The sequence below is a fragment of the Massilia soli genome (genome assembly GCF_016809835.1).
Classification (GTDB): Bacteria; Pseudomonadota; Gammaproteobacteria; order Burkholderiales; family Burkholderiaceae_D; genus Telluria_A; species Telluria_A soli.
Window position 1 is genome coordinate 455805 of record NZ_JAFBIL020000002.1, and the last position, 56611, is coordinate 512415.

The window sequence follows — 56611 nt, forward strand, 5'->3', positions numbered from 1 at the left end:
AGGCCAGCGTGTTGAACAGGAAGTGCGGTTCGACCTGGGCCTGCATCATCTGCATGCGCGCTTCCGACAGCTGGCGCTGCATCGATTCGCGCTCGGCGGCCGCGTTGGCGTTCTGGGTTTCCGCTTCGGCGCGCTTTTTGCCGCCCATCAGCGCCTTGGTCGCGAACAGCGCCAGCAGCAGCAAGGAGACGAAGCTCTTGAACCAGGTCGAGGCCTGGTTGTGATAGCGCTCCACTTTCTGCTCGGCCATGTCGTCGACCGCTTCCTCGATCGCGTTCGACAACTCTTCGCCGATCTGCGGCGGCAGTTCGATGTGCACCGAGCCGTCGTCCGGGTTGGCGTTGGCGGCCGCTGGCGGCACCGGCAATTCGCCCGGCGCCGGCGGCACCGGCAGTTCGCCCGGTTCCGGCGGCTGCGGCGGTTCCGGCGGCGCCGGCACCTTGCCCTTGCGCGGATTGAAACGGATGCCGGTATCGTCGATGACGATGTGCGGCTCGTCGGCGTTGCGCTTGCCCGGCTTGCTGTCGCTGCGCACCACCGCTGGGCCGCCGCTGCCGGAGAACAGTTCTTCCTGCACGATCGAGGCGGCGATCAGCGACAGCGCGGCGAACAGGAAAAACTTCCACCACGACAGCTGGGTGACCCAGGTTGCTGTCGCGTCAAAGCCTTTGTGCAACCACGCGAGGCTGCTGGCGAATGATTGCTGGAGAGGAGGGCGGGCTGGCATGTGATTCGTTTTCCGTGGGCGTTATGCTTTTTTGTCACGCAGTGTAAGCCCGCGCAGCTGGAAAAGCCATTTTGCCCTGTTAAATTCTGTTGGGATGGTGCAACTGTAAGCTGCGCACCGCTGCTGGGCCATCCCTTTGCGACAGTCTGCATAATCGGGCTACTGGAATGCGCGTGAAACTTGTTGCTCAGCAAGGAAGCAGACGATTAGTGCAAATATGAAACCTGCTGGCGTACTATAACCAATCGCCCGGGCCGCTTCGGCCTGTTGTTCTTTCTGATGGAAGGAAACGCCATGTCTGCTGAAACCACCACATTCCGCCTTGTTACGCGCAGCGACTTCGACGGCCTGGTTTGCGCCGTCCTGCTCAAGCACCTTGGCATGATCGACGAGATCCTGTTTGTCCACCCGAAGGACATGCAGGACGGCAAGATCAGCGTCAGCGATCGCGACATCACCACCAACCTGCCGTTCGTGCCGGGCGTCCATCTGGCGTTCGACCACCACCTGTCGGAAACCCTGCGCAACAAGGGCGAGCGCGCCAATCACGTCATCGATCCGCGGGCGCCATCGGCCGCCCGCGTGGTGTACGACTATTATGGCGGCGCCAGCGAATTCCCGCTGGCCTGGGGCGCCATGATGGCCGCCGTCGACAAGGGCGATTCCGCCAATTTCTCGCGCGAAGAAGTGCTCGATCCGCAAGGGTGGGACCTGCTGAACTTCCTGATGGATGCGCGCACCGGGCTGGGCCGCTTCCGCGATTTCCGCATCTCCAATTACAGCCTGATGATGGCGCTGATCGATGCGTGCAAGGACCATACCATCGACGAGATCATGGCCATGCCCGACGTGCAGGAACGCACCACCTTGTATTTCGAACACAGCCAGAAATGCAAGGACCAGATCCGCACATGCGCGAAGGTCGACAAGAACCTGGTCGTGCTCGACCTGCGCGGCGAAGAAGTGATCTTCGCCGGCAACCGATTCATTATCTACGCGCTGTATCCGGAGACGAATATCTCCATCCATGTGCTGTGGGGACTGAAAAACCAGAACACCGTGTTCGCGACCGGTAAATCGATTCTCAACCGCAGCTCGCGCACCAATATCGGCGCCTTGATGCTCGAATACGGCGGCGGCGGGCATGAGAACGCCGGCACCTGCCAGGTCGCCAACGACATGGCCGACGATGTGCTTGGCGCGCTCAGCTACCGCATCACCAGCGAAGGCTGAGGCTCAGGCCGGCGTGGCGGCCAGCATGGCCCGCAATGCCGATTCGGACACCGGCTCGGAAAACAGGCGGCCCTGCATTTCGTCGCAGTCGTTCAGGCGCAGGAACTCCATCTGGGTGCGCGTCTCGACGCCTTTGGCGATCACGCGCACGCCCAGGTCATGGCCGATGTCGATCAGCGCCTTGACCACCGCACCGCTGCGCGCCTCGTCGGTGATCCGGTTGATCGCCGCGCGCGCCACCTTGACGTGGGTGAGCGGCAGCCTCTGCATGTAGTTCAGGTCGCACATCCCCTCGCCGAACGCGTCGAGCGAGCGGCGCACGCCCAGGTCGCGCAATTGGGTCATGATGTCGAACCCCAGCTGGTGATTGCTGTTGAGCCCGTCTTCACGCAGCTCGATTTCCAGCATGCCCGGCGCCAGCCCGTGGCGCTCGAGCGCCGCGGCGATATGCGCCACATAGCCCGGGTCGCTGAATTCGCGCGACGAGGAATTGACGGCGATCGGCAACAGCGCCACGCCTGCGCGCGCGCGCCGGACGAGGAAAGCGCAGGCCTGCTCCAGCACCTCGCGGCCGATCTCGACGATCATGCCGTTGTCCTCGGCATCGGACAGGAATGCCGCGGGCAGCAGCACGCCGTGCTCGGGGTGGCGCCAGCGCACCAGCGCCTCGAGCGCGTTAATGCAGCCGGTGTGCAGGTCGACGCGCGGCTGGAACAGCAGGAACAGCTGATGATCGGCGAGCGCCTGGCGCATCGTGTCTTCGCGCTTTTGCTTCGCTTCCGTGGTCGAGGTCATGTCGGCCGAGAAGAAGCAGGCCCGGTGCTCGCGCGCCGCCTTGGCGTGGTACATGGCGACATCGGCCGCCCGCACCAGGCTGACCGCGTCGGCGCCGTCGTGCGGATACACGCTGACGCCGATCGCCGCGCCGGTGGCAATCACGGTGGTGTCGAACACCACGGGGCGCGACAGCGCCGCGCGCAGGCGCTCGACCATGCGCACCGTATAGCGCAGGGACGGCTGGTTGACCAGCACCAGCACGAACTCATCGCCCGACAGGCGCGCCACCGTGTCGCTCTCGCGCACCGAGGCCTGCAGGCGCCTGGCGACGACCTTCAGCACCTCGTCGCCGGCTTCATGGCCATAGCCGTCGTTGATCTGCTTGAAGCCGTTGAGGTCGATCAGCGCGGTGGCCACCAGCGTCTTGTTGCGCTGGGCCATGTGGATGGCATGGTCGAGCCGGTCCCACAGCAAGGTGCGGTTGGCCAGGCCGGTCAGCGGGTCGTGGTTGACTTCGTGCTCGAGCAGCGCGGTACGCTGGCGGAGCGCGGTGACATCGTTGATCACGCCGATATAGTGGGTGACCTTGCCGGTGCCATCGGCCACCGGGGTGACGGTCAGGTCATTCCAGAACAGCTCGCCGTTGCGGCGCAGGTTGCGAAACACCACATTGACTTGCTGGCGCGCGCGGATCGCCTTGCGCAGGCGGTCGCGTTGTTCTTCGTCGAGGCCAGGCGCGGCCATGAAGCGTGAATCGCGGCCGATGACCTCGCTCGCCGAGTAGCCGGAAATGCGCTCGAACGCCGGGTTGACGTATTCGATCGGGTTATCGTCCCTGGCGCAGCGGGTGATCACCAGGCCGTTGCTGGTGGCATGCAGCGCGCGTTCGCGCACCCGCAGCACTTCTTCCTGGGCGCGCCGGTCGGTCAGGTCGAGCCCCATGCCGCACAGGTAATAGCGGCCGCGGCATTCGATGCGCGCGCCGCACAGCAGGTAAGGCGTGGCGTTGCCGTACTTGTCGAGGTAGTTGGCCTCGACGAAGGCCTGGGCGTCGTGCTGGAACACTTCCCTGACCTTGGCGTCGATGATGCGCTTATCGGTGATATCGTACATGTCGAGCGCATGCGCGGCCTTGAGCTCCTCGGGCGTCATCGCGGTGACGCGTTCCAGGGTTTTGTTCCACAGCGCGAAGGTGCCATCTTCGCGGATGACGTAGAAGGTACCGGGAAGCACGTCGATGACGCTGCTGAGCGGCATGCGGCCCACTAGCGACAGTTCCTGGCCGCTGGGCGCGGCCACCAGGAAGCCGACCGCGCCGCTGAGATCGCCATTGCCTGTGTATTGGGGGAGCAGGGTCAGTTCGACGCCGCGGTGCGCGCCGTCGGGCAGCGCAATGGTCAGTTCCAGCACGTCGCAGTGCTTGCCGGCGCCTGTCCAGCGATCGGGGTGCATGTCGCCGGCTGCCACGCCGAGCAGCTCGTGCAACGCGCGTCCAAGCACCGCGGATGCGGGGATGCCAAACAGCTTTTCACAGCGCTCGTTCCAACTGACAACCTTGCCTTCCGCATCGGTGAGCAATGCGGCAATGTCCGTATCTTCGCTGACGAGCATGTGGTCCCCTTGACCCAAGGTTTGACACATTGATTGACACTTGGTTCGCGGGCTCGGCCGCAATGAAAAAAGCCCGCGGCGGGCGCGGGCTTCTCAACAGGGCGGGGCGGCTCAGGCGAGCGCGGATTCCTGCTTCTCTGGCAGCGCGAGCTGGTTGTCGACGCTGAACTGGTAATCCTTGAACACGTGTTCCGCCGACAAGACCTGGTAAGTGCCGTCGGCCAGCTTGTGGGTGGTGTCCTTCAGGCGATAGGTGTAATGCCCGCAGGTCCAGCAATTGAAGTTGCGCATGTGCGTGCACAGGCAGGTCTTGTCCATCACCACCACCTGCTTGGCGTCCGGATTCGCCATCACTTCGCGGTTGTACGAATTAATGTACGAACAATTGCCGGTCGCGTCCAGCAGGTAGCCATACGATTCGCAGCCTGGCCGGATGCCCGAGCCGATCGCCGGGGTGTTCTTCAGCATCCGCATCGGATAGCCGGTCGGCGATACGCCGTTGACGATGATGTCTTCTTCCGAGGCCTTGTAGTATTCCTGCTTGACGCTGTCGGGCAGGCCGCACTCGTGGGTGACGGTGAAGCGGGTTGCCACCTGGACCCCGCCGGCGCCTTTTTCAAGGAAGCTGACCGCGTCGCTGCCGGTGAAGATGCCGCCGGCGGCGATCAGCGGAATGTCGAGGTTTTCCGCGCGCATGAAGGCGTGGATTTCGTCCATGATCGTGTGCAGGTCGTACTCGGCCCAGTCGAGCCCGAAGCCGAGGTGGCCGCCCGCCAGCGGGCCTTCGACGATGATGTAGTCGGGCAAGCGGTCGAGCTTGGACACCTTGCGCAGGAACAGCTGCAGCGCGCGTACCGACGAGACGATGATGCCAAGGTAGGCGTCGCGGAAGCGCGGGTGGTCGGCGATCAGCGCGAACGAGCCCAGGTGCAGGCCGGCCGACATCGTGATGCCGTCGATGCCGGCATCCAGCGCCGCCGACAGCCGGGTGCGCAGGGTTTCCTTCGGCGAATTCATGGTCAGCTTTTCCATGCAGTTCACGAAGATCAGGCCCTCGCCTTTTTTCGCCGCCATGGTCGAGCCGACGTGAAGGCGGGTGGCCTCGGCCAGGCGTTCGAGGTCGAACTGGACAACCGCCTTGTCCATGTTGTTGATGTTGAACTTGTAGGTCTTGGTCTTGTCTTTGACAAAGGTGGTATCGAACTTGCGGTCCGACACATCCTGCACCATCGCGTCGGAAATATGGCCGATGCCGCCGAGGCGCGCCGCTTCCAGTGCCAGTTCGGAAGTCGAAATATCGACGCCCATTCCGCCAATCATGATGGGAACATATTCCTTGTTGCCCAGACGCAGGCGGAAATCATCAACACGTTTCATTGCTATCCTTAGACTACCGAGTTTCCAGGGTGCGGCACGCTGCCGTTGGCGCGTTGCGCACCCGCCATTCTACTCCGATGGGCAAAAATGCCCAAAAGCGCGGCTGTTGAGCTGTGTGCAGGGCAATACTTAATCGCGAAAATTGTTAAATTCCAGCGGCATGTCCGGCACATCCTTGCGCAGCATCTGCATCGCCGCCTGCAGGTCGTCACGCTTGGCGCCGGTGACGCGCACCGATTCGCCCTGGATGCTGGCCTGCACCTTCATCTTGCTATCCTTGATGACCTTGACGATCTTCTTGGCGTCGTCGGTTTCGATGCCGTTCTTGACCTTGATGACCTGCTTGACCTTGTCGCCGCCGATCTTTTCGATCTTGCCTTCGTCGAGGAAGCGCACGTCGACCTTGCGCTTGGACATTTTGTTGATCAAGACATCGCGCACTTGCGACAGCTGGAAGTCGGAATCGGCGTAGGCGGTCAGTTCCGCCTCTTTCTGCTCGACCTTGGCCGAACTGCCTTTGAAGTCGAAGCGGGTGGTGATTTCCTTGTTCGATTGCTCGACCGCGTTTTTCACTTCAATCATGTCTGCTTCTGAGACGACGTCAAACGATGGCATGGTAGTGTTCCTCTGTTGTTTTACTTGCTAATTGTAGAATGCCGATATTTTAACGGACAACCGGCCCCCATCGTCGCTCCCGATGCCGGAAAATTGGGCCGGTACCCTATAATCGAGCAAAAAACCCGGTACAACATGCATCCACACCTCGCCATCGAACACGATTTCCCGCTCAAGTCGCTCAATACCTTCGGCCTGGCCGCCACCGCGCGGCGCTACCTGCGCGTGAGCGGCGCGGCCGAGCTGGCCGCCGTGATGGCCGATGCGCAGCTGGCGTCAATGCCGCGCCTGCTGCTCGGCGGCGGCAGCAACCTGCTGCTCACGCGCGACTTCGACGGCCTGGTGCTGCACATGAGCGGCGCCGGCAAGGACATCGTCGGCGAGACCGCGAGCCACGTGCTGGTGCGCGGCGCGGCCGGCGAAAACTGGCACGGCTTCGTCCAGTACACGCTGGAGCAGGGCCTGGGCGGGCTGGAAAACATGTCGCTCATCCCGGGCACCGTGGGCGCCGCGCCGATCCAGAACATCGGCGCGTACGGGGCCGAGATCAAGGACGTGTTCCATTCGCTGACCGTGTTCGACATGGCCAGCGGCATGGTGCGCACGATGGATGCCGCGGCCTGCCGCTTCGGCTACCGCGACAGCGTGTTCAAGCATGCGGACGGACAGGGCCTGGCGATCATCGACGTGACGTTCGCGTTGCCGCGCGCCTGGCAGCCCAACCTGCGCTACGCCGAACTGGCGCAGGCGCTGCTGGAGGCCGGCGTTGAACGGCCGACGCCGCAGCAGGTCAGCGACACCGTGGTGGCGATCCGCCGCCGCAAGCTGCCCGATCCGGCGGTCATCGGCAACGCCGGCAGCTTCTTCAAGAACCCGGTCGTCACGCGCGAACAGTGCGCGCAGCTGCTGGCGCAGTTCCCCGCGCTGGTACACCACGCGCAGCCGGACGGCAGCGAAAAGCTGGCGGCCGGCTGGCTGATCGACCAGTGCGGATGGAAGGGCAGGAACCTGGGCGCGGCCGGCGTGTATCCGAAACAGGCGCTGGTGCTGGTGAATAACGGCGGCGCCAGCGGCGCCGAGGTGCTGGCGCTGGCGCGCGCCATCCAGGCCGACGTCCACGCGCGCTACGGGGTCATGCTCGACCCGGAACCGGTGTTCGTCTAAGCCTGGCGTTTAGCCGGGCGCCACGCAAACCCTGTTGCGCCCCTCCGACTTGGCCGCGTACAGCGCCTTGTCGGCCCGTTCCATCAGTTCGCGCACCGAGCTTTCCGGGCCCGGCACCACCGTCGCCACGCCGATCGACATCGTCACCACGTCGCCGAAGCCTGACCCGGTGTTGTCGATCGCCAGCGCTTCCAGATGGGCGCGGCAAGCTTCCGCCACCTGCACCGCGCCGGCCGCATCGGTATCGGGCAGCACGATGGCAAACTCTTCGCCGCCATAGCGCACCGCCAGGTCGGCCGGGCGCTTCAGGTGTTCGGTCAGGATCGCCGCGGTCTTTTTCAGGCACATGTCGCCGGCCTGGTGGCCGAACGAGTCGTTATGGTGCTTGAAGCAGTCGATGTCGCACATCAGCAGCGACAGCGGCTTGCGTTCGCGCTGCGCGCGCTGCCACTCGACCGGCAGCACTTCATCGAAGCGGCGGCGGTTGGCGATACCGGTCAGGCCATCCAGCGCCGCCAGCTTCTGCAGCTCGATATTCGCATCGGCCAGCCGCTGCTGGCTCTCGCGCAGGAAGCGGAACGCCTCGTCGCGCTGCAGCCGGCTGATGTGGCCCGAGGAATGGTAGCGCACGCGCGCCAGCAGCTCGATCTGGTCGGGCACCTTGACGACGTAATCATTGGCGCCGACGGCGAAGCTGTGCGCCTTGAGTTTGGCGTCGTCCTTGGCCGAGAGCACGATCACCGGGACCGACGCCAGCGACGCCTGGGCGCGGTATGCCTGGATCAGCGCGAAGCCGTCGATGTCGGGCATGACCAGGTCTTGCAGGATCACGGTCGGTTTCATGTTCACCGCCGTTTCGACCGCTGCGGCGGCACTGCTCACGTAATGGAATTCGATATCGGGGTGCCCGTCGAGCATGCGGCGTATCGCTTCGACGATGATCAGTTGGTCGTCGACCAGCAGTACGCGGACCTTGAAATGCGTGACGGGCGATGCGCTGTTGGTGCTGCCGTGGCTGAGTTTTGACATTGTTCTCTTGATCTCGCGGCCCTGACTTCAGGCCCCTATTTATAGTTTGACGCCAATTTTACTGCGTAAGGCGCGCGCGATGCCATCGGGCGGCAGAATATTCTGGGACGCGCCCAGGTCGGCCGCGGCGCGCGGCATGCCGTAGACGGCGCTGGACGCCTCGTCCTGGCTGATGGTGTTCTTGCCCGCTTCGCGCATTGCCAGCAGGCCGGCGGCGCCGTCGCGGCCCATGCCGGTCAGCAGGACACCGGTGGCCGGGCCGGCCCAGTGCTGGGCCACGCAGTGAAAGAACACATCGACCGACGGGCGGTAGGCATACTCGCGCGGATGGGCGTCGTAGTACAGACGTCCGCCTGCGCCGAGCAGCAGGTGATCGTTGGTCATCGCCACCTGCACTGCGCCTGGGGCCAGCATGTCGCCGTCGGCGATCACCTGGACCGGCATGGCCAGCTGGTCGCCCAGCCAGCGCGCCAGCTGCGGCGTGAAGTGGGCGTCGATGTGCTGCACCACGACGATGGCGGTGCCTGCCGGCGGGAGCCATCCGCTCAGGACCGCGGCCACCGCCACCGGCCCGCCGGTCGATGCGCCGATTGCCAGCAGGTGGCTGACCGGGTTGGCGCCGCCGCTGCCCGCCGCCTGGCGCGAAGGGTGCTCGGTCCCGCTCACCCGCAGCAGCTTGCCGATGGTCTTGATCTTGGCCAGCAGGGCGGCGTCGCCGCCGCGCAGGGCCGGCGTCGCCGTCACGTCGAGCGCCCCGGCGCCCATCGCGCGAAACACCTGGTTGACGCTATCCTGCGGCTGCCCGGTGACGATCAGGATCGCGCACGGCGACTGCGCCATGATCTGGCGGGTCGCCTCGACGCCGTCGAGCTCGGGCATGTTCAGGTCCATCAGGATCAGGTCGGGCTTGTGGTCGGCCGCCATGCGCACCGCTTCCAGGCCGGTCCGGGCGATCCACAGCACCTGGTGCTCGCTGGTGCTGGCGACCGCGCGGCGCAGCGCTTCCGCGGCCATCGCGACGTCGTTGGCGATCCCGATCTTCATAGGCCCGGGTCTCCGATCAGGTCGAACACCGCATCGAGCAGCGTCTCGTCATGGAAGCTGCCCTTGGTGAGGTAGTAGTCGGCGCCCGCGGCCATGCCGCGCGCCCGGTCTTCCGGCCGGTCCTTGTAGGAGACGATCATCACCGGCAGCTTGTGCAGGTCAAGGTCCTTGCGGATCAGCGCGACCAGTTCGATGCCGTCCAGGCGCGGCATGTCGACGTCGGTGATGACCAGGTCGTAGTCGCCGCTGCGCACCGCGTTCCAGCCATCCATCCCGTCGATGGCCACGTCGACCTGGTAGCCGCGCCCGAGCAGCAGCTTGCGCTCCATTTCGCGCACCGTCAGCGAATCGTCCACCACCAGCACGCGCCGGCTGCGGCGCCGCTCGGCGCCGCCGGCGCCCGACAGCTTGTGCAGCCCGCCTTCATGCAGCAGCTTGTCGATCGACAGCAGCAGGTCGGCGACGTCGAGGATCAGCACCGGCGCGCCGTCGTCGAGAAGGGCGGCCGCGCTGATGTCGCGCATCTTGCCGAAGATCGGATCGAGCGCCTGCACCGCCAGGCTATGTTCGCCGCGGATCGCATCGACCACCAGCGCATAGCGCCGCTGGCCGCTGCCGATCACCAGCACCGACAGCTCGTCGCCGGACGGCTCGAATTGTCCCAGTGCCAGCACCTGCGCGGCCGGCACCAGCCCGAGGTGCTCGCCGCCGCTGTCGACGAACTGCTTGTTTTCCAGCGTGCTGATGGCCGACTGCGCAATCTTCAGCACCCGCTCGACCTTGACGATCGGGATCGCGTAGGCCTCGCCCTGGATGTCGAACACCAGCGCGCGCACGATCGACTGGGTCAGCGGTAGCGTGATCGAGGTGCGGAAGCCGAGTCCCGGCTGCGACTCGATGCGCACGCTGCCGTTCTGTTCGCGGATCACCTGCTGCACCACGTCGAGGCCGACGCCGCGCCCGGAGATCTCGCTGGTGGTTTCCTTCAGGCTGAACGCGGGCAGGAACAGGAATTCGAGCAGCTCGGCCGGCGACATCGCCGCTGCCATCGCGTCACTCGACATGCCGCGCGCGACCACGTTGGCGCGGATCCGTTCGAGGTCGACGCCGCGGCCATCGTCGCTGATTTCGATGTTCAGCATGCCGGCGCGGTGGCGCGCCTCGAGCCGGATGCTGCCCGCTGCAGGCTTGCCGGCGCCCACCCGCTGGTCCGGCATCTCCATGCCGTGGTCGACCGCGTTGCGCAACAGGTGGTTGAGCGGGCTTTCGATTTTGGCCAGGATGTCGCGGTCGACCAGCGTGTCTTCGCCGTCGATCACCAGCTGCGCTTCCTTGCCGAGGCTGCGCGCCAGGTCGCGCACCATGCGCGGGAAGGCATGGACGCCGTCGCCGAACGGCCGCATGCGCAGGGCCAGCACCTCGTCGACCAGCGCAGCCGACACGCCCAGCACGCGGCGCTCGTAGTTTTCGATGTCGGCCATGTGGCCGATGGCGAACTGCTTGAGCGGCGCGGCCTTGTGGATCAGCTGCGCCGAGCGCTCGACCAGCGCCGCGTCGCCGCTGCGCATGATCGCGTCGTGCAGCTGCTCGATCGCCTGCAGCACCGACGACTGGTTGCGCTTGTGCCGCTGCACCGACTCGATCAGCGGCCGCATCTGGTGCGCATTGATGCGCGACTCGCCGGCCAGGGCCAGCAGCTTGTCGTAGCTCTGGCTGGCGCGCGGCTGCGGCTGGGTCAGCGGCGCACTGTCCGCCGGCGGTGGCGGCGCCGGCGATGCGGCCGGCGCCGCCACCGCCGGCGCAGCCGGCTGAACGTGGGCGATGCCGGCAATCGCGGCGATCGTGGACGAGATGACGGCGGTGTTCTGCGCGATCCACGCCTGCGCGCTGTCTTCGGTCAGCGCCGCTAACTGGACAATGAGGTCGACGCCGGACAGCAGCACGTCGATCCGCGCCGGGGTCATCTCGAGCAGGCCGTTCTGCGCCGCGACGAACGCGTCTTCCATCACATGGGCCACCTGCACCGCGACGTCGAGGTTGACGATGGCGGCGGCGCCCTTGATCGAATGGGCGGCCCGCATCAGTTCATCGACCGCGCCGGCCGCGGCGCCGCCGCGCTCCATCGACAGCAGGCCGTCGGTCAGCGTGCGCGCCTGTCCCTCCGCCTCCATGCGGAACAGGTCGAGCATGGAAAACTGGCTCAGGTCGCCGTACGAATCGACGCTCATCGCAATAGCCTTGTCATCTGGTGTCCGATCAGGGACGCGTCGAGCACCCCGATATGCATGTCGTCACGGCTGGTCACGCCCAGCAGGAAGCGCTCGAAGCCGCGGTTGATGGTGGCGGCCGGCGCGGTGAGCCCTGTCGAAGCGTAGCGCACGATGCCGAACAGGTCGGCGACGGGCAGGGCGAAGCTCTGGCCGTCCCACTCGACCACCAGCAGGCGCGCGAACGTGTGGCGTCCCTCGCGCGCAGGCGCGTCGCGTTCGTCGAGGCCGAGCATGGCGGCCAGCGAAATGGCCGGCATCAGCTTGCCGCCGACGTTGACGATGCCCGCCAGCCCGCTGGCGCCGCGGTGCGGCAGGCGGTGCGCCGCAGCTTGCGGAGCGACCTGCGCCACCATCGCCGTGGGCAGCGCCAGCCATTCGCGGCCGATGCGAAACGCCAGCGCCGATGTGTCGCTGGTATCGGCTTGCGCCAGCGGCTGGCGCAGCACCGCCGCCCACTCGGCTCGGTAGGCGTCGCCGGCAGGGCGCTGCAGGTTGCGCAGCGCGGCGTTCGCGTAGACGTCGCAATTGCGGCAATGGACCAGCGGCGCCAGCTTGTCGCAGCTTTTGTCGCCGGCCACGCCGATCACGTTCCAGCAGCCCATGTCGTTCATGGCCTTCCTTTCCGGACGCCGTCATTGGCGCGCTGGTAGACCCGCGCGGCGCGCTGGCGCAAGGCGTCCGCTTGCGCTGTGTCGCCGCGTTCGCCGGCCAGCAGCGCCAGGTGGCACAAGGCTTCGTAGTGGTCGGGCTTGAGGTAGACGCAGCGGCGCCAGTAACCTTCGGCGGCCGCCAGGTCGCGGCCGCACTCGCTGGTCAGGCCCAGGATGAAGTAGGCGTCGGCCGAATCGGGCGCGTTCTCGAGCACGCGCTGGCACGCGCCGGCGGCGCCGGCGTGGTCGCCCTGGTCGGCCTGGCGGCGCGCCTGCGCGAGCATCGCGCCGATGTCGGGAGCCGCCCGCACCGCCGCCGGCACCCGCGCCAGCCGGGGTTTGGCCGGTGCCGGTGCCGGCGCAGGCGCCGCCACTGGACGCGGCCGTGTACGGCGCTCGATCGGCGCCGCGGCGGCGGGCTGCGGCGCTTCCGGCGCGGTCTTTTGCAGCGCGAAAGCGTTGGCCGCGCGCACCGAGGCGAACCCGTTGCGGCAATAGGTTGGCACCTCGGCGTAGCCGGCGAACAGCACGCCGTCGTCGTCCAGCAGCGCGTGCAGGCGGGCGATCGCGGTGGCGGCGGTCGGTTCGTCGAAGTAGATCAGCAGGTTGCGGCAGAAGACCACGTCGAAGCGGCCGCCGGCGGCAAGGTCGGTGACCAGTAGGTTGCCCTGGCTGAAGCGCACCTGGGCGCGCATCGCGTCGCTGATCTGGAATTCCTTGCCGACCTCGGTGAAGTGGCGTTCGCGGAACGCCAGGTCGCCGCCGCGGAACGCGTTGCGCGTGTAGAGGCCGCGGCGCGCGCGTTCCAGCGCCACTTCCGACAGGTCGAACGCCTCGATGCGGAACGATCCCGGCGCGACGCCGGCGTCGCTCAGCGCCATCGCCATCGAATACGGCTCTTCGCCGCCGGCGCATGGCACCGACAGGATGCGCACCGCGCGCCCCGGCGCATTCGACAGGCGGCGCTGTACCGCCGCCACCGCGGCGGCGAATGCGTCGGCGTCGCGGAACATCCACGACTCCGGCACCACCAGCAGCTCGACCAGCGCGCGCATTTCATCGAGCGTGATGTTCGCTTCGTAGTCGGCCGCTTCGGATTGTCCGCATTTGGCCATGCGCCGCGCCACGGCGCGGTCGATCTCGGCCGCGGTCAGGTCGAGCCCCGTTTGCGTGCGTACCTGGTCGCGCAGGCTCATGCTGCCGCCTGCGCCGGGAACAGCATCGCGCGCACCTCGGCTGTCAGCAAGCCTTCCGGCTCGACCAGTTGCAGCATGCCGGCCTCGCCGCCGGCGACGCGTCCGAGGAACGGCGCCGCGGCCACGCCGCTGTCGGCCAGCGATGCCGGGTCGATGGACTCGATGCCGGCCACGTGTTCGGCCAGCAGCCCGAGCGCGCGGATGGCGCCGTTGGCCGGGTAATCGATCAGGATGATGCGGGTGTCGAACCACAGCTGCCGGGCCGGCGCGCCGGCCAGTTGCGACAGGTCGATCACCGGCACCGGGGCGCCATGAAAGTCGAGCAGGCCGGCCACGAAGGCGGGCGCCAGCGGCAGCTGCTTCAGGCCCGCCGCCGGCAGCACCCGCGCGATCGCGCCGAGCCGCAGCCCGTAGCGGTCGGCGCCGATGTGGAAGACCAGGACCTTCATCGCTGCTTAGTTGCTGACGGCGAAGGTGGACACCGACGACTGCAGGTCGCTGGCGGCATACTGAAGCTGGTGCACCGCTTCGCTGGTGGCCTTCAAGGACTCGACGGTCTGCTGGGTCGCGTCGTTCAGCTGCATCATGGTTTCGCTGATCTGGCTGGCGCCGACCGCCTGCGACTGCATCCCCTGCAGCACCACGTCGAACTGCGGCGCCAGTTTCTGCACCTGGTCCATCACCGACGACAGCTGTTCTGCCACCTGGCTGACTTCGCCGACGCTGCGGCGGATCTCTTCCGAGAATTTATCCATGCCCATGACGCTGGCCGACACCGCCGACTGCATCTCCTTGAGCATCTGCTCGATGTCCCAGGTCGATACCGAGGTCTGGTCGGCGAGGCGGCGGATCTCGGTGGCGACGACCGAGAAGCCGCGGCCGGCTTCGCCCGCCTTCTCGGCTTCGATGGCGGCGTTCAGCGACAGGATGTTGGTCTGGTCGGCCACCTTGGTAATCGTGGTCAGCACGCTGTTGATGTTGCTGGCCTTTTCGGATAGCGCGGCCAGCTTGGCGTTGATCGAGTCGGTCGCCGCGACCATGTTCTGCATCGTCAGGTCCATCCGGCGCAGGTTGTTCTGGGCGTCGGCGGTGGCGTTGGTGGTGTAGTCGGCGACGCTGGTCGCTTCCTCCATCGTCCGCAGCAGCTGCGAGGTGTTGGCAGACATCTCCTTGGTGGTCGACAAAATCTCGACGCTGGTCTGGGCCTGTTCGACGCCGGTCGCTTCCTGCTGCTTGGCCGATGCGGCGATCTCGGTGGCCGACGTGGTGACCTGGATGCCGGCCTTCTGGACATTGTTGATCAGCTGGCGCAGGTTCTCGACCATGGTCTTGAGGCCATCGCCCATGCGGCCGATGGCGTCGTCGCCGCTGACGGTGACGCTGCCGGTCAGGTCGCCGCCGGCAGCCTTCGACACCACATCGAGCAGGGCGTCGACCTTGGCGCGCAGCTCGTTGGCTGCGGCCAGTTCCTTGGCCTGGCTGTCTTCGATGGCTTGCGCCATCCGGTTGAATTCTTCGGTGACGTTACCCATTTCATCGCGCCCCATGACCGGCGCGCGCGCGCCCTTGTCGCCGCCGGCGATGCGGCCGACCACCTGGGTCAGGTTGTTGAGCGGCGCCAGGATGGCCTGGCCGAGCATGACAGCGATGACCGAGGCAAGCAGCACCGCGATGGCGCCGCCGCCGACCAGGATCAGCGACATCGTTTTCTGCAGTTCGGCAACTTCGGCCGAGCGCTGCGCCAGCAGGCGGTTTTCTTCCGCCGTGATGTCGGCCAGCGTCTTGCGCAGTTCAACCACCGTGGTGAAGCCGGTATCGAGTTCCGGCGAGCGCGCCGCCTGTGCGGTGGCGTCCGCCGCGTTGCCGAGGGCTCGGCGCTTTTCGATCAGCGGGTTGATCACGTTGGCGAACCATACATCGATCGCGGCGCTGATCTTGCGCACGCGTTCCTGCTGCAGCGGATTGTCGGCTGTCAGGCTGATGACATGGGCGACGTTCTTGCGCAGCAGGGCTTCTTCATCGACGTCCGGGGTCAGGAAGCGCGGCTGGCCGGTCAGCAGGTAGCCGCGCACCTGGTTTTGAATGTCCAGGATGTTGGCGCCGATCTGGTCGACCTCGAGCTGCACTTCCAGCGTATGACGGTCGAGCTTGGTCGCAGAGGAAACTTTCTGGAAACTATTGTAGGCGAGTACCAGCAGTATCAAGAGGATAGTGACGATGGCGCCAAATCCCGCGTAGAGTTTTTGCTTGATGCTTAGGTCCTGCAACATAGATTCTCCCGATACCAAGATTTGTGCCCCGAGCGTAACATTTCGGCAGGCCAAACGGGGTGTTTTCATGGGAGAAAACACCTTCGTGTGGCCGAAATTCCCGGAAAAGTAGTCTGAACGACAAGGGCCGCATGACGCGGCCCCTGTTTTTGTCGAACAGCGCGCTTACTGGCCGCGCTTCTCGCGTGCTTTCGCGGCAATGCGCATGCGCAGCGCGTTGAGCTTGATGAAGCCGCCGGCGTCGGCCTGGTTGTAGGCGCCGCCGTCTTCGTCGAAGGTCGCGATGTTCATGTCGAACAGCGAGTCGGTCTTCGAGTCGCGCGACACCACGATGACATTGCCCTTGTACAGCTTGATGCGCACCCAGCCGTTGACGGTGGCCTGGGTGTGGTCGATCAGGGTCTGGATCGCGACGCGCTCCGGCGCCCACCAGTAGCCGTTGTAGATCATCGATGCATAGCGCGGCATCAGGTCGTCCTTCAGGTGCGCCACTTCGCGGTCCAGCGTGATCGATTCGATCGCGCGGTGCGCGCGCAGCATGATGGTGCCGCCCGGGGTTTCGTAGCAGCCGCGCGACTTCATGCCGACGTAGCGGTTCTCGACCAGGTCAAGGCGGCCGATGCCGTGCTTGCCGCCGAGGCGATTGAGTTCGGCCAGCACGGTCGCCGGCGACATGCGCACGCCGTTCAGGGCGACGATGTCGCCTTTCTCGTATTCGATGTCGAGGTATTCCGGGGTGTCCGGCGCCGCCTCGGGGCTGACCGTCCAGCGCCACATCGATTCTTCGGCTTCCGCGCTCGGGTTCTCGAGGTGGCGGCCTTCGAACGAGATGTGCAGCAGGTTGGCGTCCATCGAGTAGGGCGCGCCGCCGTTCTTGTGCTTCATGTCGACCGCGATGCCGGCGTCTTCCGCGTACTTCAGCAGCTTCTCGCGCGACAGCAGGTCCCACTCGCGCCATGGCGCGATGATCTTGACATCGGGTTTCAGCGCATACGCACCGAGCTCGAAGCGGACCTGGTCGTTGCCCTTGCCGGTGGCGCCGTGCGAGATCGCGTCGGCGCCGGTTTCGCGGGCGATCTCGATCAGGCGCTTGGCGATCAGCGGGCGCGCGATCGAGGTGCCGAGCAGGTATTCGCCTTCGTACACGGTATTGGCGCGGAACATCGGGAATACGAAGTCGCGCACGAATTCTTCGCGCACGTCGTCGATGTAGATGTTTTCAGGCTTGATGCCGAACTTGATCGCTTTGGCGCGCGCGGGCTCGAGTTCTTCGCCCTGGCCGAGGTCGGCCGTGAAGGTGACGATTTCGCAGCCGTAGTTATCCTGCAGCCATTTCAGGATGACGGAGGTATCGAGGCCGCCGGAGTAGGCGAGAACTACTTTTTTGATGTCGCTCATGAGAGTTCCAATGTAAGACGTGGGGAGGGTTAATGGTCAGCTGGCCCCGGGAACGCCGCCCCTGCAAGCAGGGGCGAAGGCCAACGATAAAACAGGGTGGTTGGTTATTTGGTGTCGATCCGTCCGAGCAGCAGGTATTCGATCAGCGCCTTCTGCACGTGCAGGCGGTTCTCGGCTTCGTCCCAGACCACCGACTGCGGGCCGTCGATGACGTCGGCCGAGACTTCTTCGCCGCGGTGGGCCGGCAGGCAGTGCATGAACAGCGCGTCCTTGCTTGCCCGCGCCATCTTGGCCGAGTCGACGATGAAGCCGTCGAAGGCGGCCAGCCGTTCGGCGTTTTCCTTCTCGTAGCCCATGCTGGTCCAGACGTCGGTGTTGACCAGGTGCGCGCCTTCGCAGGCTTCCGATGGGTCGGCGAAGAAGGTGTAGCGCTCGGTCGAGACCATCGCCGGATCGATGTCGTAGCCCTTCGGGGTCGACACGTTCAGGTGGAAGCCGAACACTTCGGCCGCCTGCAGCCACGAGTACAGCATGTTGTTGGCGTCGCCGATCCAGGCCACCGTCTTGCCGCTGATCGAGCCGCGGTGCTCGACGAAGGTGAAGATGTCGGCCAGCACCTGGCACGGGTGGTGTTCGTTGGTCAGGCCGTTGATGACCGGTACCCGCGAGTTGGCGGCGAAGCGCTCGATGATCTCCTGGCCGAAGGTACGCACCATGATGATGTCGCACATGCGGCTCATGACCTGGCCCGCGTCTTCGACCGGCTCGCCGCGTCCGAGCTGGCTGTCGCGCGTGTTCAGGTAGATCGCGGCGCCGCCCAGCTGGTGCATGCCGGCCTCGAACGACAGGCGGGTGCGGGTCGAGCTCTTTTCAAACACCATCACCAGGGTGCGGTCGACCAGCGGGTGATAGATCTCGTAGTTCTTGAACTTCTGCTTGATGACGCTGGCGCGCGCGATGACGTATTCGAACTCGTCGCGCGTGAAGTCGGAAAACTGCAGGAAGTGCTTGATCGGATTGGTAGGCATGATGACAACTTGGAGACGTGTATCCATACAATTATAAGGGTTTTAACAGGGCGCCGCAGGAGACGCCCCGCCTGGCCCTAGTACAGCGTCTGCGCCGATTCGTGCAGCAGCTGTTTGTACAGCTGGTGGCGGAACGAGGCGATCTTGCCGGCGGCGACCGCGTCGAGCACCGCGCATTGCGGCTCGATCAGGTGGCGGCAGTTGTAGAACTTGCAGCCGCCCAGGTAGGGCTTGAACTCCACGAAAGCGCGCTCGATCATCCCCTCGGTCAGGTGGTACAGGCCGAACTCCTGGAAGCCGGGCGAATCGATGATCTGGGACTCGCCCGGCATCTTGTACAGGCGCGTGAAGGTGGTGGTGTGCTTGCCGGTGTCGAGGGCGGCCGAGATTTCGCGCACCGCGATGTCGGCGTCCGGCACCAGCAGGTTGATCAGGGAAGACTTGCCCATGCCCGACTGGCCGATGAAGATCGACGACTGGCCTTCGAGCAGCGGCTGCAGGGTGGCGACCGCGTGTTCGGGTTGGGCGCGCGCCGACACTTCGTGCACCGGATAGCCGAGCGACGAATACATCAGCAGGCGCTCGCGCGCCTTCGGCAGCAGGGCGGCGACGTCGGTCTTGTTGAGGATCAGGTGGGCCTCGATGCCGGCCGCTTCGGCCGCCACCAGCGAGCGCGAGATCAGGTCGTCGGCGAAGCCGGGTTCGGTGGCGACGACGATGAACAGGCGCGTCAGGTTCGACGCCAGCAGCTTGGACTTGTACTGGTCCGAGCGGTAGAGCAGGGTCTTGCGCTCGGTGATCGCCTCGATGACGGCCTGGTTGTCGGAGGTCTTGGCGAGCTTGACGATGTCGCCCACCGCCACGTTGGTTTTTTTGCCGCGCGTGACGCACTGGAGCATCTCGCCTTCGGCGTCGGCCAGGTAGTGGCGCCCGTGGGCGGCGATGATGGTGCCGAGCAGGCCGCTCATGCGCCGGCCCGCTGCGCGTACAGCGCGTCGGCCTTGGCGGCGCAGATGAAATCGTTGTTGGTCAGTTTGCCGCCGGCCGAGTGGGTGCTGTAGCTGACGGTGCAGCTGTTGTAGGTCACGGCCAGCTCGGGATGGTGGTCTTGCTGGTGCGTCATCCAGGCCAGCGCGTTGACGAAGGCGATGGTCTCATGATAGTCGCGCAGGGCGAAGCGGCGTTCGAGCAGCTCGCCATTGACGGTCCAGCCATCGAGTTCGGCCAGCAGGCTGGCGATGTCCTGCGCACTGAGCGCGGCAGGGGAGAAGCTGCAGTGCATGTCGCGCAGGCTCATTGCGCCCCCGCCAGGTTCAGTTGGCGAATCCGCACCGATGCCGGCGGGTGCGAATCGTAGAACGCCGAGTGCAGCGGATCGGGCGTCAGCGTGGAGGCGTTGTCTTCATACATCTTCACCAGCGCCGACACCAGGTCGTTCGAATCGGTGTGCTTGGCGGCGAAGGCGTCGGCCTCGAATTCGTGCTTGCGCGAGCTGATGGAGGTGAGCGGCGACAGCGCGAAGGTAAACACCGGCAGCGCCAGCATGAACAGGATCAGCGCGACGGCGTCATTGCCGGCGCCAAGCAGCGGCTCCACGCCGAGGCCCGTGTAGAACCACGGCTGCTCCTTCAGGAAGCCGAGCAGCGCGAGGAAGCCGAGCGACACGGCGAACATCACGGCGATGCGCTTGACGATGTGCTTGAGCTTGAAGTGGCCCAGTTCATGGGCCAGCACCGCTTCGATTTCCTGCGGCGCCAGGCGCGAGAGCAGGGTGTCGAAGAACACGATGCGCTTGTTGGAACCGAAGCCCGAGAAGTAGGCGTTGCCATGGGCGCTGCGCTTGGAGCCGTCCATCACGAACAGGCCCTTGGAGGCGAAGCCCACGCGCTGCATCAGGCCTTCGATACGCGCCTTCAGGCTGTCGTCGGCCAGCGGGGTGAACTTGTTGAACATCGGCGCGATCACGGTCGGGTACAGCACCATCATCAGCAGCTGGAAGCCGCTCCACACCATCCACGCGTAGAACCACCACAGCGGGCCGGTCTTGTCCATCAGGGTCAGCACGATCCACAGCAGCGGCAGGCCGAGCGCGGCGCCCAGCAGCACGCCCTTGAGCATGTCGGCGAACCACAGCTTGAGGGTCATCTTGTTAAAGCCGAAGCGCTGTTCGAGCACGAACTGGCGGTACAGGTCGAACGGCAGGTCGAGCATGCCGGAGACGAGCGCGAAGGCGGCGACCAGGCCAAGCTGGAACGCCATCCCGGGGCCGGTGGCGTCGAGCACCGCCAGCGACAGCGCCTGCAGGCCGCCCAGCAGGGTGAAGCCGATCAGCACGACAGCGCCGAAGAAGGTGGCGACCATGCCGAACTTGGTTTTGGCGACGGTGTAGTCGGCGGCCTTCTGGTGCGCTTCGAGCGGGATCCGGGCGGCGAATTCCGCCGGCACCCGGGCGCGGTTGGCGAGCACGTGGCGCACCTGGCGTCCCGCCAGCCAGAACCGCAGCGACAGGGAGAGAACAAAGAAACTGACGAACAAAATCGAAAACACGAGTGAATACATTCTGTGCCTGTGAGAAAATGCAGGATTGTTTAGGCCGAAGAGAGAATTATGTCACATGCCACCGATTTAGCAGCACCGGCCGCGCCGCAGCGCCCGAATGAGTTCAACCTGGTCTGGGTTGACATGGAGATGACGGGGCTGGACCCGGATTCCGACCGCATCATCGAAGTGGCCGTGGTGGTCACCGATATGCACCTTAATGTGCTGGCCGAAGGCCCGGTGTTCGCCATTCACCAGTCGGACGAGACGCTCGACAAGATGGATGCCTGGAACAAGGGCACCCACGGCCGTTCGGGCCTGATCGAGCGCGTCAAGGCCTCGACCGTGACCGAGGCCGATGCCGAAGCGGCGTTGATTACCTTCCTGAAGAACTTCGTGCCGGCCAACAAGTCGCCGATGTGCGGCAATACCATTTGCCAGGACCGCCGCTTCATGGCGCGCGGCATGCCGAAGCTGGAAGGGTTCTTCCACTATCGCAACCTGGATGTGTCGACCCTGAAGGAACTGTGCCGGCGCTGGAAACCGGAGATTGTTGGCGGGTTCAAGAAGCACCAGAAGCACACCGCGCTGGCCGATATCCTGGAATCGGTGGAAGAGCTGAAGTACTACCGCGAGCATTTCATCAAGTTGTAAGTCAAAACGGCGGATGCGCTGCGCCTATCCGCCCTACCTGTCACGATGCGTAGGGCGGGTAAGCGCAGCGCACCCGCCATGTGACCCTAGGACTCCACCGCCGGCAGACACGGCGCGCGCGGGTCGAGCGCCGCGGCGCGCGCCTTGCGGCTGGCCTGGCGCGATGCGGAATTGGTCTTGAATACCACGCAGGCGTCGTTCTGCCCGATCCGCGTTACCGTCGTCAGCGCGCCGCGCTGGTAGCGGTCCTGCGCCACGCTGTCGATCGTGTCCACCCGCACCACCAATCCCACCGGCACCAGCTTGCCGTTGCGCCTGACCAGGTGCCATTCGGCCTGGCGGCCGACCATCGAATAGCCATTGCTGACCACGTCCCAGAAATTGAGCGGCATCTTGCCTGCCGCGGGCGCGACCACGTCGATCGAGGTGCGGCCGTCCTCGTCATGCACCAGCAACTTGTAGCCGGCGACCCCGGCGCACTGGCGCGTGGCCGCGCCGGTGCCGCGGTCGAATGCAAGGATCTTGCAAGCCTTGCCGTGCAGGTCGGTGGTAACGGTGGCGGCCTGGGCCGAAATGGCGCTGGCGGCGGCAAACAGGGCAACGAAGGCGAGTGAGCGGATCATGGCAGTTCCTGGCTGGTGGAAGGGGATGCCAGTTCATTTTCATACGGCAAGACTGAGGCGCATTGGGCCAGCGCAATAGCGCATCAGATGAGTCCGTCTTCAGGCCTTCCCATCCGGCTGTAAATCCGGCACTATTTCAAGTATTGCAATACGATGCTGCGGCGGCGACCATGCTCCAATTCGTACGCGCGACCGGGGAGCGCCTCAGGGAAACCGGTTCGGTCCTGTGGCGCTGCTTCTATAGCGTGACCCTGACCATCTTGTGCTCGGCCGGCCTGGCGTTCATCCCGCAAGGCATCGAGTCGCTGCGGCTGGCCAGCCAGCCCGGCTGGAACTTCCCGGTGTTTGTCGTCTCCGTGGCGAGCTGGTCGCTGGCGGCCTGGTACAGCGCGCGCCTGACGCTGGGCCGCATCTTCGCCGGCAACGCCATCGTCGACAGCTCCGGCTCGGCGTATGTGGCGTGGCTGCGCGCCTGGCTGCCGCGCCTGCTCGGCGTGCTTCCCCCGACCTTGCTGACCGTGCGCTACCAGCTGCTCGGCGAGCCGGTGCTGGCGCTGGCCTTTGCCGGCGTGGCGCTGGTGGTCGGCGCGTTCGTGCTGGCGCCGCACCGCTGGTTCGGGTCGCCGCTGAGCCGGATGCCCGGCAGCGAGGCGTCGCTGCGCTTCATCGAACTGCAACGGCGCACGGTGGTCACGGTGGTGGCGGTGATCCTGCTGTCGTTCGCGCTGCTGCTGGCGATCTGGTGGAAGCCGGTCGAGGTAACCAGCGTGCTGACGGCGCCGGCGCTGCTGTGCTTTGCGTTCGCCAGCTGGATCCTGTTCGGCGACCTGGTGCTGACGTATTACTTCCGCCATTTCCGGCTGCCGTCGATGGCCGCGCTGCCGCTGCTGCTGTTCGTCGTGTTCAGCTCATGGAACGACAACCACGAGGTCGCGCAGCTGGACGGCGCGCCGGGGCCATCGGTCCGCCCGGCGGGGCCGGCGCGCTTCCATGCATGGCTGGCCGAGCGCCAGGCAAGCGGCGCGCTCATGCCGGGCCAGCCGTTTCCGGTATTCGTGGTGGCGGCCGAGGGCGGCGGCTTGCGCGGCGCCTACTGGACGGCGATGGTGCTGGCCAAATTGCAGGACGACAGCCAGCGGCGTTTCGCCGACAACCTGTTTGCGCTCAGCGGCGTGTCGGGAGGCAGCCTTGGCGGCGCGGTGTTCGCCGCGCTGGTGGCCGACCAGCACAGCGGGGCGCTGGCGCGCGCGCGCTGCGCGGGCCATCCGGACGTCGCCTTCCAGGCCTGCGCGACGGCGGTGCTGCGGCGCGATTTCCTGTCGCCCATCGTCGGCTACCTGCTGTACCCGGACATGGTCCAGCGTTTCCTGCCGCTGCCGATTGCCGCCGCGGACCGGGCGCGGGCGATGGAGCTGGCGTGGCAAAGCAGCTGGAGCGACGCGGTCGGCAGCGCGCGCCTGGCCGAACGCTTCGACCGCCTGTGGGAAGGGCCGGCCGGGATGCGGGTGCCGTCGCTACTGCTGAACGCGACGGTGGTGCAGGGCGGCAACCGCCTCATCGCCAGCAACATCGCCATCGACGGCAGCTTCCCGGATGCCTACGACGCGGCCCACGAACTGCTCGACCTGCGGCGCATGAGCCTGGCAACCGCCGTGCACAACAGCGCGCGCTTCAGCTACCTCAGCCCGGCCGGGACGGTATTCGCCTGCCGCCGCCAAGGGGTGCTGGTGCCATGCGCGGACGGCGCCGAGCGCGCGCCGTGGGGCCGGGTGATCGATGGCGGCTACTTTGAAAACTCGGGCGTCGAAACGCTGCGCGACCTGCTGTTCGCGATGCGCCCGGTGCTGCGCGAATGGCGCAGGCAAGGCTACGACATCGAGCCGGTGGTGCTGGTGATCAGTAATTCGCCGGGGGCGATCGCGCCGTCAGGCAAGCTCGACCCGAACGCGGCGCAGCTGGAACTGACGTTCCTGTCGGAGCTGCTGGCCCCGCCGCTGGGCTTGTTCAATACGCGCTCGGCGCGCGCCACCTTTGCCGTCACCGCCGAGCGGCGCGACATGAGCGCGCTGCTGCCGCCCGATGCCGAGCGCTTTTTGTGGTTCGGCATCACGACCAGCAATGACACCCCGCTGGCCTGGGCGCTGGCCGACCGCACCTTCAACGGCATCGACGAGCTGATGAAAACACCACAAAGTGCTCGCTTGCCGTTCCACAAAGTGTTAAAACGTATTCCTACGGCACAATATTACGTGCGCACGGGTCCGGCGCAGCGCTAACTCTGTAGAATGCTTTCTTTCCGCTATCGAAGTTTATCGACAATTCACCGTGCAAATAACCACTGACCGCGCAGCAGAAGAAGCAACCCTGTCCATTGCACGCACCATCGCAACGGATCACCTCCACAGACGCGCGGACCTGTGTGGCATCTTCATGGACGCCTTGACCTCCGTCCCCCCGACCATCTTCCACCACGATAATCCCGCGCAAGGCGTGTTCACCCGCAAGTCCGGGCACATCACGATCGACTGGAAGCGCGTCTTCGAGCGCGCCAGCATGGTGTCGCTGAACCTGGTCTCGGACGATTCGCTGGCGCTGGCCGACACCGCCCTGACGCTGTGCGCGCGCCACCAGGGCGGAACCAAGCTCACGGTGGGCGCCGATGAGGCGGCGGTGTTGTGCGCGATCTGGAGCTATCGCAACGTCGATGGCCGGATCGATGTCGAATCGGCGCATCAGGTCGCCACGCAGAACTTCGCGCTGCGCGGCATGGGTTTGCTGGAAGAGCAGCGCTTTGAGACCATCCTGTTTGCGCTTGGCCACATGCGCATCCTCGGCTTTACCGATGCGATGATCACGATGCCCGACCGGGTCGAGCTATCGTATTCATAAGCTGCAATGTTGTCTGCCGCACGGTGAAGCGGACCGGTCCGACGTAAGGTGGAGGCTGACCACGACAGGAGGCAATCATGAAAAATCACGACCAGGACAAGACCGAACAACTGCAACGCGAAAAGCAGCAGGTACAGCAGGAAGCCAACGAAAACCGCCAGGCGGCCGAGACTGAAGAAGTTGCTGGCCGCCACAAGAATGACGGCCAAAAAGATCACAAAGGCGCCGACAAGGGCCCGCGCGGTCAATAATTCCGTGTAATGCAATTCGGGGTCCATCCCCGGGGTTGATCCCCGGGCATGGACCCCGAACTGTTTGTTAAATGGCGCTGCTTATTCGGCGGCGCCGGCGTCGGCACCGCAGCATTTCTTGTACTTCTTGCCGCTGCCGCAAGGGCAATCGTCGTTGCGGCCAACCTTCGGTTCGTCGCGCTTGACCGTCTGGACCGCCGCCTTGCGCAGCGGTACCCAGAACTTGTGGATCGCAGGCAGGTTCGCTTCGATCTGCTGCGCCAGCTTGTGGGCCTTGGCAGGATCGTCCACTTCCTTCAGCTCGGCTTCTTCGATTTCATCGGCGCCCAGCAGGTAGATCGGGCGCATCAATGGCGCCAGGTCCGATTCCCAGATCGGCTGCCATGAGCCGGGACGCAGTTCCATGCCTTCCCAGAAGCCCCAGCACCACGCTTCGGCGTCGAGGATGGCGTCGCCGTTATGCTCGTGCTCGCAGAACAGCGGCTCGAATTCCTTTGGCGCCACTTCGAACGTGACCAGCACTTCGTTCATGAAGCGCATGATCAGGTTGACGATCTTTTCTTCTTCCTTGGCGTTCTTCCATTTCGGCGCGGCGCTGGCGTCCTCGCCCCAGACCTTGACCAGCCATTCGGCCGGCATGATGGTCTCCGGGCCGATCGCGATCGCGGTCAGGTAGCCGTGCAGGGTGTCCATCGTCATGGCGTCGTCGGAGCTGCGGTCGGACAGGAGGAACTTGTCAAGTTCGTCGAATTCTTTTTCGGTAAGGGGCTGGTCGAGTTGCATGGTGTGCTTCATGGTGAGGTTGAAGGCGCTAGTTTAACCGCTTGGGGCGCGCCAGCGTGCGAAACTTGTACGCCGCCGCGCCGGCCACCTTACAATTGCGGCATGACGAACCCGCCTCCACTCCATCCGTTCGCCGGCCTCGGCCCCGACCGTGTCCTCGATGCACTCGACAGCGTGGGCCTGCGCGGCGATGGCCGCCTGATCGCGCTCAACAGCTATGAGAACCGGGTGTACCAGGTCGGCATGGAGGAAGGGCCGCCGGTGGTGGTCAAGTTCTACCGTCCGCAGCGCTGGAGCGAGGCCGCCATCCTGGAGGAGCATGCCTTCGTCGACGAGCTGGCCGAGCGCGAGATTCCGGCGGTGCCGGCGATGGTCATCAACGGCCGCAGCCTGCACGAGTTCGAGGGTTTCCGCCTGGCCGTGTTCGAGCGCAGGGGCGGGCGCGCGCCCGAACTGGACGATCCGGCCACGCTGGAGTGGATCGGCCGCTTCATCGGCCGCATTCACGCCGTCGGCGGCCTCACCCCGTTCAAGGAGCGCCCGGCGCTCACCGTCGAAACCTTCGGTACCGAGCCGCGCAGCTTCCTGCTGGACAATGGCTGGATCCCGCCCGAGCTGCTGGCCGCCTACAGCAGCGTGGTCGACCAGGCCCTGGCCGGCGTCGCCCACTGCTACGAACGGGCCGGCCAGGTGCCGGTGCTGCGCCTGCACGGCGACTGCCACGCCGGCAACGTGCTGTGGACCGAGGCCGGCCCGCACTTCGTCGATTTCGACGACAGCCGCACCGGGCCGGCGGTGCAGGACCTGTGGATGCTGCTGTCGGGCGAGCGCGCCGAGATGGTGCGCCAGCTGAGCGATGTGCTGGCCGGGTACGAAGACTTCTGCGACTTCGATCCGCGCCAGTTGTACCTGGTCGAGGCGCTGCGCACGCTGCGCCTGCTGCACTACTCGGCCTGGATCGCGCGGCGCTGGGACGACCCCGCGTTCCCCGCCGCTTTCCCGTGGTTTAACACCCAGCGCTATTGGCAGGACCGCATCCTCGAATTGCGCGAGCAGGTCGCGCTGATGGACGAGCCGCCGCTGTGGCCGGTGTAATTTCGCCAACAAACCTGCCGTAAAGCGCCAAACTGCGGCGCTTTTCCCCGCTTTCTCGGTCCTCGGCCGCAGCCGGTCCTGACCGATAATCGATCGCAAGGCCAGCACTTCGCGTGGCCGCACCGAGCGAGAAGACCATGGATACCGCAGCAGCCCTGATTGATGACGCCAACCTGACGATGACCGCGCCGCTGCCTGATGGCGAGCCGCAGGAACAGTCGCCGACCCGCGCCCAATCCGAAATGCGCGCCATCCATGAGGCGATCGCCCGCGTCGAAGCCGAAGCGAAAGCGTCGTGCGCCGCCGAGAGCCGGGCCCACGCCGAATCGCGCGCGCGCCTGCTGGCAGAAGAGCGCGCCGCGATGGACGCCGCCGCCGCCGCCGCCGCGCTGCAAAATGCGCAGGCATCCGAACAGGCGATCGAAGCCCACCGCGACCGCCTCGAAACGCTGCGCGCCGCCGCCCAGGCCAGCACCGAGCGCCTCGAAGCCGTGCGCCAGGAGACTGCCGAACTGCGCGCGCGGGTCGAAGCCGATACCCAGATCAAGCTGGCCGCCGAAGCGCGCGCCAAGGCCGAGGACGAGGCGCGCCGCCGCGCCGCCGAGCAGGTCGAGACCGAATCGAAGCTGGCCAAACAGGCTGCCAAGGCCGCCGACCAGCTGATGGTCGAAACCGAACAGGCACGCCTGCAGGCGGTCGAGCGCGTCGCCGCGGTGCACGCGGCGCGCGAAGAGGTGGCCCATATCGCCAGCGCCGACGCGCGCCTGGCGACCCTGGCGCGCGAGCGCGAGCGCCACGCCAAGGGCGCGCGCCAGACCGCCGAGATGCTGGCCGACGCCGAAGCCGAGGCGCTGGAGCTGACCGTGCAGCGCGAGAAGGCCGACCAGGTGGCGCTGGCGTCGGCGTTCGCACGCGCGGTGGCCGAAGCACGCGCGCTGGAAGAAGCGCGCGCGCTGGCTCACCTGGAACAGGAACGCGAAGCGATCGCACTGGCGCAGGCCGAGTCCGAGCGGGTGGCGGCCGAATCGATCCACCTGCGCCTGCAGACTGAAAAGGAACTGCGCGACGCCGCCGTGCACCGCGAGCGCGTCGAGCAGATGGCGGCAGCGGGCGCGCAGGCGCGGCGCGAAGCCGAAGTGCGCATCCTGGCAGCGACCGAGCAGCGCATCGCCGTCGACCGCCAGTTGCGCGAAGTTGCCATTGCGCGTACCCGCGCCGAAGAAGAGGCGGCCGAGAAGGTCAGCGCGCGCGTCGAGGCGGAAGCCGAAGCGCTCGAAAACTGCAAGCTGCGCGGCGCGGCCGAAGAACGCGCGGCCGCGGCGGCGCTGCAGGAAGTCGAAGAGCATCAGCGTGCCCGCGCCCTGGCCGAAGAACGGGCCTCGCTGGCGCAGGCAGCCAGCGATGCGGCGGCGGCCGAAAACGCCGCCGAACAAGCGGCCGTCGCATCGATCGCCGAACAGGTGGAGCTGCAGCGCCAGGCCGCGGCCGCGGCAACCCGCAACGCCGAACAGGCGGCGATGCTGGCCGAGGCCGAGCGCGCACGCGCCATCGCCGAGGAGGCGGCGCTGGCGCGCCTGCAGGAGAAGCTGGACGCCGAACAGGAAGCGGCCAGCGCGGCGCAGGCGCGCGCCGACGCCGAGCTGGCGCTGGCCGCCCAGCTGCGCGAGCAGGCCGATGCCGAGCGCCGCGCCGAGCAGGCCAAGCTGGCCGAACTCGAGACCACCCGCGCGCTGGTGGTGCAAATTGATACCGAAGCGGCGCACAATGCCGCCGCGGCAGCGGCCGTTGCCGCCCAGCTGGAGGCCGCCGCCGAACTGGCACGCGTGCAGGCGGAGCGTGCGCACGCCGAACAGGCCAGGCTGGCGCTGACCCAGGACCTGCTGGCGGCCGAACGCGCCGCCGCGCTGGCGGAACGCGAATCGGCATCGCTGCTGGAGCAGCAGGTGGTGGCCGAGCGCCACAGGGCCGCCGCCGAGCAGCGTGCCAGCCAGGCCCTGGCCGCGCGGCTCGAATCGGACCAGGCAGCATGCCGCGCCGCCAATGCGCGCGCCGACGCCGAGCAGGAAAAAGCGGACATCGCGCGCCAGCTCGAAGTGGTCGCGGAAGTGGCCGCGCAGGCGGCGATCGACAAGCGCAACGCCCAGCGCCAGTTGCTGGAAAGCGCCCAGGCCCACGCCGACATGCAGCGCAAGGCGGCCATCGCCACCCGCGCCATGGCGGACGCCAAGCTGCAGCTGGCGGCGCTGGAGGCGCGCAGGCTCGAGACCGACACCCTGGCGCTGACCGCGACCCAGGACGCGATCGCCGTGGAGCGTGCCGAAGTCGTCGCCGGCGCTGCCCAGCGTACCGCGTCGGCGAGCATGACGCGCGAAGTGATCGGCCGTCTGACGCATCCTGCGACGCTGTGATGCCGGCGGCGATTTTCGGTTTGCCGCCGGGTTCGGGTTATGATTGACCCTGTTACCCATTTCATGCGCGATTGATGCTCAGGACACTTCCTATCCTGCTCCTGCTGTGGCTGGCTGCACTGCCTGCACGGGGCGCCAGCGACATCAGCTTTCTGGTCGACACCGGCACTGAAATGCCGATGGCGCGATTCGATGGCTGGCAGCTCAATGGCGGCATCCATTTCGATATCGGCCAGGCGCTTGCCAGGTCGATGGGGCGCCAGGCGGCGTTCCTGACACTGCCGCGCCAGCGCATGCTCAAGGCGCTCGACACCGGCAACGCCGACCTGATCTGCGGCTACATCCCGCAATGGCTGGACGGCCGCTTCAACTGGAGCCAGCCATTTTTGCCGACCGTCGAAGTGCTGCTGACCAGCGTGGCCTCCGAACGGCCGCGCAAGCTGTCGGACGTGTCGGGCCAGGTGATCGGCACGGTGCTGGGATATAAGCATCCGGAACTGGAGCGCGCATTGGGCGCCGGCTTCGTGCGCGACGACGGGCCGACCACCGAGGCAAGCCTGCGCAAGCTGTCGGTTGGCAGGATGCGCCATGCGGTCACCAGCGAATACATTTATCACTACCGCCTGAAACAGCGCGACCCGCCGATGGCAGTGCATCCGCCGCTGCGAATCAAAAGCTATATGACACAGTGCGCCGTGTCGCCCAACGGAAAAGTGACGGTGGCCGAGGTCGATGCGGCGATCGGGCAACTGCTGCGTACCGGCGCCATCGAGTCGATTATTGCGAAATACCGCTAGGGCTGCCCCAGTTCGGGCACTGCTGCAATCCGCCTGCCGCCTACTGGGTCACTTGCACCCTGCGGACAAAATACTCGGTCTCGCCGAAGCATGACGACGGCACCCCGCGGTGCTGCGAATAACTGAGCAGTACCCGCTTGCCGGTCGCCGCCGACAGCTCCTGCGCCAGCTTCGCATCGCGCACCGAAAACGCAAACCGTTCAGGAATCGCGCCCGGCATGCTCGACAGCAGAATCTCGCCCTCCCAGGTCTTGCACAGCCATCCCTTGCGCGAGAATTTTTGCAGGTAGCCGGCGCGTTCTCCTTCCGAGTACGACCAGCTGAGGGTAATCCAGGTGTATAGCGCAAAGCCGGCGACGGCTGCGGCAAGCAGGCCCAGCAGGATAAGGCTCGTTCTCAGGCGTTTTTGTGTGGGCATGGTGTCGTGTTGTTGTTATTGGAGGGCAATGACGCTGTGCATTGTGCCACGCCTGGCGCCGGCCGGACAGCTCAGGGTGCCGGCTGGACCAGGTGGCGCCGCCGGTAGCGCAGCGATGACCAGATCGACACGGCAATGAAGGCCACGCCGGACAGGCCGGTCAGCCATTCGGGGATATGGTACTCGACGCTGGCAAACATGATCAGCGCCAGGATGCCGATGGCGTAGTGGGCGCCGTGCTCGAGGTAGACGAATTGCTGCAAGGTGCCCTTGTCGACCAGGTAGACCGTCATCGAGCGCACGAACATCGCGCCGATGGCCAGCCCGAGCATGATGATGACGATGTCGTTGGTAATGGCGAACGCGCCGATGACGCCGTCAAAGCTGAACGAGGCGTCGAGCACCTCCAGGTACAGGAAGCCGCCGATGCTGCCGCGCGAGATGATGTTGCCGAGCGCGGGGTCGTCCGCCGGTTGTTCCAGCAAGCTGCTGATCCATTTAACGGCAACATAAATGACGACGCCGAACACGCCCGACGCCAGCACGCTGAGCTTGTCGTGCTCCGGTACCAGCGCCATCGCGCCGAAAGCGGCAAGCAGGGCGAGCAGGACGGCCAGCCCTTCGGTCCCGTGTTTGCCCACCTTCTCTTCGATCCGCCCCAGCCAGTGGAGTTCCTTGTCGTCGTCGAACAGGAAATTGAGGAAAACCAGCAGCAGGAAGGCGCCGCCGAAAGAGGCGACCTGGGCGTGGTGCTCGGTCAGGTGGCGCGCGTACGCGTCCGGGGTCTTGATGGCCATGCGCCAGACATCGCCAAGGCCGAGCCCGGTTGCGACGGAGACTATCAGCAAGGGAAACACCAGGCGCATGCCGAACACCGCGACCAGGATGCCGACCGTCAGGAACAGCTTGCGCCAGAACGCGTTCCAGTGGCGCAGGACCGACGCGTTGACGACCGCGTTGTCGAACGACAGCGATACTTCCAGCACGCCCAGCACGGCGGCGATCCAGAGGGCGCCCAGCATGCCCGGCAAGCCGGCGCGCGCATACCCCCACCAGCCCGCCACGACCATCAGCACCACGGTGACAGCGATCGAGAAGCGGAAGTGCTTCATTGTTTTTCCTTGGCCGGAGGGGCATGCAAAAAATACCACACCTGCACATATTACTGCTGGCGCAGGTCGATGGGGGTAGGGAAGATGGCCGCAATGCGACTTGTTCTGCGATAATTCTGATTAGCATTTTTTTACGGAAGAAGCATGGAATTCATTTATTTAATTACCCCGATCCTGACCTGGCTGGCGGTCGGTCCCATCAAATTCCTGATTAATAGCGCGCGCCATCGGCGCTGGGCATTTGATTTGGTGGGGAATGGCGGTTTCCCGAGTAATCACAGCGCGGTGGTGACCAGCATGGCGACCCTGATCGCTTTGCGCGAGGGCATGGCGCACCCGGCCTTCGGCGTAGCGGTGACCCTGGCGTTCGTCGTCATGATCGACGCTAACAGCTTGCGCCAGCATGTGGGCCGCCAGGCCTCGGCGATCAACCTGCTGCGCGCTGGCGCTGACGCAAAAATCCTGCGCGAACGGATGGGCCATACGCTGGTCGAAATTGCAGGCGGAATTGCCACCGGCATGGCGATCGCTTTCGCGATCCATTCCCAGTTTTCGCCGCTGTAAATACCCTGCAGGGCACTTATTTCCGCATTTCAAGTGCCCCAAATTGCATTTCAGGCGTCCAAAACGGCACTTCATGCATCGAAAACTGCAGTATGAAAGATCGTCAATTGACGGCGTAGAGGCCGTCTAGGATACTTCGGCGTTAGCAGTTTTCATTCCAGTTTCGCATTATCAGTCATCATAATTCCCCGGAGATATCACAATGCTGCGCAAAACCATTCTTGTCCTTGCCGTCGCAACGACGCTCGTCGCCTGTAGCAAGGAAGCCAAGGAACCTGCCAAGGGCGCTACCGGCACCGCCCAGGCGGCTGGGAAGGACGGCAAGCCAGCGGTCAAGCTGCTGATTTCTCCGGAAGACCTGCTGATGGTCCAGAGTAACTCGGTCAACTCGGGCCCGATCATCACCGGCTCGATCCAGCCGGAACGCAAGGCCGACCTGCGCGCTGAAGTCTCGGCGGTGGTGCTGCAAGTGCTCAAGGAAAACGGCGACGTCGTCAAGCGCGGCGACGTGCTGGTCAAGCTCGATGAAACGTCGATCCGCGACAGCCTGAACTCGGCCGAAGCGGCGGCGCGCGCGTCCAAGCAGGCGCTCGACCAGGCCGAGCGCCAGGTCGAGCGCATGAAGACGCTGCGCACCTCGGGCATGACGTCGGCCCAGGCCATGGATGATTCTGAAGTGCGCCGCAACAACGCCCTGAGCGACCTGGCCGCGGCCCGCACCCGCGCCGTCCAGGCCCGCCAGCAGCTGCAGCGCACGCTGGTGCGCGCGCCGTTCGACGGCGTGGTCAGCGAGCGCAAGGTATCGGCCGGCGACACCGCCTCGATCGGCAAGGAACTGCTGAAGGTCATCGACCCGACCAGCATGCGCTTCGAGGGCCGCGTCTCGGCCGACCGCATCGCCGTGGTCAAGCCGGGCCAGGCGGTCAATTTCCGCATCAATGGCTACGCGGGCCAGGAATTCCGCGGCGTCGTCAAGCGTGTCGATCCGGCCGCCAACGAAGTCACCCGCCAGGTGGAAGTGCTGGTCGGCTTCGCGCCGGGCGCAGCCCAGCCGCGCGTGTCTGGCCTGTACGGCGAAGGCCGCATCGAAGCCGAAGCGGCTACCGCGCTGATGCTGCCGGAAGGCGCGCTGGTCAAGGCTGGCGATGCGGCATTCACATGGCGCCTGAAGGAGCGTTCGAGCCTGCAGAAGGTCCCGGTCAAGCTGGGTCCGCGCGACGCCCGCAGCGGCCAGTACGAAGTGCGCAGCGGCCTGGCCGCCGGCGACCTCGTCATGCGCAACGTGAGCTCGTCGTTCAGCGACGGCCAGAAGGTCGAGATGGCTTCGCCCGCCAAGGTCGCCAGCGCCAACGCAGGCCAGAACGCCGCACAAGGAAAATAAGCCATGTTCTTATCCGATTTCAGCATCAAGCGGCCAATCGCAACGATCGTCCTGATCGTTGCGATGATGTGCCTGGGCCTGCTGGCCCTGAACAAGCTGCGCGTGAACCAGAACCCGGACGTCGACATCCCGGCGCTGATGATCAATATCCCGTACCCGGGCGCATCGCCCGAGACGGTCGAGCGCGAGGTCGTCAACCGGATTGAGAAATCGCTGCAAAGCATTCCCGGCGTCAAGGAAGTCAACGTCGATGCGCGCGAAGGCAGCGCCCAGTTCTGGCTCGAGTTCGGTTTCGACAAGAACCTGATCGAAGCGTCCGATGAAGTGCGCAACGCGATTGCGGCGGTGCGCTACAAGCTGCCGGTGGAGATGCGCGAGCCGATCCTGCAACGCTTCGACCCGGCCAGCCAGCCGATCCTCAACATGTCGCTGTCGTCGAGCACCCAAAGCCACGCGGAAATTTCACGCCTGGCCGAGGACTTGCTGGCCGACCGTTTCCGCGGCATCGACGGGGTCGCGGCGGTCAACGTCAACGGCGCCCTGCGGCGCGAGCTGTCGGTGCTGCTGCGCTCTGAAAAGCTGCGCGAATATAACGTCTCCGTGTCCGAAGTCGTGGCCGCCCTGCGCAGCCAGAACACCAACGCCCCGGTCGGCAAGATCCGCGGCGACATGGATGAAAAGAGCATCCGCCTGATCGGCCGCATCGAGTCGCCGGAAGCGTTCCAGCAGATCGTGGTCAAGCGCCGCGGCGACGAGCTGGTGCGCCTTTCGCAGGTGGCTGAAATCGAGGACGGCTTCGCTGAAATCAACAGCGTGAGTATCCGCAGCGGCAAGCCGAATGTCGGCATCTCGGTGATCCGTTCGCGCGAGGCCAGTACCGTCAGCGTGGCCAACAAGGCCAAGGAACTGGTCAAGGAAATCGAGAAAGACCTGCCGGAAGGCACCAGGCTGGAAATCACCCGCGACGGCGGCGACGAAGCCCAGCGCAGCCTGAACAACGTGATCGAATCGCTGGTGTTCGGCGCCGTGCTGACCATCTTCGTGGTGTACGCCTTCCTCAATTCATGGCGCTCGACCCTGATTACCGCGCTGTCGCTGCCGACCTCGGTGCTGGCCTCGTTCATCGCGGTCTGGCTGTCGGGCTTCACCTTGAACTTCATGACCCTGCTCGGCCTGTCGCTGGCGATCGGCGTGCTGATCGACGATGCCATCGTGGTGCGGGAAAACATCGTGCGCCACATGCAGATGGGCTCGGACCGCCGCAAGGCCGCGATGGAAGGCACGGCCGAGATCGGCCTGGCCGTGGCCGCGACGACCTTCTCGATCATTGCCGTGTTCATTCCGGTGGCGTTCATGCCGGGCATCTCCGGCGAATGGTTCCGTCCGTTCGCACTGACCGTGACCTGCTCGGTGCTGGTCAGCCTGGTCATTTCGTTCACGCTTGACCCGATGCTGTCGGCCTACTGGGGCGACCCGGCCGACCACCACACGGCGCCGAAGAAAGGCCTGTCGAAAGTCCTGCAGCGCTTCAACGACTGGTTCGACCACCAGGCCGACCGCTACGGCAACGTCATCGGCTGGGCACTGCATCACCGCGTCTGGATGACCCTGATTGCCGTGACAACCTTCATCGGTGCGATCGCACTGCACGTGATGTTCGGCGGTTCGAGCTTCCTGCCGGCAGCCGATAGCGGCAACCTGCGGATCGAAATCCGGGTGCCGGCATCGTCTTCGGTCGGTTACTCCCAGGCCAAGGTCGAGAAAGCGGCAGAACTGGCGCGCTCGATTCCTGAAACCAAGGACACCAACAGCTTCATCAATCTTGGCGGCGGCCAGATCTATGTCGACATCGGCAAGCGCAACACCCGCGAGCGCAGCGCCAAGGAGATCGCAGTCGAGCTGCGCGCCAAGGTGGCCCAGCTGGTCGGCGCCGAATACACGGTCATCGATGACCTGCAAGGCGGCGGCAAGCCGATCCGGATGGAGTTCACCGGCCCGGATTCGCGCAAGCTGCTGGAAATCACTGGCGCCTACATGGACAAGCTGCGCCAGGTGCCTGGCGTGGTCGACGTCGGCCTGTCGGAGCAGGATCCGAAGAACGAGCTGCAGATCGAACTGAACCGCGGCCTGGCGAATTCGATGGGCATCTCCGTCAACGATGCCGCCCAGTCGCTGCGCGTGGCATTCGCCGGCGTGGAAGTGGGCGACTGGGTCGATCCGACCGGCGAAACCCGCGACGTGGCGGTGCGCCTGCACCCGGCCGACCGCGTATCGGCCGAGAACATCGAGCGCCTGCCGATCGCCGTGACCGGCACCAACCAGATGGTTCCGCTCGACCAGATCGCCACGATCACGATGGGCAAGGGTCCGTCGACGATCTCGCACAAGGACGGCAAGCGCGTGATGGCGGTGTCGGCCAACGTCCAGGGCCGTTCGCCTGGCGAAGCGACCCAGGACGCGGTCAAGCTGGCCGACGCCATGGACTACCCGCCAGGCTACGGCCGCAAGCTGGGTGGGGCCGGTGAAGACCAGAAGGACTTGTTCACCAACATGACGGTGGCCTTGTTGTCCGGTATCGGCCTGATGTACCTGATCCTGGTGATGCAGTTCGGCTCGTTCACCGCGCCGGTCGCCGTGATGCTGTCGCTGCCGCTGTCGCTGATCGGCGTGGTGCTGGCGCTGATGTTGACCGGTAATACCCTCAACCTGATGAGCTTTATCGGCATCATCATGCTGATGGGACTGGTGGCGAAGAACGCGATCCTGCTGCTGGACGCGGCCCGCAAGCGCGAGGCGGAAGGTTACGGCCGCGAAGATGCGCTGATGTACGCCGGCCGCATGCGCCTGCGTCCGATCCTGATGACGACGTTCGCGCTGATCGCCGGCATGTTCCCGGTCGCGCTGGGCCTGGGCGAAGGCGGCGAATTCTATCGTCCGCTGGCGATCGCGATCATCGGCGGCACGATCACCTCGACCATCCTGACCCTGCTGGTGGTGCCGACGTTCTACGACAGTATCGAGATCAAGCGCGACAACATGGCCGCCAAGTTCCATGCCCGTGCCGAGCGTTACCATGCGCTGCCGGCGTTCCTGATGACGTTCCTGGAAGTGATCTTCTTCCTGACCTTCATCCGCCTGGTCTACCGTCTGGTGATGAAGGCGTTTAACAAGGTGACGGGCCGCAACCCGATCGTTGTGCCCGAGCTGGCACGGTAAGCGATCCGTTGTATCGACGTAAGGAGAGGGCCGCGCAAGCGGCCCTTTTTTTCGGCCAGGTCGCCGCCAGCGGCATAACCGGCTTTACACGCTTGGGGCCCGCCAGGCCTTAGCCCGGCGGGCAAACCGTGCTTACTTGGTGTCAGGCGGGGGAGTCGTGGTTGTGGTGGTGGTGGCGGCGCCCGTGTCGGTAGTGCCGGTCGTGCCCGACGTGCCCGAGGTTCCCGAGGTGCCGTCGGCCGGTGGCGTGGTGGTCGTGGTGGTCGTCGTGGTGGTGTCGCCGGTAGTGCCGGTGGTGCCAGTACCGGTGGTGCCGGTATCGCCCATGGTGCCGGTGTCGCCGGCGGTGCCGCTGGTACCCGACGTGGTGCTTGGCGTCGTCGTGATCGTGGTGTCGGTGGTGCCGGTTGCAGCTTCGTCACGCTTGCAGGCGCTGAGCGACGCCGTTACCACCACCGCCGCCAGCAGGATTTTTGTTACGTTCGAAAGTGATTTCATTGTTTGCTCCTCGTTCACGTCAATTGAATATCGCCTGCGTTTCGCGCCTTGCCGAAACGTAGGAAATGCCATTCAGTCCCTCAGTTGAGCCTGATAACGACCCGCGAAAGGGACCATCAGGGAACCGACGCAGCGAGACACGTGGCCCCGTTCAGTGCACGAATTCGACTGTAAAAATTAGACTTGGAAGGTTCTCGCCAGTTCGTCGATTTGTTCAAAACCGCCGCAATTGGCCGTGTGAGCGTCGTCGGTTTGATATGGCGCAAACCCGCAACGTTGGAGTCGCGTGGGTACAGGAAATGTCGCTGGCCTGGCATGTCGCGCGGCAAGGCGTAAGCGACGGCTACCGGCAATGCCGGGGCAGCGGGCCGCATCGGGCACGTGGCTAGGCTTTTGGCGCGGTCGGCATGTCTTTTTGCACCGTGATCGGCGTGCCGCTATCGAGCAGCGGCGCGACGAAGTTGGCGCTCTGCAGTACCAGCTTGCCGCGCTTGCCGACGGTGCGGTCGAATGCATACGCGGTGGCCGAACAGTTGGGCACGTCGCCGGCCCGGTCGATATCGAGAATGCGCGCTTCGTCGAGGCGCTCGAACAGGTAGCGGAAGCAATTGACCGTGACCTGGTGGCCGACGATCAGGACCCGTTCCTTGCAGTATTCGCGGGTGATGGTGTCGAGTACGCTGCGCAGGCGCAGGATGACGTCGCACCAGCTTTCGCCGCCAGGCGGACGGAAGTAGAACTTGCCCACATGCTGGCGCTGCTCGTACAGCACGGGATAGTTGTGCGCGATGCCGTGGGTGGTCAGGCGGTCGAGGATGCCAAACTCCTTTTCACGCAGGCGCTCGTCGACCTGGACAGCCATCAGGCTGTCGCGGCCGATGGCCCGGATGATGATGCGGGCGGTCTCGACGGCGCGCACATACGGCGAATGCAGCACCACATTCGGCCGCTGGCCGCCGGGCAGCGAAGCGAACCAGCCGCCCAGGGCCTGCGACTGGCGGATGCCGAGATCCGACAGCGGCACATCGACGTCGCGCCCGGCAATGTCGATCAGGTGCCCGGCCGCCGCCTCGGCGGCGTCGCGCGCGACATTTCCGGCGCTCTGGCCATGCCTGACCAGCCAGATATCCTGTGGCCATTTCTGCTCCATTGCCGCCGCCTCGCCAAGGTTGACATGGCCTCGATCATAGACGGAGCCGGCGGGCCGTCAGCGCACGATAGGCCGCGAAACGATGCCGGTCAGGCGGGCTGCTCGTCGCTGTCGAGATTGACGTCGGCATCGCTATTGAACACCGCGCTGTCGGTTTGCCCCAGCACGCGGCTGGTGATGGTGCCCGCGGTAATCGAGCCGCTGACATTGAGCGCGGTGCGGCCCATGTCGATCAATGGTTCGATCGAAATGAGCAGGCCGGCCAGCGCGACCGGCAGGTCGAGCGAGGACAGCACGATCAGGGCGGCGAAGGTGGCGCCGCCGCCGACCCCGGCCACGCCGACCGAGCCGACCGCGATGATCGCCAGCAGCGGCACGATGAACGACACGGTCCAGGGGTCGATGCCGACGGTGGGTGCGATCATCACGGCCAGCATGGCCGGATAGATGCCGGCGCAGCCGTTCTGGCCGATGGTCGAGCCGAACGAGGCGGCGAAGTTGGCGATTCCTTCCGGGGTGCCCAGGCGCGTGGTCTGCGTCTGCACGCTCATCGGGATCGCGCCGGCGCTGGTGCGCGAGCTGAACGCGAACGCCAGCACCGGGAAAATTTTCTTTACGAAGCGCAGCGGGTTCAGGCCAACGGCCGAGATCAGCAGCAGGTGGACGCAGAACATCAGCAGCAGGGCGCTGTAGGATGCCGCCACGAAGCTGATCAGCTTGGCGATGTCGTCCGGCTTCGAGCCGCCCACCACCATCGCCATCAGGGCGAACACGCCGAACGGCGTCAGGCGCAGCACCAGGGTCACCATGCGCATCACGATGGCGTGCGCGACCTTGATGAAGTTACTGAAGGAATCGAAGATGTCCGGCATCTTGCTGGCGATGCCGGTGGCCGAGATGCCGATGAAGATCGAGAAAATGACCACCGCAATGGTCGACGTCTTGCGCGCGCCCGTCATGTCGAGGAAGGGGTTGGCGGGGATGAAGGACAGGATCATGCTTGGCAGCGAGACGCCCTGGGCGGTCGCCAGGTTGCCTTGCATATACTCGCCGCGCGCCACTTCGGCGGCGCTGGCGGTGAGTCCGACGGCGCTCAGGCCGAACAGCTTGGCCATGGCGATGCCGATGCAGGCGGCGACCAGGGTGGTGGCGATCAGGATGCCGATGGTCAGGGCGCTGATCTTGCCGAGCGACGAGGCGTCCCTGAGCTTGAGGATGGCCGAGATGATCGACACCATAATCAGCGGCATGATGATCATCTTCAGCAGGCTGACATAGCCGGTGCCGAGGATGTCGAGGTAGGCATTGGTGTCGGCGATCAGCGGGGCGCCGGCGCCGTAGACCAGCTGGAACGCGGCGCCCAGCAGCACGCCCAGTCCCATGCCAGTGAACACCCGGGTGGTGAACGAGGCATGCGCCGCCTGCATGCGGTACAGCAGGAAGCAGATGGCAAGCGCGACGGTGAGATTGAGGATTAGCAGGAGGCTCATGTGTTCCTTTGGTAAGGCAGGCACGAGACGGGGCGGCCTGCTGCTTTGTCAGGCATTTTAAAGCGAATTGGGCAATGTTGCTTTTCAGCCCGTTGCCGGCTGGCGCAGGCGTGTGGCGGCGATCCGCGTTCACGGGCGCCGGGCGATTGCCCGGCTGCCGGCGTGAACGGGTGGGTCAGGACGGCGGAAGCGAATTACTTGTAGAACGCTTCGACCTTGCCCTTCAGCTTGATCAGCATCGACTTGCCCTTGCGGTCCAGGGTCTTGCCGGCGGCAACCTTGATCCAGCCTTCGCTGATGCAATATTCCTCGACATCGGTGCGTTCCTTGTCGTTGATCTTGATGCCGATATCGTGCTGGAACACGTCGCGGTTATGGAACGGGCTGCTCGGGTCGATCGACAGGCGGTCCGGGAGAGGGGGGAGTGTGGTGGTATCGTTCATGGGCGACAATTATCCACTACAAATGCGATCAGGACAACGGTGGCACCGTTGTGGCCGGATCTATTGTTGTTGTTCATTAGGAACCTTCGCGCTGCTATCGTCGGCGAGCTGGTAGACCTCGCCGATCACGCCGGTGTCTTGCCGGCGCGCGCGCAGGTCGCGGTATACCGCGGCCCGGGTGAGGGTCATGACGACGACCGGCGCGGTCAGCAGCAGGAAGACCCCGATGATGATTTCGTGGATCACCAGGCGCGACTGGACCACGGTGAAATACACCATCGACGCCAGCAGCAGGCAGCCGGCGCCGAGCGTCACGATGATGGCCGGGCCATGCACGCGCTGGTAGAACGTCGGCAGCCGCAGCAGGCCGAGCGCGCCGGTCAGCACGATGCTCGCGCCGAGCACCAGCAGCAATGCGACCGGGATCGCCGCCCAGCCGGGCAGATGTTCGATGCCATTCATTCGATGATCTCCCCGCGCATCAGGAACTTGGCCAGCGCGATGGTCGACACGAAGCCGAGCAAGGCCACCAGGATCGCGACTTCAAAATACACCTGGGTGCCGAAGCGCAGCCCCAGCACCACCGCCAGCAGCATGCCGCATATCCACAGGGTGTCGAGCGCGAGCACCCGGTCGTGGGCGGTGGGCCCGATCAGCAGCCGGACTGCGCAAAACGCCATCGCCACCAGCATGCACACCAGCGCATAGGCGATCGCCGTTTCAAGAAGGGTTTGCATGCGTGTTCTCCGTTTCAAAAATCGCGATCAGCGGCTGCTCGTAGCGCTGCTGGATGGTGTCGACCCACCATTGGGCATCGTGCAGGTCGAACACGTGCAGCGCCAGTTCATGCTGTTCGGGCAGCAGTTCCACCCAGACCGTGCCTGGCGTCATGTTGATCAGGCAGGACAGCATCGCCAGCCCGTAGGGGTCGCGCAGCGTCAGCGGCACGCGGATGAACTCCGAGCGGATCTCCGGATAGGACGAGAACAGGATGATGCGGCACACGTTATAGCTGGAGCGCACGATCTCCCATGACGCCATGGCGACCAGGCGCGCGAAGACCAGTGGCGCGCGCAGGCGCGGATAGCCGAACGGCTGCAGCCGGCGCGCCAGCAGCGGCACCGCGATCCCGAGCAGGGCCCCGAACAGCAGGTTGGCCGGGTCGAGCGCCTGGTTGAGCATCAGCCACAGCGCGCACAGCGCCAGCGATACGAAGGGGAAGGGAAGCCAGCGGCTCATGGCAGCTCCTTCGCGGCGCCTGGCAGCGCCGGCGTGGCAAGCACGCGCTCGAGATACAGGGCGGGGCGATGGAGGTCCGCGCCGGCGCGCGCGAGATAGGCGAACACCGGCTCCGCCTTGACGGTGAGCAACACCGACACCAGCAGGAGCGCCGCGACCGGCATGACCTCGGCCGTGTGCAGGCGCGGCGGCTCGGCCAGTTCGGATGCCCAGAAGGTGCGCACGCCGAAACGCATCAGCGAAATGATCGCGGCCAGTCCCGACGTGAACACCAGCGCCATCAGCGTCCAGCCGGCGGCGCCGATCGCCGCTGCCCCCGCGCCCGGATTGAGCAGGGCGTGGAACAGGCCGAACTTGCCGACGAAACCGGACAGCGGCGGCAGCCCGGCGATCATCAAGGCGCAGGCGGCAAAGGCCAGCGACAGGAAGGCGGTCGCCGCCGGCACGCCTTTGCCCTTGGGCTCGGCGGGGCTGTCTTCGACCGCATACGCTTCCATCGTCAGCGCCAGCAAGGCCGCGCCGGGCGCCGCGCGCATGCGCTCGATCAGTTCGAGCAGCAGCACAAACGCGGCAATGGCGATGGTCGAGGCGACGAAGTAATACAGCCCGGCGGTGACGACCTGCGGCTGGCCGTAACCGATCACCGCCAGCAAGGTGCCCGACGACACCGTCGCCGCGTAGCCGGCCATGCGCCCGGCGGTGTCGGTGGCCAGCATGCCGGCCGCGCCGAAGACGATGGTGGCCATGCCGCCCCACATCAGCGCGTCGTAGCCGAACTGGGCCATGGCGCCGGCGCCTTCCGGGAATACCAGCAGCCAGATGCGCAGGATCACGTAAGCGCCGACCTTGGTCATCAACACCAGCATCACGGCCACCGGCGGCGACGCCACCGAGTACGTGGTCGGCAGCCAGAAGCCGAGGGGCCACATCGCGCACTTGACCAGGAACGCCAGCGCCATTACCGCCACGCCAGCCCTGAACAGGCCGATGTAGGGCGCGCTCAAGGCGCTGGCCTGCCTTGCCAGGTCGGACATGTTGAGTGTGCCGGTGGTGGCATAGATCAGCGCGATGCCGATCAGGAACAGCAGCGCGGCGGCCAGGTTGACGGCGATGTACTGCATGCTGGCACGCAGCCGCGCGGCGTTGTAGCCATGCAGGACCAGGCCGTAGGACGCCGCCAGCATCAGCTCGAAGAACACGAATAAATTAAAGATATCGTGCGTCAGGAAGGCGCCGTTAATCCCCATCAGCATGAACTGGAACAGCGAATGAAAATGCACGCCGATCCGGCTCCAGCGCGGCTGCGCATAATACAGCGCCGCCAGGCCCATCAGCGCGGTCAGCACCAGCATCAGCGCCGACAGCCGGTCGGCCACCAGCGTGATGCCGAACGGCGCGGCCCAGTTGGCGGCGAAGTAGACGCCGATGGCGCCGGGCCAGCCATCGTCGGCAAGCAGCACCAGCGCGATGGCGTTGGCCAGCAGGCCGAGCGCGCTCGCATAGCTGAGTGCGAACTTGATGCGGTGGCGGCCTTCAGGCAGCGTTGCCATCAGTGCGCCGGCGACCAGTGGCAGCAGGACGGGAAGGACGATCAGGTGGTCGGTCCAGGCAAGGCTCATGCGTCGGGCTCCTCTCCGTCGACGTGGTCGGTGCCGGTCAGTCCGCGCGCGCCGATCATCACCACCAGGTACAGCGCAGTGGTGGCAAAGCCGATCACGATGGCGGTCAGCACCAGCGCTTGCGGCACCGGATCGGCCAGCGCTGCCGGGTCAGGGACGATGCCGGCCGGCGTCAGTGGCGGCCGGTCGATCGCCAGCCGCCCCATCACGAAAATGAACAAATTGACCGCGTACGACATCAGCATCAGGCCGATCAGCACCTGGAAGCTGCGCGGGCGCAGGATCAGCCAGATGCCCGAACCGAACACGATGCCGATGGCCAGCGAGATGACGATTTCCATTATCCAATCTCCTTGGCGGGCGGGATGGCGGCGCGCGCGCTGCCGGCCACGGCGACGCGGCGGCTACGCAGCGACTGGTGGGCGAGGGCGACCAGGATCAGCATGGTGGTGCCGACCACGACGAAGAACACGCCCAGGTCGAACACGAACGCCGACGGAGCGTGCAGTTCGCCCAGGACCGGCAGCGACAGGTGCGCCGTGTGGCTGGTCAGGAACGGGTAGCCGAACAGCCAGGCGCCGACGCCGGTGGCGCAGGCGGCGAGCAGGCCCCAGCCGATCCAGCGGTGCGGGCGCAGGCGCAGGTGCGATTCGACCCAGTCGGTTCCTGCGATCATGTACTGGACGATCAGCGTGGTGGCAAAAATCAGTCCGGCAACGAAGCCGCCGCCGGGCAGGTTGTGGCCGCGCATGAAGAAGTACACGGCGATCACGCCCATCACCGGCAGCAGGAAGCGCAGGTACACCGATTGCACCATCAGGTAGCCGTCGCGCGCCTGGCGCCCCGGCAGCTGGCCCGCGGCCGGATCGACGTCGTCGACCTGCTGCATGGGAATCGGGATGCTTTCGGGCGCCGGACGGAAGCGCCGCAGTAGCGCGTAGACGGTCAGCGCGACCGCCGACAGCACGGTGATTTCGCCCAGCGTGTCAAAGCCGCGGAAGTCCACCAGCAGCACGTTGACGACGTTGGCGCCGCCGCCTTCCGGCAGCGCGCGCAGCACGAAGAAGTCGCGGATGCTGGGCACTTGCGGCTGGGTCAGCACCGCGTAGCTCGCCGCCGCAAGCCCCAGCCCGCCTGCCGCCGCGACCAGTCCGTCGCGCGAACGGCGCAGCCAGGTTGCGCCCGGGATAGTGCCGGCCAGGTGCGCCGGGCGCCGGCGCGGCGGCAGCCAGCGCAGGCCCAGCAGGATCAGCACCGTGGTGACGGTCTCGACCATCAGCTGGGTCAGCGCCAGGTCGGGCGCCGACAGCCACAGGAAGGTCACGCTGGTGACCAGACCGGTTCCGCCGACCAGCGCCAGCGCGGCCAGCCGGTGGTATTTGGCCTTCCACGCCGCGGCCACCGCGCAGCCGGCGCCGATTACCCAGAGCAGCGCGAGCAGCGGATCGGCGTTCGCCAGCGACGGTGCCGGGAAGGTTTGCCACGGCGGCGCGAGCAGCAGCGGAACGGCCACCATCGCCGCCATCAGCACCAGCAGCTGAGGCTGCAGGCGCTTGGTGCCGGCCAGGCGCACCAGCCAGGCCGCGCCCAGCGACCCGCCGAGCAAGGCGCTTTCGTAGAGCTGCGCGCCTTTCAGGCGATGCAGCAGCGGAACCCGGTCGCGTTCAGCCAGGTTGAAGCGCTTGCGCAGCCACAGGTAGCCCAAGGCGCCGCCCACCAGCGCCGCGGCGCTCATCATCAGCGGCAGGTTGACGCCGTGCCAGATCGCGAGATCGTAGGCCGGTACGGTCGGGCCGAGTACCGACTGCGCGGCCACTGCCAGCACATCGCCCACCACGCGCTCGGGGAACATGCCCACCAGGATGCAGAGCAGCACCAGGCACTCGATCGGAAAGCGCATCCAGCGTGGCGGCTCATGCGGTTGCGACGGCAAATCGCGCGCAGGCGGCCCGAAAAACACGCTGATGAAGCGCAGCGAGTACACCACGCTGAACAGGCCCATCATGAACGCCGCCACCGACATCCACCAGTTCTCGGTGCCGCCGACGTGCATCGTTTCAGCGAAAAACATTTCCTTCGACAGGAAGCCGTTCATCAACGGCACCCCGGCCATGGCGGCGCTGGCAACGATGGCCAGCGCGGCGGTATGGGGCATCGCCTTGCGCAGGCCACTCAGCTGGCGCATGTCGCGGGTGCCGGCCTCGTGATCGACGATGCCCACCGCCATGAACAGCGACGCCTTGAACAGCGCATGGTTCATGGTGTGGAAAATGGCGGCCACCACCGACAGCGAGGTGCCAATGCTGAGCAGCACCATGATCAGGCCGAGGTGGCTGATGGTCGAGTAGGCCAGCAGGCCCTTCATGTCGCTCTGGAAGATCGCGTAGAAAGAGCCGAGCAGCAAGGTGCACACCCCGGCGGCGCCCAGCAGCCAGGTCCATTCCTCGGTCCCCGCCAATACCGGCCACAGCCGGATCATCAGGAACACGCCGGCCTTGACCATGGTGGCCGAGTGCAGGTAGGCGGACACTGGCGTGGGCGCGGCCATCGCATGGGGCAGCCAGAAGTGGAACGGAAACTGGGCGCTTTTCGTCATCGCCCCCAGCGCAACCAGTACCAGCACCGTCAGGTACCAGTCGTGGGCGCGGATCGCCTCGCCCGAGGCCAGCACCGTCTCGAGTTCATAACTGCCTGCGATATGCCCCAGCATGAGCACGCCTGCCAGCAGGCACAGGCCGCCCACCGTGGTGACGGTGAACGCCATGCGGGCGCCGCGCCGCGCATCGTTGCGTTCCTGCCAGTAGCCGATCAGCAGGAACGAGGTAACGCTGGTCAGTTCCCAGAACACCACCAGCTGGATCAGGTTGCCCGACAGGACCACGCCGAGCATCGAGCCCATGAACGCCATCATGTAGGCATAGAAGCGCGGCACCGGATCGCGCCGCGACATGTAGTAGCGCGCGTACAGCAACACCAGGCCGCCAATGCCCAGGACCATCATCGTGAATACCCACGCAAGGCCATCCATGCGCAGCACGATATCGACGCCGAACTGCGGCAGCCAGGAGAACCTGGCTTGCGGCACATTGCCGGCGGCGATGCCGGTGAACTGGAAAACGCCAATCAGCAGCGCCACCAGGGTGGCGCCGCCGGCAATGATGGCGGGGCGGTCGCGCGAATCGCCCGGCATGCAGGCCGCGGCCAGCGCGGCGGCGAACGGTAGCAGGAGCAGCAACAAGAGCATCGTGGTCAGCCCCTGTCCTGCTGGCGCGCGCGCGCTGGAGCAACTGCGCGCGTCATACGCTGTCTTCCGTTACCCGCACCAGCAACGTATCGCAGGGCAGGCGGCGCAGCAGCTCGTCGCTGATGCTTCCCATGAACACGCGCGACAGCGCCGAGCGTGGATGGACGCCGAGCACCACCAGCTGGGTGCCGGCGGCCTGGACGTGGCTGGCGATCGCGTCGGCCACGGTGCCGTGACCGATCACGACGTCGATGCGCGCGCGGGCAGTTGCCGACAAGCCGCAGTTGTCGAGGAAACGTGCGCTCCGCTCCAGCGCCGCCGGCAGCGCGCCCGGATGCGCTTCAGTAAAGCCGGGGCCGCTGTCTTCCAGCACGTGCATCAGCGTAAAGCGGTTGAGGGGAAACAGGCCGACGGCCGTGGCCAGGGCATGGCCTGCGGCGTCGCCGAAATCGTTCGCCACGACGATGCGCGCATACCTGCCGCGGGTGCGCTGGCGCACCACCAGCAGCGGCTGCGCCAGGTCTTGCGCCAGGCGCGATGCGGTGGAGCCGAGGAGCAGGTGCTGAAAGGTTTCCTCGCGCGACGCGCCGACGATGACCACGGCATCCGTCATCGCGGCGGCGGCGCCCAGGATGCCCTCGCTGACGTCGCCACGCACCACCTGCAGCGTGGCGTCGATGCCGGTGCCGGCGAACTCTTCGGCAATGTCGGCGCGCGCGGCAAGCTCGAACGCATGCACGGTGTTGCGCCCGTCAAGCCAGGACGACACTTCCTCGGGCGAACCGGGACCGTCGCGCACCATCAGTACTTTCAGGCTGGCCTGCCATTCGGCGGCAAGCTGTTTGGCGCGGTCGAGCGGACGGTCGCAGCGCTGGCACAGGTCAGATGCCAGCAGCAAGCGTTGTGGGGTGAGGCTGTCGGTCTGGGTGTTCACGCGATTCTCCATGTCCGGCAAGCGCGGCGTTGCGCACCTGCCGGACTTAATCATATTGCAACGGTTCGTTTCGAGCCGCACCCCACGAGGCGCGGCGGGGTCTGCTGCTGGTTACGGGATGATCAAAACCGGGACCGGCGAGGCGGCGACGACTTCCTGCGTGCAGCTCGGGCTGAGCAGCGATTCGATCAGGCCGAGCTTGCCGCGCGTGGCCATCACGATCAGGTCGCAACCGCGGCGGCGCGCGACATTGACGATCTCGGCACTGGGCGAGGCGGACAGCGCCACCATGTCTTCGCAGGCGACCCCTGCCGCCTGGACGGCGCGCCGGATCGCGCTCACGTCATGCTTGGCGGTGTTGAGGTGGGCAAGCTCGACGATGTCGCCCGATGCCAGCGTCTCGGCGTCTGCCGCGCGGTACAGGCGTGGCTCGGCAATGGACAGCACGACCACGGTGGCGCGGGACAACTGCGCCAGATTGATTACGGCCGCCATCGGTTCGAATGAGCGCGGCGACCCGTCGACGGGCCACAAGATAGTGTCGAACATTATTTTCTCCAGTTGCGATCGGCGGCGCGCAATCTCGGCGCACGCCAGGGGTCCTGCAAGGCGTACGCAATGCACGGCGAGCGAGACGGAATGGCTTCCGTCATGCGGTAGAGAGAAGAATGTTCAGCCTCGGGGAGGCGGTTCGGTTCCGGGCAGGCGGATCGAGGCGAACGATGACGCGGTCGGGTCGGAGGGGGTAGGGATGGCGGTTACGCGCGGAATCGGCAGGAATGCGATGACGTAGTCGGACAGTTCTTCGATCGCGGCCGACACTTTCAGGCCTTCGGCATCGGCGTCGACGGCGTCTGCGAGGTCGAGCGCGGCACGCGTGTGGGTTTGTTCCAACTTGGCCGTCACGCTCGCAAAGTCGCCTGCGGCAGCAAAGGCTGCTTGCAGGGAGACGATGGCAAGGAGGAAGGCGACAAGCAAGGTTTTCATTCTGATCATTTTAACCGCTTTCGTCCGATCTTTCAGGAACGGGCGGGGGGACGGCGTGCGGACCCGGCCTCAGGGTACGATCTCGATCGGGGTCGGGACCGACACCTGGTCCCAAAATCGTTGCATGTCGGCATCGGGAGCCAGATGCAGCCGTATGTCCAGTCGCGATAAGGAGAACGACGGAGCGCCTTGCGCACGGCGGGGTCGTTGGCCTCGCCGTGGATCATGATGTCTCCACCAGGACTGACGCCGCGTTTTTTGCCTGGAGACGGTCGTGTTGCGTTTTTGAAATCGAGGGTGTAGCGTCCTTCAGGCGTGCGCCGGTCGCCCTCCTGGGTCTTGTGTCCTTGCGGGCGGGTGCCCAGTCCGATGCGATAGCGTGCGATGACCCGGTCTCCGGCATAGACGGCCATCAGTCGGTCGGATTTGTCAACGTGTACCCGGGTAGCGCGCCCGTTTGCGGCAAATGCAGCGCCGCTGTTAACCAGTAAGGCGAGCAGCAGGACGCAGGGGATCATGACGCTCCTTTATCAGCGCTTGGAGGCAGGCTGATAGAGAGTAGCGCGCCAAGGCAATCGGCAATATGCGCTATCGCAGCCGGCGATCCGCGTTCACGGGCGCCGAGCGATTGCCCGGCGCCAAACGCCAGCAAAGGCTGACGGCGGGTGCAGTTCGCCAACAATCGGCAGCGACAGCAGGGCCGTGTGGCTGGGGTGGAAGGGGGCGCCGAATCCAGGCGCCAATGCCGCGACGCAGGCAGTGGGCAGGCCCCAGCCGATCCGACGGTGCTGCGCAAGCGAAGGTGAGATTGTACCCAGTCCGTGCCTACCACCAAACACTGCACAATCATCGCCGTGGGAAAAAACAGCCCGACAACGAAACAGTCGCCAAGCAGGCTGTGTCCACGCATAAATAAGGTAATACGCCCGCTCCTTGTGTCGCAATATTAGTAGCTAGCGGTTACACACTTAGGTCTCGAGCGGCTTAAATCACGAGCCCTTACAGATCATTTCGTCGACATGCGTATGCTGATTCGTCTTTTGTGACCCGGTCGAATGGCAGAGATTGGGCAAAGAGCTCTGTCGCTTTCTCATTATCACTAATAATTCGACCTCCGCCCAGCAGAATTACCCAAGACTAGGGCAGGTGATAAAACATTTCTTTTGTAGCTGGAAATTTGCCGCATCGCAGCTTTCGAGCCTGCAATGTTTCGTATTCTGTGGTTGCGGGCTGCATTTGTCGCACACCTTCCGACCTACTTATCATTGGAGAAATTATGTAAACATTGTCTTCGCAAGAAATCGACCACGTATCCGGCGGCGCTAGCTTCGGTCAGATTGTCAGCACTGGTGCTATGGTTACTGGGGGTAGCCAATTAGGAGCAGCATTTGCAGGTGCGCGGCTTGGAGGGCTCTTCGGTGCCGCAGCCGGGCCAATCGGCGCAGTTGCCGGCGCGGTGGTCGGTGGCGGTCTGGCCTGGGCGTATTTCTACGCAATCAAGGGAAAGTAAAGTGGAGTGTTAGGTGCAGCCAGTATCGCGTCATTGCGGCACTGGCGTTTAATCCTGGCGCATCTTATAGAATAGTCGGAGAAGAGATGATTAACTTGCCCGCTCATCAAATAGTCTCGACGGTAGCTCGGGCATGTCCACCATGGCGCTGTTTTATGCTATTTCAGTCTTGGTCCCAGTTTCTGAGCTGGGCACTCATTGCGGTTGTGACCTGTCTTGTACTACAAATAATTTTTTCATGGTTAGGCGATGACGAGCTCCCCATGTCAGGAATCATGATCGGCGCTGTCTTGGGCTCGACGTGGTCTCTTATTTCTGTGCTTCCAGCTCGCTTCACAATATCACGGGCCAGTCGGGCAACGGTTTCCTCACTCGCCGACGAGCTCGCAAGCCTCAACTACGTCGTTGCCGAAACCAAGGGAAGCGCTACGATCTACCGGCAGAACTTAAGTCGACTCTTGCGATGGGACGAGGGAAATGTGGTAATCAGCCTTGATCGGGATGTAATCGTTGTCGCCGGTGCCCAGGCGGCAGTTCACCGCCTCCGTCGTGAAATTAAAAATGTTGGGTAGTGCGAATTTGGCGAATCAGTTACGCGCCGCGCGGTAAGCCTTCGGCGTTTGTAAAACAAAAAAGCAGTTACGATCACTCGTAACTGCTTCATTTGCTTACTGCGCATTCGTGGTAGGCCGTGCGGGATTCGAACCTGCGACCAACGGATTAAAAGTCCGCTGCTCTACCAGCTGAGCTAACGACCCGAAAGAAGCAAGATTATAGGGGGCGATGGCGATCCTGTCAAATGCCGGACACCACAAAATCCCCGTTTTTTCTTACTTCAGTGCAGCTAAACGGCTCTTGGCCGTCTGCGCGGCAGGCGACTCCGGGTACTTGCTGACCAGCGACTGCAGCGACTTCTTGGCATTTTTCGCATCCTTGAGTTCGATATAGTTGCTGGCGATGTTGAGCATCGCGTCGGGCGCCTTGGCGCTGTCCTGGTATGTGGTCGCAACCACCTGTTGCGCGGCAATGGACTTCTTGTAATCGCGCAGCGCGTAGTAGGCGGTGCCGAGCGCGTACTGCGCGTTGGCGGCATAGGCCGACTCTGGATGGCGGCGCACGAATTCCGACAGCGCAGCGGACGCGCCCTTGTAGTCGCCACCCTGCAGCAGCGCCAGCGCGGCGTCGTAATCCTGCTGTTCGGTCGGCGCGACGGCCGCTTCCTGGCCGTCGATGGTGACCTGGCGCGGCTCGAGCTTCTTGATGCGCGCGTCGATGTCGGCGTACAGGTCTTTCTGGTTCTTCTGGATGTTGGCCAGTTCGTTGGCCAGTACTTCGACCTGGCCGCGCAGGCGGGCGATTTCCTGCAGCGTCTGCTCGTGGCGGTTCAGGCCTTCGAGCGCGGAGGTCTTGTCGGACTTGGTCTCGAGGCGCGCATTGAGCTCGCGGCTCAGGTTATCGACCTTGTTGCGCAGTTCAAGGATGGCGCGGCGCGCTTCATCGTCGCCGAACAGGGCGGCCGAGGCCTGCAGCGGCAGCAGGGCGGCGAACACCAGGCCAGCGGCGGCCAGGCGGGATTTGGAGAATGTGATCATAGTCGTGACTCTTTCAAAACCGGATGTCGAATCTGTACTGCTTGCTTGGCAAGGACGGCGCTTGCGCCGCTTGCGTCGGGCCCTACAATAACACGGGGCGCAAGCGCCCCGTTGTCTATCTCTGGTACCGCTGTCAGATATTAATAGACGATGTCGGCACGACGGTTTTCCGACCATGCCGCTTCGGACGAGCCGGTTGCTTTCGGCTTTTCTTCGCCCAGCGATACGGCTTCCATCTGCGACTCGGCCACGCCCAGCGCTGCCATCGACTTGCGAACTGCTTCAGCACGCTTCTGGCCCAGTGCCAGGTTGTACTCGGTGCCGCCGCGCTCGTCGGTGTTACCTTGGATCAGGATCTTGCGTTCCTTGTTCTTGTTCAGGTAGCCCGAGTGGTTCTCAACCACCGACTTGCCGTCGTCGCGCACAACGTAGCTGTCGTAGTCGAAGTAGACGCTGCGGTTAGCCAGAACGCCTTTTGGATCGTTCAGCGGGTCTACCGAGCCGGTTTCGACTGGACGAACGTCACGGGCGTCGGTCACTGGCGCTGCTGCTGGTGCCGTTTCAACGACAGGTGCGTCGTTCAGTTTGACTGGCGAGCTGCAAGCTGCGAGCAGGGCTGCGCTCGTGATGATGAAGGCTACGCTCTTAATATTGCGCATGGTTTTTCTCCTGGTCGGTGGTTAAAAAATTACTTCATGAAGGGACCCCAGTTGGGCTCCCTGATGTTTCCTGCTTGGGTTGTTAAGCGCTGCTTGACGCGTCCATCGACGGACACCACGGCGAGCGACGTACGTCCCCCTCCTTTGGTCGCATACATGATGTACTTGCCGTTAGGCGAAAAACTCGGTTCAGTGGCCTGGTCGGCCAGGCGGATTTCCTGGCGGCTGGCCAGGTCCATCGCATACAGCGAGAAGCCGTCACGCTGCGAAATCCAGGCCAGCGTCTTGCCGTCGGACGATACGCGAGGGCTGATGTTGTAGCTGCCGGTAAAGGTGACACGGGTCGCGGCGCCGCCGCTGGCCGCCATGCGGTAGATTTGCGGACCACCGCTGCGGTCGCTCGTGAAGTAGATGTGCTGGCCATCGGCCGACCATTGCGGCTCGGTATCGATGCCATTGCTGTTCGACAGGCGGCGCAGTCCGCCGCCATCGGCGTTGACGCTGTAGACCTGGGTGTGGCCGTCTTTCGACAGCGACACCACCAGCTTCGAGCCATCCGGCGACCATGACGGTGCCGAGTTGCTGCCTTTTTCATTGACGACGATCTTGCGCCCGCCGGTGACGAGGTTTTGCACGTAGATCACCGGCTTGCGCTTCTCGAACGATACGTAGGCGACCTTGGTGCCGTCGGGCGACCACGATGGCGAGATGATCGGCTCGTTCGAGCGCACTGCGACCTGGGTGCCTTCGCCGTCGGCGTCGGCGATTTCGAGACGGTAATCTTTAGCGGCGCGGTTTTCGTTGACGTAGGCGATGCGGGTGGCAAAGGCGCCGCGGGTGCCGGTCAGTTTTTCGTAGATGTCGTCGGCAATCTTGTGGGCTGCCAGGCGCGCGTAGCGCGGGGTAGGGGTCTGGCCGAGGGCCGAGATTTCGCTCGATTTGATGGTGTCGTGCAGCTCGTAGCGCACGTTGAAGTTACCGTTGGCCAGCTTTTGAACGCTGCCAACGACGAGCGCATCGGCGCCGCGCGATTTCCACTGGCCATAATCGATAGGGGAGGTCTCGGACAGCACCGTGCCGGCATCGATGACCTTGAAGATGCCGCTGCGCTCCAGGTCGGCCCTGATGATGGCCGACATTTGCGCTGGCGCGACGCCTTCGTCGGCAAACATGGCGACGGCGATCGGAATCTGGCCGCTGCTGACACCGGCAATTTCAACTTTAAGCTGGGCGTTCGCGCTGGCGCCGACTACGACGGCAGCGCTGAAAAACAGGTAACTGAGTTTTTTCATGGGTCCGTTCTATCCAGGTTCGTGGTCCCGACCAGGCCTCAATCGAGGTCCTTCATCGAGAATCCGATTTCAAGTGTTCGTTCTACCGTACCATCTTTCTTCTTGGGTAGTGGTGACGATTTGATAATGCCTTTCTCGACGGCATCGTCAAACGAGTCCACGCCACTGCTCTTGATCTTGCGTGCCGAGATAATATCGCCGGTCGGCAACTGGTCGACCTTGAAGACGACCCGCGGGTTGCCGGCGACATTGGTATTGCCGAGGAAGGTCGTGTTGCTCTTGACCTTGGCCGTGATGCTGGCGATGTAGCCGCTGTCGATGCGCGGGGCGGTGGCCTTGGCGGCGCTGCCGCTGGTGCCGATCGCGCCGGTGATGCGCTGCATTTCCGCGGCGCGCAAGGCGTCGAGCTTCTTCTTCTCGGCGGCCTCGGCTTTCGCCTTGGCCAGCTTCTCGGCTTTCTCCTGCTTTTGCTTCTCAGCCAGTTCCTGTTTCTTTTTTTCTTCTTCCAGCTTCTTGGCTTTTGCGTCGGCCAGTTTTTGGTCGGCGATTTTTTTCTCGGCGAGCTTCTTCTCGGCGAGCTTCTTTTCCTCGCGCTCCTTCAATTCCTTGGCGCGCAAGCGTGCCTGCTCCAGCGCGATATCCGGCGGCTTCGGCGTCGGCTCGACCTCGGGCGGGCGCTCGACCGGCTTGGGCGGCGCAGGCGGCGGATCCGGCTCGACCTTCGGCGCCGGCGCCGGCTCGGGCGGCGGGGCGGCCGACTGCACCTTCATGTCCCACACTTCGGCCTCGACCGCGACCGGCGGCGTGCTCTGCCAGCTGACGCCGGCCCACAGGAAGAACAGCAAGCCGGCGTGCACCACCACCGCCAGCGTGAGGGCACGCCAGCGGCTCGGTTCCGGCGGCACGCGGTAGGGCGTGCTGTCGAGGGCGGCAGGGTTCATCGTGGCCATTGCGTCATCATCTGGTGGCGAGTCCGACCCGGTTGATTCCCATCTTTTTCGCTTCCGAAATCAACTGGATCACGTCGTCGTACTTGCTGTCGCGGTCGCCCGAAATCATCACCGGGTAGTCGGGGTTTTCCGCATGCAGCGCGCGCAGGCGCAGCAGCACGGCGCTGCGGTCGGGCGCATCTTCGGCCGCCACCGGGTTCTTGCCGTTGACGCCGATGCTCAGGGTGGCGTCGGGCTTGAGCACGATCTGGATGTACTGGTCCGGCGGGGCGGCCGATTTCTCGGCGCTCGGCAGGTTGACCACGTTCGGCTCGTTGTTGGCCGGCACCGCCATGAAGATGATCAGCAAGACCAGCATGACGTCGATGTAGGGCACGACGTTGATTTCCGACTTGAACTTTCGTCCGCGTCCGCCGCGCAGGCTGCTGGAGAATGAAGCCATGTCTGCCTTTTCGCTTAACGGGACTGGCGTTGCAGGATGTTCGAGAATTCTTCAACGAAGCTCTCGAAACGGATCGCAAGGCGGTCGATGTCGTGGGTGAAACGGTTGTAGGCGACGACCGCAGGGATCGCGGCGAACAAGCCGATGGCGGTGGCGATCAGCGCCTCGGCGATGCCGGGCGCGACAGTGGCCAGGGTGGCCTGCTGCACGCTGGCCAGGCCGCGGAACGCGTTCATGATGCCCCACACCGTGCCCAGCAGGCCGATGTACGGCGACACCGAGCCGACCGAGGCGAGGAAGTTCAGGTGCGAATCGAGGCCGTCGATTTCGCGCTGGAATGCGGCGCGCATGGCGCGGCGGGCGCCATCGAGGACGGCGCCGACGTCGAGCGCCTCGCGCGTTGCGGCCTTGCCCTTGACGAATTCGCCCATGCCCGCTTCAAAGATGCGCGCCAGTGCGCCGCCCTGGTCGCGGTTGCTGCTGGCGCTCTGGTGCAGCGCATGCAGGTTGCCGCCGGCCCAGAAACTGCGTTCGAACTGCTCGGTCTGGCGACGGGCCGCGCGGATGGCAAACATTTTGCGGAATATATAGGTCCAGCTAACAAGCGAGAGGCCCAGCAGCAACGCCATGATCAGCTGCACAATCAGGTGCGCATTGCTGATCAGCGCGAGGAAGGAAAGGTCTTGGGCTACATTCATTGGATAAGTGTCTTGTCTTGTAATGTGTATGGGTCAGGCGGCACGCATTTTAGCAGCGCTTGCCTCTGGCAGTGAGCGCGGACGCAAGGTCGCGGCATCGACGCAGCCGACTTTGACGACGGCCGAGGCCAGCAGCGTATCACCGCACCAGGCCTGCTGGGCGAAACTGACCGAGGCGCGGCCCAGTTTCTCGATGCTCAGCGTTAATTTTAGTACATCATCGAGGCGGGCTGGCGCGTGATAGTCCACGCTGGCGCTCTTGACGACGAAGATCGCCCCATCCTCGTTGAGCAAGGCCTGCTGGGAAACGCCGGCAGCGCGCAGCCACTCGGTGCGCGCGCGCTCGAAAAATTTCAGGTAATTCGCGTAAAAAACGATACCGCCGGCATCGGTATCTTCGTAGTACACCCGGACAGTCCAGGTAAATGCTTGGGGCATTTCAGTTGTCATAAGTGAATTTGGGCAACATTCTATCCTAAAATACGCGCCGCTATGTTCTCAAGCGTACACATGGCGCCGCGAAAGCAGCGCATCCAAGCCGCGTAAGCGTACGCAACATTCCAAAATCGGGGACAGACCACCATTTTGGAATCTTCCAAAATGGTGGTCTGTCCCCGATTTTGGAATGGTTGTCCCCGATGCCGGTATCTTGGAATTGGTTATTGGGTGCGCTTGATGTTGAAGGGCGAGAAGCCTTGGCAAGTCGGCATCAGTTCGATGCTGTTGACGTTGACGTGCGGCGGCAG

Annotated in this window: 54 protein-coding genes and 1 tRNA gene (2 of these 55 only partly in view); 12 read left to right on the forward strand and 43 right to left on the reverse strand. The window is 64.9% G+C overall.

Translation table 11 applies throughout. From position 1 onward, the window contains the following. Positions 1-727 carry the 5' portion of a sensor histidine kinase gene (locus I4X03_RS06520; RefSeq protein ID WP_223467280.1) on the reverse strand. It extends 530 nt beyond the left edge of the window, so only the first 727 of its 1257 coding nucleotides appear in the window; it begins with the start codon at positions 725-727; its stop codon lies beyond the left edge, outside the window. A 294-nt stretch (positions 728-1021) separates the two neighbouring features. Between I4X03_RS06520 and I4X03_RS06525 the strand changes: the two genes are divergently transcribed. Continuing rightward, positions 1022-1960 carry an exopolyphosphatase gene (locus I4X03_RS06525; protein WP_223467282.1) on the forward strand — a complete coding sequence of 313 codons (939 nt, stop codon included), beginning with the start codon at positions 1022-1024 and terminating at the stop codon, positions 1958-1960. A gap of 3 nt (positions 1961-1963) precedes the next feature. Here the strand turns inward: I4X03_RS06525 and I4X03_RS06530 are convergent, their stop codons facing one another. From I4X03_RS06530 to I4X03_RS06540, 3 genes are all read right to left on the reverse strand, one after another. Next, the gene (locus I4X03_RS06530) at positions 1964-4348 is read right to left on the reverse strand and encodes a sensor domain-containing protein (RefSeq protein ID WP_223467284.1); all 2385 of its coding nucleotides are present in this window, start codon (positions 4346-4348) and stop codon (positions 1964-1966) included. 111 nt (positions 4349-4459) lie between these two features. Then, entirely contained in the window at positions 4460-5725 is a 1266-nt protein-coding gene (locus I4X03_RS06535) for a nitronate monooxygenase (RefSeq protein ID WP_223467286.1), read from the reverse strand. 129 nt (positions 5726-5854) lie between these two features. Beyond that, positions 5855-6340 (reverse strand): YajQ family cyclic di-GMP-binding protein, encoded by a 486-nt coding sequence (locus I4X03_RS06540; protein WP_223467288.1) that lies wholly within the window; start codon positions 6338-6340, stop codon positions 5855-5857. A gap of 135 nt (positions 6341-6475) precedes the next feature. On the opposite strand from I4X03_RS06540, the gene murB reads away from it, so the two are divergent. Continuing rightward, positions 6476-7504, forward strand: coding sequence for a UDP-N-acetylmuramate dehydrogenase (gene murB, locus I4X03_RS06545; protein ID WP_223467290.1), 1029 nt, complete (start codon positions 6476-6478; stop codon positions 7502-7504). Between the two features lie 9 nt (positions 7505-7513). On the opposite strand, the gene I4X03_RS06550 is transcribed toward murB, so the two are convergent. From I4X03_RS06550 to I4X03_RS06605, 12 genes are all read right to left on the reverse strand, one after another. Then, positions 7514-8533: a diguanylate cyclase gene (locus I4X03_RS06550; RefSeq protein ID WP_223467292.1), complete on the reverse strand. Its 1020-nt coding sequence runs from the start codon at positions 8531-8533 to the stop codon at positions 7514-7516. 39 nt (positions 8534-8572) lie between these two features. After that, positions 8573-9577, reverse strand: a complete 1005-nt coding sequence (gene cheB, locus I4X03_RS06555) for a chemotaxis-specific protein-glutamate methyltransferase CheB (protein WP_223467295.1) — start codon at positions 9575-9577, stop codon at positions 8573-8575. Next, entirely contained in the window at positions 9574-11805 is a 2232-nt protein-coding gene (locus I4X03_RS06560) for a hybrid sensor histidine kinase/response regulator (RefSeq protein WP_223467297.1), read from the reverse strand. The genes cheB and I4X03_RS06560 overlap by 4 nt, the downstream gene beginning before the upstream one ends. Beyond that, positions 11802-12458 carry a chemotaxis protein CheW gene (locus I4X03_RS06565; protein WP_223467299.1) on the reverse strand — a complete coding sequence of 219 codons (657 nt, stop codon included), beginning with the start codon at positions 12456-12458 and terminating at the stop codon, positions 11802-11804. The genes I4X03_RS06560 and I4X03_RS06565 overlap by 4 nt, the downstream gene beginning before the upstream one ends. After that, on the reverse strand, positions 12455-13693 hold the full coding sequence (locus tag I4X03_RS06570) for a CheR family methyltransferase (protein ID WP_223467301.1): 1239 nt from the start codon (positions 13691-13693) through the stop codon (positions 12455-12457). Before I4X03_RS06570 ends, I4X03_RS06565 begins: the two co-directional genes overlap by 4 nt. Beyond that, the gene (locus I4X03_RS06575) at positions 13690-14142 is read right to left on the reverse strand and encodes a chemotaxis protein CheW (RefSeq protein WP_223467303.1); all 453 of its coding nucleotides are present in this window, start codon (positions 14140-14142) and stop codon (positions 13690-13692) included. The genes I4X03_RS06570 and I4X03_RS06575 overlap by 4 nt, the downstream gene beginning before the upstream one ends. A 6-nt stretch (positions 14143-14148) precedes the next feature. Further along, entirely contained in the window at positions 14149-15963 is a 1815-nt protein-coding gene (locus tag I4X03_RS06580; RefSeq protein WP_223467306.1) for a methyl-accepting chemotaxis protein, read from the reverse strand. 165 nt (positions 15964-16128) lie between these two features. Then, the gene (locus I4X03_RS06585) at positions 16129-17361 is read right to left on the reverse strand and encodes an argininosuccinate synthase (RefSeq protein ID WP_223467308.1); all 1233 of its coding nucleotides are present in this window, start codon (positions 17359-17361) and stop codon (positions 16129-16131) included. Between the two features lie 104 nt (positions 17362-17465). After that, a complete protein-coding gene (gene argF, locus I4X03_RS06590) occupies positions 17466-18389 on the reverse strand; it encodes an ornithine carbamoyltransferase (RefSeq protein ID WP_223467310.1) in 924 nt (307 codons plus the stop codon). A gap of 77 nt (positions 18390-18466) precedes the next feature. Further along, positions 18467-19357 (reverse strand): ribosome small subunit-dependent GTPase A, encoded by an 891-nt coding sequence (rsgA, locus tag I4X03_RS06595; protein WP_223467312.1) that lies wholly within the window; start codon positions 19355-19357, stop codon positions 18467-18469. Further along, entirely contained in the window at positions 19354-19686 is a 333-nt protein-coding gene (locus I4X03_RS06600) for a 4a-hydroxytetrahydrobiopterin dehydratase (protein ID WP_223467314.1), read from the reverse strand. The genes rsgA and I4X03_RS06600 overlap by 4 nt, the downstream gene beginning before the upstream one ends. Beyond that, positions 19683-20948 carry a M48 family metallopeptidase gene (locus tag I4X03_RS06605; protein ID WP_223467316.1) on the reverse strand — a complete coding sequence of 422 codons (1266 nt, stop codon included), beginning with the start codon at positions 20946-20948 and terminating at the stop codon, positions 19683-19685. Before I4X03_RS06605 ends, I4X03_RS06600 begins: the two co-directional genes overlap by 4 nt. Before the next feature lie 48 nt (positions 20949-20996). Between I4X03_RS06605 and orn the strand changes: the two genes are divergently transcribed. Next, on the forward strand, positions 20997-21581 hold the full coding sequence (orn, locus tag I4X03_RS06610) for an oligoribonuclease (RefSeq protein WP_223467318.1): 585 nt from the start codon (positions 20997-20999) through the stop codon (positions 21579-21581). A gap of 86 nt (positions 21582-21667) precedes the next feature. Here orn and I4X03_RS06615 read toward each other — a convergent pair whose 3' ends face one another. Continuing rightward, the gene (locus tag I4X03_RS06615; RefSeq protein ID WP_223467320.1) at positions 21668-22204 is read right to left on the reverse strand and encodes a hypothetical protein; all 537 of its coding nucleotides are present in this window, start codon (positions 22202-22204) and stop codon (positions 21668-21670) included. A 170-nt stretch (positions 22205-22374) separates the two neighbouring features. On the opposite strand from I4X03_RS06615, the gene I4X03_RS06620 reads away from it, so the two are divergent. From I4X03_RS06620 to I4X03_RS06630, 3 genes are all read left to right on the forward strand, one after another. Next, complete coding sequence (locus tag I4X03_RS06620; protein WP_223467322.1) at positions 22375-24480, forward strand: hypothetical protein; 2106 nt, start codon at positions 22375-22377, stop codon at positions 24478-24480. 154 nt (positions 24481-24634) lie between these two features. Next, the gene (locus tag I4X03_RS06625; RefSeq protein ID WP_223467324.1) at positions 24635-25093 is read left to right on the forward strand and encodes a hypothetical protein; all 459 of its coding nucleotides are present in this window, start codon (positions 24635-24637) and stop codon (positions 25091-25093) included. 77 nt (positions 25094-25170) lie between these two features. Further along, positions 25171-25344, forward strand: a complete 174-nt coding sequence (locus I4X03_RS06630; RefSeq protein ID WP_223467326.1) for a hypothetical protein — start codon at positions 25171-25173, stop codon at positions 25342-25344. 81 nt (positions 25345-25425) lie between these two features. On the opposite strand, the gene I4X03_RS06635 is transcribed toward I4X03_RS06630, so the two are convergent. Further along, complete coding sequence (locus tag I4X03_RS06635) at positions 25426-26127, reverse strand: UPF0149 family protein (protein WP_223467328.1); 702 nt, start codon at positions 26125-26127, stop codon at positions 25426-25428. 102 nt (positions 26128-26229) lie between these two features. Between I4X03_RS06635 and I4X03_RS06640 the strand changes: the two genes are divergently transcribed. The 3 genes from I4X03_RS06640 to I4X03_RS06650 all read left to right on the forward strand — a co-directional run bounded on the left by I4X03_RS06640 (position 26230) and on the right by I4X03_RS06650 (position 30427). Beyond that, positions 26230-27222, forward strand: a complete 993-nt coding sequence (locus tag I4X03_RS06640; protein ID WP_223467330.1) for a serine/threonine protein kinase — start codon at positions 26230-26232, stop codon at positions 27220-27222. Between the two features lie 137 nt (positions 27223-27359). Then, positions 27360-29630 carry a coiled-coil domain-containing protein gene (locus I4X03_RS06645; RefSeq protein ID WP_223467332.1) on the forward strand — a complete coding sequence of 757 codons (2271 nt, stop codon included), beginning with the start codon at positions 27360-27362 and terminating at the stop codon, positions 29628-29630. A 74-nt stretch (positions 29631-29704) separates the two neighbouring features. After that, positions 29705-30427 carry a substrate-binding periplasmic protein gene (locus I4X03_RS06650; RefSeq protein ID WP_223467335.1) on the forward strand — a complete coding sequence of 241 codons (723 nt, stop codon included), beginning with the start codon at positions 29705-29707 and terminating at the stop codon, positions 30425-30427. Between the two features lie 40 nt (positions 30428-30467). On the opposite strand, the gene I4X03_RS06655 is transcribed toward I4X03_RS06650, so the two are convergent. Further along, positions 30468-30845, reverse strand: a complete 378-nt coding sequence (locus tag I4X03_RS06655) for a DUF8785 domain-containing protein (RefSeq protein WP_223467337.1) — start codon at positions 30843-30845, stop codon at positions 30468-30470. Between the two features lie 71 nt (positions 30846-30916). Then, on the reverse strand, positions 30917-31957 hold the full coding sequence (locus I4X03_RS06660; protein ID WP_223467339.1) for a DUF475 domain-containing protein: 1041 nt from the start codon (positions 31955-31957) through the stop codon (positions 30917-30919). A gap of 144 nt (positions 31958-32101) precedes the next feature. Here I4X03_RS06660 and I4X03_RS06665 point away from each other — a divergent pair, with 144 nt between their 5' ends. The 3 genes from I4X03_RS06665 (at position 32102) to I4X03_RS06675 (ending at position 37118) form a co-directional block, all read left to right on the forward strand. Next, complete coding sequence (locus I4X03_RS06665; RefSeq protein WP_223467341.1) at positions 32102-32521, forward strand: divergent PAP2 family protein; 420 nt, start codon at positions 32102-32104, stop codon at positions 32519-32521. Positions 32522-32723: 202 nt separating this feature from the next. Further along, complete coding sequence (locus tag I4X03_RS06670; protein WP_223467343.1) at positions 32724-33902, forward strand: efflux RND transporter periplasmic adaptor subunit; 1179 nt, start codon at positions 32724-32726, stop codon at positions 33900-33902. A gap of 3 nt (positions 33903-33905) precedes the next feature. Next, the gene (locus I4X03_RS06675; RefSeq protein ID WP_223467345.1) at positions 33906-37118 is read left to right on the forward strand and encodes an efflux RND transporter permease subunit; all 3213 of its coding nucleotides are present in this window, start codon (positions 33906-33908) and stop codon (positions 37116-37118) included. 132 nt (positions 37119-37250) lie between these two features. Here the strand turns inward: I4X03_RS06675 and I4X03_RS06680 are convergent, their stop codons facing one another. The 23 genes from I4X03_RS06680 to I4X03_RS06790 form a co-directional block, all read right to left on the reverse strand. Continuing rightward, a complete protein-coding gene (locus tag I4X03_RS06680) occupies positions 37251-37616 on the reverse strand; it encodes a hypothetical protein (RefSeq protein WP_223467347.1) in 366 nt (121 codons plus the stop codon). Positions 37617-38001: 385 nt separating this feature from the next. Further along, a complete protein-coding gene (locus I4X03_RS06685; protein ID WP_223467349.1) occupies positions 38002-38766 on the reverse strand; it encodes a histidine phosphatase family protein in 765 nt (254 codons plus the stop codon). A gap of 89 nt (positions 38767-38855) precedes the next feature. Beyond that, entirely contained in the window at positions 38856-40256 is a 1401-nt protein-coding gene (locus I4X03_RS06690) for an L-cystine transporter (protein WP_223467351.1), read from the reverse strand. Positions 40257-40450: 194 nt separating this feature from the next. Next, positions 40451-40699, reverse strand: a complete 249-nt coding sequence (locus tag I4X03_RS06695) for a DUF3297 family protein (protein ID WP_223467353.1) — start codon at positions 40697-40699, stop codon at positions 40451-40453. Positions 40700-40759: 60 nt separating this feature from the next. Continuing rightward, on the reverse strand, positions 40760-41161 hold the full coding sequence (gene mnhG, locus I4X03_RS06700) for a monovalent cation/H(+) antiporter subunit G (RefSeq protein WP_223467355.1): 402 nt from the start codon (positions 41159-41161) through the stop codon (positions 40760-40762). Beyond that, entirely contained in the window at positions 41158-41436 is a 279-nt protein-coding gene (locus I4X03_RS06705) for a K+/H+ antiporter subunit F (RefSeq protein ID WP_223467357.1), read from the reverse strand. Before I4X03_RS06705 ends, mnhG begins: the two co-directional genes overlap by 4 nt. After that, positions 41420-41938: a Na+/H+ antiporter subunit E gene (locus tag I4X03_RS06710; protein ID WP_223467359.1), complete on the reverse strand. Its 519-nt coding sequence runs from the start codon at positions 41936-41938 to the stop codon at positions 41420-41422. The genes I4X03_RS06705 and I4X03_RS06710 overlap by 17 nt, the downstream gene beginning before the upstream one ends. Continuing rightward, positions 41935-43557 carry a monovalent cation/H+ antiporter subunit D gene (locus tag I4X03_RS06715; protein WP_223467361.1) on the reverse strand — a complete coding sequence of 541 codons (1623 nt, stop codon included), beginning with the start codon at positions 43555-43557 and terminating at the stop codon, positions 41935-41937. Before I4X03_RS06715 ends, I4X03_RS06710 begins: the two co-directional genes overlap by 4 nt. After that, complete coding sequence (locus I4X03_RS06720; protein ID WP_223467363.1) at positions 43554-43898, reverse strand: Na+/H+ antiporter subunit C; 345 nt, start codon at positions 43896-43898, stop codon at positions 43554-43556. The genes I4X03_RS06715 and I4X03_RS06720 overlap by 4 nt, the downstream gene beginning before the upstream one ends. Beyond that, entirely contained in the window at positions 43898-46801 is a 2904-nt protein-coding gene (locus tag I4X03_RS06725) for a monovalent cation/H+ antiporter subunit A (protein ID WP_223467366.1), read from the reverse strand. Before I4X03_RS06725 ends, I4X03_RS06720 begins: the two co-directional genes overlap by 1 nt. Before the next feature lie 52 nt (positions 46802-46853). Next, entirely contained in the window at positions 46854-47735 is an 882-nt protein-coding gene (locus I4X03_RS06730) for a universal stress protein (RefSeq protein ID WP_223467368.1), read from the reverse strand. A 111-nt stretch (positions 47736-47846) separates the two neighbouring features. Then, positions 47847-48284: a universal stress protein gene (locus I4X03_RS06735; protein WP_223467370.1), complete on the reverse strand. Its 438-nt coding sequence runs from the start codon at positions 48282-48284 to the stop codon at positions 47847-47849. Between the two features lie 123 nt (positions 48285-48407). Next, positions 48408-48731, reverse strand: a complete 324-nt coding sequence (locus I4X03_RS06740; protein ID WP_223467373.1) for a hypothetical protein — start codon at positions 48729-48731, stop codon at positions 48408-48410. 23 nt (positions 48732-48754) lie between these two features. Next, positions 48755-49240 carry a L,D-transpeptidase family protein gene (locus tag I4X03_RS23290; RefSeq protein ID WP_223467375.1) on the reverse strand — a complete coding sequence of 162 codons (486 nt, stop codon included), beginning with the start codon at positions 49238-49240 and terminating at the stop codon, positions 48755-48757. Positions 49241-50914: 1674 nt separating this feature from the next. Next, positions 50915-50990: transfer RNA gene (locus tag I4X03_RS06750), tRNA-Lys, on the reverse strand. A 72-nt stretch (positions 50991-51062) separates the two neighbouring features. Then, positions 51063-51824, reverse strand: a complete 762-nt coding sequence (gene ybgF, locus I4X03_RS06755; protein ID WP_223467377.1) for a tol-pal system protein YbgF — start codon at positions 51822-51824, stop codon at positions 51063-51065. 140 nt (positions 51825-51964) lie between these two features. Continuing rightward, on the reverse strand, positions 51965-52483 hold the full coding sequence (pal, locus tag I4X03_RS06760; RefSeq protein WP_223467379.1) for a peptidoglycan-associated lipoprotein Pal: 519 nt from the start codon (positions 52481-52483) through the stop codon (positions 51965-51967). 29 nt (positions 52484-52512) lie between these two features. After that, entirely contained in the window at positions 52513-53775 is a 1263-nt protein-coding gene (gene tolB / locus I4X03_RS06765; RefSeq protein ID WP_223467380.1) for a Tol-Pal system beta propeller repeat protein TolB, read from the reverse strand. 38 nt (positions 53776-53813) lie between these two features. Continuing rightward, on the reverse strand, positions 53814-54725 hold the full coding sequence (gene tolA / locus I4X03_RS06770) for a cell envelope integrity protein TolA (protein WP_307735341.1): 912 nt from the start codon (positions 54723-54725) through the stop codon (positions 53814-53816). A gap of 7 nt (positions 54726-54732) precedes the next feature. Next, on the reverse strand, positions 54733-55167 hold the full coding sequence (locus I4X03_RS06775; RefSeq protein WP_223467382.1) for a biopolymer transporter ExbD: 435 nt from the start codon (positions 55165-55167) through the stop codon (positions 54733-54735). A 14-nt stretch (positions 55168-55181) separates the two neighbouring features. After that, positions 55182-55865 (reverse strand): protein TolQ, encoded by a 684-nt coding sequence (gene tolQ / locus I4X03_RS06780; protein WP_223467384.1) that lies wholly within the window; start codon positions 55863-55865, stop codon positions 55182-55184. A gap of 33 nt (positions 55866-55898) precedes the next feature. Then, positions 55899-56303: a tol-pal system-associated acyl-CoA thioesterase gene (gene ybgC, locus I4X03_RS06785; protein WP_223467386.1), complete on the reverse strand. Its 405-nt coding sequence runs from the start codon at positions 56301-56303 to the stop codon at positions 55899-55901. A gap of 221 nt (positions 56304-56524) precedes the next feature. Continuing rightward, positions 56525-56611, reverse strand: partial view of an SDR family oxidoreductase gene (locus tag I4X03_RS06790; RefSeq protein WP_223467388.1) — the end only. 663 nt of this gene lie beyond the right edge of the window; 87 of the gene's 750 nt are visible here — the last part of the coding sequence; the start codon falls outside the window, past its right edge; its stop codon occupies positions 56525-56527.

Coding starts and splice junctions, on each gene's coding strand:
- I4X03_RS06525 (WP_223467282.1), top strand. CDS start 1,022: ATGTCTGCTGAAACCACCACATTCCGCCTTGTTACGCGCAGCGACTTC.
- I4X03_RS06530 (WP_223467284.1), bottom strand. CDS start 4,348: ATGCTCGTCAGCGAAGATACGGACATTGCCGCATTGCTCACCGATGCG.
- I4X03_RS06535 (WP_223467286.1), bottom strand. CDS start 5,725: ATGAAACGTGTTGATGATTTCCGCCTGCGTCTGGGCAACAAGGAATAT.
- I4X03_RS06540 (WP_223467288.1), bottom strand. CDS start 6,340: ATGCCATCGTTTGACGTCGTCTCAGAAGCAGACATGATTGAAGTGAAA.
- murB (WP_223467290.1), top strand. CDS start 6,476: ATGCATCCACACCTCGCCATCGAACACGATTTCCCGCTCAAGTCGCTC.
- I4X03_RS06550 (WP_223467292.1), bottom strand. CDS start 8,533: ATGTCAAAACTCAGCCACGGCAGCACCAACAGCGCATCGCCCGTCACG.
- cheB (WP_223467295.1), bottom strand. CDS start 9,577: ATGAAGATCGGGATCGCCAACGACGTCGCGATGGCCGCGGAAGCGCTG.
- I4X03_RS06560 (WP_223467297.1), bottom strand. CDS start 11,805: ATGAGCGTCGATTCGTACGGCGACCTGAGCCAGTTTTCCATGCTCGAC.
- I4X03_RS06565 (WP_223467299.1), bottom strand. CDS start 12,458: ATGAACGACATGGGCTGCTGGAACGTGATCGGCGTGGCCGGCGACAAA.
- I4X03_RS06570 (WP_223467301.1), bottom strand. CDS start 13,693: ATGAGCCTGCGCGACCAGGTACGCACGCAAACGGGGCTCGACCTGACC.
- I4X03_RS06575 (WP_223467303.1), bottom strand. CDS start 14,142: ATGAAGGTCCTGGTCTTCCACATCGGCGCCGACCGCTACGGGCTGCGG.
- I4X03_RS06580 (WP_223467306.1), bottom strand. CDS start 15,963: ATGTTGCAGGACCTAAGCATCAAGCAAAAACTCTACGCGGGATTTGGC.
- I4X03_RS06585 (WP_223467308.1), bottom strand. CDS start 17,361: ATGAGCGACATCAAAAAAGTAGTTCTCGCCTACTCCGGCGGCCTCGAT.
- argF (WP_223467310.1), bottom strand. CDS start 18,389: ATGCCTACCAATCCGATCAAGCACTTCCTGCAGTTTTCCGACTTCACG.
- rsgA (WP_223467312.1), bottom strand. CDS start 19,357: ATGAGCGGCCTGCTCGGCACCATCATCGCCGCCCACGGGCGCCACTAC.
- I4X03_RS06600 (WP_223467314.1), bottom strand. CDS start 19,686: ATGAGCCTGCGCGACATGCACTGCAGCTTCTCCCCTGCCGCGCTCAGT.
- I4X03_RS06605 (WP_223467316.1), bottom strand. CDS start 20,948: ATGTATTCACTCGTGTTTTCGATTTTGTTCGTCAGTTTCTTTGTTCTC.
- orn (WP_223467318.1), top strand. CDS start 20,997: ATGTCACATGCCACCGATTTAGCAGCACCGGCCGCGCCGCAGCGCCCG.
- I4X03_RS06615 (WP_223467320.1), bottom strand. CDS start 22,204: ATGATCCGCTCACTCGCCTTCGTTGCCCTGTTTGCCGCCGCCAGCGCC.
- I4X03_RS06620 (WP_223467322.1), top strand. CDS start 22,375: ATGCTCCAATTCGTACGCGCGACCGGGGAGCGCCTCAGGGAAACCGGT.
- I4X03_RS06625 (WP_223467324.1), top strand. CDS start 24,635: ATGGACGCCTTGACCTCCGTCCCCCCGACCATCTTCCACCACGATAAT.
- I4X03_RS06630 (WP_223467326.1), top strand. CDS start 25,171: ATGAAAAATCACGACCAGGACAAGACCGAACAACTGCAACGCGAAAAG.
- I4X03_RS06635 (WP_223467328.1), bottom strand. CDS start 26,127: ATGCAACTCGACCAGCCCCTTACCGAAAAAGAATTCGACGAACTTGAC.
- I4X03_RS06640 (WP_223467330.1), top strand. CDS start 26,230: ATGACGAACCCGCCTCCACTCCATCCGTTCGCCGGCCTCGGCCCCGAC.
- I4X03_RS06645 (WP_223467332.1), top strand. CDS start 27,360: ATGGATACCGCAGCAGCCCTGATTGATGACGCCAACCTGACGATGACC.
- I4X03_RS06650 (WP_223467335.1), top strand. CDS start 29,705: ATGCTCAGGACACTTCCTATCCTGCTCCTGCTGTGGCTGGCTGCACTG.
- I4X03_RS06655 (WP_223467337.1), bottom strand. CDS start 30,845: ATGCCCACACAAAAACGCCTGAGAACGAGCCTTATCCTGCTGGGCCTG.
- I4X03_RS06660 (WP_223467339.1), bottom strand. CDS start 31,957: ATGAAGCACTTCCGCTTCTCGATCGCTGTCACCGTGGTGCTGATGGTC.
- I4X03_RS06665 (WP_223467341.1), top strand. CDS start 32,102: ATGGAATTCATTTATTTAATTACCCCGATCCTGACCTGGCTGGCGGTC.
- I4X03_RS06670 (WP_223467343.1), top strand. CDS start 32,724: ATGCTGCGCAAAACCATTCTTGTCCTTGCCGTCGCAACGACGCTCGTC.
- I4X03_RS06675 (WP_223467345.1), top strand. CDS start 33,906: ATGTTCTTATCCGATTTCAGCATCAAGCGGCCAATCGCAACGATCGTC.
- I4X03_RS06680 (WP_223467347.1), bottom strand. CDS start 37,616: ATGAAATCACTTTCGAACGTAACAAAAATCCTGCTGGCGGCGGTGGTG.
- I4X03_RS06685 (WP_223467349.1), bottom strand. CDS start 38,766: ATGGAGCAGAAATGGCCACAGGATATCTGGCTGGTCAGGCATGGCCAG.
- I4X03_RS06690 (WP_223467351.1), bottom strand. CDS start 40,256: ATGAGCCTCCTGCTAATCCTCAATCTCACCGTCGCGCTTGCCATCTGC.
- I4X03_RS06695 (WP_223467353.1), bottom strand. CDS start 40,699: ATGAACGATACCACCACACTCCCCCCTCTCCCGGACCGCCTGTCGATC.
- mnhG (WP_223467355.1), bottom strand. CDS start 41,161: ATGAATGGCATCGAACATCTGCCCGGCTGGGCGGCGATCCCGGTCGCA.
- I4X03_RS06705 (WP_223467357.1), bottom strand. CDS start 41,436: ATGCAAACCCTTCTTGAAACGGCGATCGCCTATGCGCTGGTGTGCATG.
- I4X03_RS06710 (WP_223467359.1), bottom strand. CDS start 41,938: ATGAGCCGCTGGCTTCCCTTCCCCTTCGTATCGCTGGCGCTGTGCGCG.
- I4X03_RS06715 (WP_223467361.1), bottom strand. CDS start 43,557: ATGAGCCTTGCCTGGACCGACCACCTGATCGTCCTTCCCGTCCTGCTG.
- I4X03_RS06720 (WP_223467363.1), bottom strand. CDS start 43,898: ATGGAAATCGTCATCTCGCTGGCCATCGGCATCGTGTTCGGTTCGGGC.
- I4X03_RS06725 (WP_223467366.1), bottom strand. CDS start 46,801: ATGCTCTTGTTGCTGCTCCTGCTACCGTTCGCCGCCGCGCTGGCCGCG.
- I4X03_RS06735 (WP_223467370.1), bottom strand. CDS start 48,284: ATGTTCGACACTATCTTGTGGCCCGTCGACGGGTCGCCGCGCTCATTC.
- I4X03_RS06740 (WP_223467373.1), bottom strand. CDS start 48,731: ATGATCAGAATGAAAACCTTGCTTGTCGCCTTCCTCCTTGCCATCGTC.
- I4X03_RS23290 (WP_223467375.1), bottom strand. CDS start 49,240: ATGATCCCCTGCGTCCTGCTGCTCGCCTTACTGGTTAACAGCGGCGCT.
- ybgF (WP_223467377.1), bottom strand. CDS start 51,824: ATGATCACATTCTCCAAATCCCGCCTGGCCGCCGCTGGCCTGGTGTTC.
- pal (WP_223467379.1), bottom strand. CDS start 52,483: ATGCGCAATATTAAGAGCGTAGCCTTCATCATCACGAGCGCAGCCCTG.
- tolB (WP_223467380.1), bottom strand. CDS start 53,775: ATGAAAAAACTCAGTTACCTGTTTTTCAGCGCTGCCGTCGTAGTCGGC.
- tolA (WP_307735341.1), bottom strand. CDS start 54,725: ATGGCCACGATGAACCCTGCCGCCCTCGACAGCACGCCCTACCGCGTG.
- I4X03_RS06775 (WP_223467382.1), bottom strand. CDS start 55,167: ATGGCTTCATTCTCCAGCAGCCTGCGCGGCGGACGCGGACGAAAGTTC.
- tolQ (WP_223467384.1), bottom strand. CDS start 55,865: ATGAATGTAGCCCAAGACCTTTCCTTCCTCGCGCTGATCAGCAATGCG.
- ybgC (WP_223467386.1), bottom strand. CDS start 56,303: ATGCCCCAAGCATTTACCTGGACTGTCCGGGTGTACTACGAAGATACC.